The sequence below is a fragment of the Microbacterium sp. NPDC058021 genome, assembly GCF_042885955.1.
Taxonomy (GTDB): domain Bacteria; phylum Actinomycetota; class Actinomycetes; order Actinomycetales; family Microbacteriaceae; genus Microbacterium.
Window position 1 is genome coordinate 221,604 of sequence record NZ_JBHVRF010000002.1, and the last position, 55,211, is coordinate 276,814.

56 protein-coding genes, 2 tRNA genes and 1 pseudogene (2 of these 59 cut by a window edge) are annotated in these 55,211 nt (G+C 70.9%); 13 read left to right on the plus strand and 46 right to left on the minus strand.

Translation table 11 applies throughout. The annotated features are described in order from the left end of the window. The 3 genes from pyrH to rpsB form a co-directional block, all read right to left on the minus strand. Positions 1-369: the 5' portion of a UMP kinase gene (gene pyrH / locus ACFVR6_RS04535; protein WP_191717630.1), read on the minus strand. The gene continues 351 nt to the left of window position 1, outside the view; only the first 369 of its 720 coding nucleotides appear in the window; the start codon lies at positions 367-369; the stop codon falls past the left edge of the window. Between the two features lie 81 nt (positions 370-450). Further along, the gene (gene tsf / locus ACFVR6_RS04540; RefSeq protein WP_386959251.1) at positions 451-1,278 is read right to left on the minus strand and encodes a translation elongation factor Ts; all 828 of its coding nucleotides are present in this window, start codon (positions 1,276-1,278) and stop codon (positions 451-453) included. Positions 1,279-1,363: 85 nt separating this feature from the next. Next, positions 1,364-2,290 carry a 30S ribosomal protein S2 gene (rpsB, locus tag ACFVR6_RS04545; protein ID WP_386959253.1) on the minus strand — a complete coding sequence of 309 codons (927 nt, stop codon included), beginning with the start codon at positions 2,288-2,290 and terminating at the stop codon, positions 1,364-1,366. A 441-nt stretch (positions 2,291-2,731) separates the two neighbouring features. Between rpsB and ACFVR6_RS04550 the strand changes: the two are divergent. Beyond that, positions 2,732-3,007 (plus strand): annotated as a pseudogene (locus ACFVR6_RS04550) (peptidoglycan DD-metalloendopeptidase family protein); the annotation flags it as partial. Positions 3,008-3,115: 108 nt separating this feature from the next. On the opposite strand, the gene ACFVR6_RS04555 reads toward ACFVR6_RS04550, so the two are convergent. The 10 genes from ACFVR6_RS04555 to ACFVR6_RS04600 all read right to left on the minus strand — a co-directional run bounded on the left by ACFVR6_RS04555 (position 3,116) and on the right by ACFVR6_RS04600 (position 10,822). Beyond that, on the minus strand, positions 3,116-3,694 hold the full coding sequence (locus tag ACFVR6_RS04555) for a hypothetical protein (RefSeq protein ID WP_386960315.1): 579 nt from the start codon (positions 3,692-3,694) through the stop codon (positions 3,116-3,118). A 44-nt stretch (positions 3,695-3,738) separates the two neighbouring features. After that, positions 3,739-4,644: a tyrosine recombinase XerC gene (locus tag ACFVR6_RS04560; protein ID WP_386959255.1), complete on the minus strand. Its 906-nt coding sequence runs from the start codon at positions 4,642-4,644 to the stop codon at positions 3,739-3,741. A 55-nt stretch (positions 4,645-4,699) separates the two neighbouring features. Then, positions 4,700-5,884: a DNA-processing protein DprA gene (gene dprA, locus ACFVR6_RS04565; protein WP_386959257.1), complete on the minus strand. Its 1,185-nt coding sequence runs from the start codon at positions 5,882-5,884 to the stop codon at positions 4,700-4,702. Next, positions 5,881-7,413, minus strand: a complete 1,533-nt coding sequence (locus ACFVR6_RS04570) for a YifB family Mg chelatase-like AAA ATPase (RefSeq protein WP_386959259.1) — start codon at positions 7,411-7,413, stop codon at positions 5,881-5,883. The genes dprA and ACFVR6_RS04570 overlap by 4 nt, the downstream gene beginning before the upstream one ends. Then, positions 7,410-7,772, minus strand: coding sequence for a YraN family protein (locus tag ACFVR6_RS04575; RefSeq protein ID WP_386959261.1), 363 nt, complete (start codon positions 7,770-7,772; stop codon positions 7,410-7,412). The genes ACFVR6_RS04570 and ACFVR6_RS04575 overlap by 4 nt, the downstream gene beginning before the upstream one ends. Positions 7,773-7,872: 100 nt before the next feature. Next, positions 7,873-8,196: a DUF2469 domain-containing protein gene (locus ACFVR6_RS04580; protein ID WP_257493299.1), complete on the minus strand. Its 324-nt coding sequence runs from the start codon at positions 8,194-8,196 to the stop codon at positions 7,873-7,875. A 22-nt stretch (positions 8,197-8,218) separates the two neighbouring features. Continuing rightward, complete coding sequence (locus ACFVR6_RS04585) at positions 8,219-8,878, minus strand: ribonuclease HII (protein ID WP_386960251.1); 660 nt, start codon at positions 8,876-8,878, stop codon at positions 8,219-8,221. 7 nt (positions 8,879-8,885) lie between these two features. Further along, positions 8,886-9,668 (minus strand): signal peptidase I, encoded by a 783-nt coding sequence (gene lepB, locus ACFVR6_RS04590; RefSeq protein WP_386959264.1) that lies wholly within the window; start codon positions 9,666-9,668, stop codon positions 8,886-8,888. A gap of 154 nt (positions 9,669-9,822) precedes the next feature. Further along, positions 9,823-10,170, minus strand: coding sequence for a 50S ribosomal protein L19 (gene rplS / locus ACFVR6_RS04595; protein ID WP_386959266.1), 348 nt, complete (start codon positions 10,168-10,170; stop codon positions 9,823-9,825). Between the two features lie 154 nt (positions 10,171-10,324). Further along, positions 10,325-10,822 carry an MFS transporter permease gene (locus tag ACFVR6_RS04600; protein ID WP_386959268.1) on the minus strand — a complete coding sequence of 166 codons (498 nt, stop codon included), beginning with the start codon at positions 10,820-10,822 and terminating at the stop codon, positions 10,325-10,327. A gap of 100 nt (positions 10,823-10,922) precedes the next feature. On the opposite strand from ACFVR6_RS04600, the gene map reads away from it, so the two are divergent. Next, the gene (gene map / locus ACFVR6_RS04605) at positions 10,923-11,705 is read left to right on the plus strand and encodes a type I methionyl aminopeptidase (RefSeq protein ID WP_386959270.1); all 783 of its coding nucleotides are present in this window, start codon (positions 10,923-10,925) and stop codon (positions 11,703-11,705) included. Position 11,706: 1 nt separating this feature from the next. On the opposite strand, the gene trmD is transcribed toward map, so the two are convergent. From trmD to rpsP, 4 genes are read right to left on the minus strand one after another with little or no spacing between them, the layout of a single operon-like run. Next, positions 11,707-12,396 carry a tRNA (guanosine(37)-N1)-methyltransferase TrmD gene (gene trmD / locus ACFVR6_RS04610; protein ID WP_386959272.1) on the minus strand — a complete coding sequence of 230 codons (690 nt, stop codon included), beginning with the start codon at positions 12,394-12,396 and terminating at the stop codon, positions 11,707-11,709. Between the two features lies 1 nt (position 12,397). After that, positions 12,398-13,039 carry a ribosome maturation factor RimM gene (gene rimM / locus ACFVR6_RS04615; protein WP_386959274.1) on the minus strand — a complete coding sequence of 214 codons (642 nt, stop codon included), beginning with the start codon at positions 13,037-13,039 and terminating at the stop codon, positions 12,398-12,400. A gap of 1 nt (position 13,040) precedes the next feature. After that, positions 13,041-13,271 (minus strand): RNA-binding protein, encoded by a 231-nt coding sequence (locus ACFVR6_RS04620; RefSeq protein WP_191717647.1) that lies wholly within the window; start codon positions 13,269-13,271, stop codon positions 13,041-13,043. Positions 13,272-13,275: 4 nt separating this feature from the next. Further along, on the minus strand, positions 13,276-13,701 hold the full coding sequence (gene rpsP, locus ACFVR6_RS04625) for a 30S ribosomal protein S16 (protein ID WP_386959277.1): 426 nt from the start codon (positions 13,699-13,701) through the stop codon (positions 13,276-13,278). A 180-nt stretch (positions 13,702-13,881) separates the two neighbouring features. On the opposite strand from rpsP, the gene ACFVR6_RS04630 reads away from it, so the two are divergent. After that, the gene (locus ACFVR6_RS04630; RefSeq protein WP_386959279.1) at positions 13,882-15,045 is read left to right on the plus strand and encodes a glutamate--cysteine ligase; all 1,164 of its coding nucleotides are present in this window, start codon (positions 13,882-13,884) and stop codon (positions 15,043-15,045) included. A 109-nt stretch (positions 15,046-15,154) separates the two neighbouring features. Here the strand turns inward: ACFVR6_RS04630 and ACFVR6_RS04635 are convergent, their stop codons facing one another. From ACFVR6_RS04635 to ACFVR6_RS04645, 3 genes are all read right to left on the minus strand, one after another. Further along, entirely contained in the window at positions 15,155-16,009 is an 855-nt protein-coding gene (locus ACFVR6_RS04635) for an endonuclease domain-containing protein (RefSeq protein WP_386959281.1), read from the minus strand. Between the two features lie 245 nt (positions 16,010-16,254). Continuing rightward, positions 16,255-17,805: a signal recognition particle protein gene (gene ffh, locus ACFVR6_RS04640; RefSeq protein WP_386959283.1), complete on the minus strand. Its 1,551-nt coding sequence runs from the start codon at positions 17,803-17,805 to the stop codon at positions 16,255-16,257. Positions 17,806-17,849: 44 nt separating this feature from the next. Beyond that, the gene (locus ACFVR6_RS04645) at positions 17,850-18,797 is read right to left on the minus strand and encodes a TetR family transcriptional regulator (protein WP_386959285.1); all 948 of its coding nucleotides are present in this window, start codon (positions 18,795-18,797) and stop codon (positions 17,850-17,852) included. Between the two features lie 90 nt (positions 18,798-18,887). Between ACFVR6_RS04645 and lipB the strand changes: the two genes are divergently transcribed. Beyond that, the gene (gene lipB, locus ACFVR6_RS04650) at positions 18,888-19,526 is read left to right on the plus strand and encodes a lipoyl(octanoyl) transferase LipB (protein WP_386959287.1); all 639 of its coding nucleotides are present in this window, start codon (positions 18,888-18,890) and stop codon (positions 19,524-19,526) included. Next, positions 19,523-20,533 (plus strand): lipoyl synthase, encoded by a 1,011-nt coding sequence (lipA, locus tag ACFVR6_RS04655; RefSeq protein WP_386959289.1) that lies wholly within the window; start codon positions 19,523-19,525, stop codon positions 20,531-20,533. The genes lipB and lipA overlap by 4 nt, the downstream gene beginning before the upstream one ends. Before the next feature lie 16 nt (positions 20,534-20,549). On the opposite strand, the gene ACFVR6_RS04660 is transcribed toward lipA, so the two are convergent. Genes ACFVR6_RS04660 through smc form a run of 3 tightly spaced genes read right to left on the minus strand, consistent with a single transcriptional unit; the run spans position 20,550 to position 25,484 of the window. Continuing rightward, the gene (locus ACFVR6_RS04660) at positions 20,550-21,050 is read right to left on the minus strand and encodes a DUF2004 domain-containing protein (RefSeq protein ID WP_386959291.1); all 501 of its coding nucleotides are present in this window, start codon (positions 21,048-21,050) and stop codon (positions 20,550-20,552) included. Positions 21,051-21,104: 54 nt separating this feature from the next. Beyond that, on the minus strand, positions 21,105-21,977 hold the full coding sequence (gene ftsY / locus ACFVR6_RS04665) for a signal recognition particle-docking protein FtsY (protein ID WP_386959293.1): 873 nt from the start codon (positions 21,975-21,977) through the stop codon (positions 21,105-21,107). An 18-nt stretch (positions 21,978-21,995) separates the two neighbouring features. Continuing rightward, complete coding sequence (gene smc / locus ACFVR6_RS04670; protein WP_386959295.1) at positions 21,996-25,484, minus strand: chromosome segregation protein SMC; 3,489 nt, start codon at positions 25,482-25,484, stop codon at positions 21,996-21,998. Between the two features lie 317 nt (positions 25,485-25,801). Between smc and ACFVR6_RS04675 the strand changes: the two genes are divergently transcribed. Together ACFVR6_RS04675 and ACFVR6_RS04680 are read left to right on the plus strand one after the other, a co-directional pair. After that, positions 25,802-26,137 carry a hypothetical protein gene (locus tag ACFVR6_RS04675; RefSeq protein WP_386959297.1) on the plus strand — a complete coding sequence of 112 codons (336 nt, stop codon included), beginning with the start codon at positions 25,802-25,804 and terminating at the stop codon, positions 26,135-26,137. 64 nt (positions 26,138-26,201) lie between these two features. Further along, positions 26,202-27,287 (plus strand): GNAT family N-acetyltransferase, encoded by a 1,086-nt coding sequence (locus ACFVR6_RS04680; protein ID WP_386959299.1) that lies wholly within the window; start codon positions 26,202-26,204, stop codon positions 27,285-27,287. 18 nt (positions 27,288-27,305) lie between these two features. Here the strand turns inward: ACFVR6_RS04680 and mutM are convergent, their stop codons facing one another. From mutM to ACFVR6_RS04710, 6 genes are read right to left on the minus strand one after another with little or no spacing between them, the layout of a single operon-like run. Beyond that, entirely contained in the window at positions 27,306-28,211 is a 906-nt protein-coding gene (gene mutM / locus ACFVR6_RS04685; RefSeq protein WP_386959301.1) for a bifunctional DNA-formamidopyrimidine glycosylase/DNA-(apurinic or apyrimidinic site) lyase, read from the minus strand. Next, positions 28,204-28,896 (minus strand): ribonuclease III, encoded by a 693-nt coding sequence (gene rnc, locus ACFVR6_RS04690; protein WP_386959303.1) that lies wholly within the window; start codon positions 28,894-28,896, stop codon positions 28,204-28,206. Before rnc ends, mutM begins: the two co-directional genes overlap by 8 nt. Before the next feature lie 22 nt (positions 28,897-28,918). Beyond that, entirely contained in the window at positions 28,919-29,128 is a 210-nt protein-coding gene (rpmF, locus tag ACFVR6_RS04695; RefSeq protein ID WP_191717661.1) for a 50S ribosomal protein L32, read from the minus strand. Between the two features lie 2 nt (positions 29,129-29,130). After that, on the minus strand, positions 29,131-29,706 hold the full coding sequence (locus tag ACFVR6_RS04700) for a YceD family protein (RefSeq protein WP_386959306.1): 576 nt from the start codon (positions 29,704-29,706) through the stop codon (positions 29,131-29,133). A 31-nt stretch (positions 29,707-29,737) separates the two neighbouring features. Further along, complete coding sequence (coaD, locus tag ACFVR6_RS04705) at positions 29,738-30,235, minus strand: pantetheine-phosphate adenylyltransferase (RefSeq protein ID WP_386959308.1); 498 nt, start codon at positions 30,233-30,235, stop codon at positions 29,738-29,740. Between the two features lie 49 nt (positions 30,236-30,284). Beyond that, positions 30,285-32,447: an ATP-dependent DNA helicase RecG gene (locus ACFVR6_RS04710; protein WP_386959310.1), complete on the minus strand. Its 2,163-nt coding sequence runs from the start codon at positions 32,445-32,447 to the stop codon at positions 30,285-30,287. 99 nt (positions 32,448-32,546) lie between these two features. Between ACFVR6_RS04710 and rsmD the strand changes: the two genes are divergently transcribed. Beyond that, positions 32,547-33,113, plus strand: coding sequence for a 16S rRNA (guanine(966)-N(2))-methyltransferase RsmD (gene rsmD, locus ACFVR6_RS04715; protein ID WP_386959312.1), 567 nt, complete (start codon positions 32,547-32,549; stop codon positions 33,111-33,113). 5 nt (positions 33,114-33,118) lie between these two features. On the opposite strand, the gene thiL is transcribed toward rsmD, so the two are convergent. Continuing rightward, the gene (thiL, locus tag ACFVR6_RS04720; protein WP_386959314.1) at positions 33,119-34,114 is read right to left on the minus strand and encodes a thiamine-phosphate kinase; all 996 of its coding nucleotides are present in this window, start codon (positions 34,112-34,114) and stop codon (positions 33,119-33,121) included. A 58-nt stretch (positions 34,115-34,172) separates the two neighbouring features. On the opposite strand from thiL, the gene ACFVR6_RS04725 reads away from it, so the two are divergent. Continuing rightward, the gene (locus tag ACFVR6_RS04725) at positions 34,173-34,649 is read left to right on the plus strand and encodes a DUF3515 family protein (RefSeq protein ID WP_386959316.1); all 477 of its coding nucleotides are present in this window, start codon (positions 34,173-34,175) and stop codon (positions 34,647-34,649) included. 6 nt (positions 34,650-34,655) lie between these two features. Here ACFVR6_RS04725 and ACFVR6_RS04730 read toward each other — a convergent pair whose 3' ends face one another. The 7 genes from ACFVR6_RS04730 to ACFVR6_RS04760 form a co-directional block, all read right to left on the minus strand. Next, positions 34,656-35,738, minus strand: a complete 1,083-nt coding sequence (locus tag ACFVR6_RS04730) for a D-alanine--D-alanine ligase family protein (protein WP_386959318.1) — start codon at positions 35,736-35,738, stop codon at positions 34,656-34,658. Then, positions 35,638-36,774: an NAD(P)H-dependent glycerol-3-phosphate dehydrogenase gene (locus ACFVR6_RS04735; protein ID WP_386959320.1), complete on the minus strand. Its 1,137-nt coding sequence runs from the start codon at positions 36,772-36,774 to the stop codon at positions 35,638-35,640. Before ACFVR6_RS04735 ends, ACFVR6_RS04730 begins: the two co-directional genes overlap by 101 nt. Beyond that, a complete protein-coding gene (locus ACFVR6_RS04740; protein WP_386960254.1) occupies positions 36,764-37,537 on the minus strand; it encodes a lysophospholipid acyltransferase family protein in 774 nt (257 codons plus the stop codon). Before ACFVR6_RS04740 ends, ACFVR6_RS04735 begins: the two co-directional genes overlap by 11 nt. Beyond that, positions 37,534-38,916, minus strand: a complete 1,383-nt coding sequence (gene murA, locus ACFVR6_RS04745; RefSeq protein ID WP_386959322.1) for a UDP-N-acetylglucosamine 1-carboxyvinyltransferase — start codon at positions 38,914-38,916, stop codon at positions 37,534-37,536. The genes ACFVR6_RS04740 and murA overlap by 4 nt, the downstream gene beginning before the upstream one ends. A gap of 21 nt (positions 38,917-38,937) precedes the next feature. After that, the gene (gene leuD / locus ACFVR6_RS04750; protein ID WP_386959324.1) at positions 38,938-39,534 is read right to left on the minus strand and encodes a 3-isopropylmalate dehydratase small subunit; all 597 of its coding nucleotides are present in this window, start codon (positions 39,532-39,534) and stop codon (positions 38,938-38,940) included. A gap of 1 nt (position 39,535) precedes the next feature. Then, positions 39,536-40,990, minus strand: a complete 1,455-nt coding sequence (gene leuC, locus ACFVR6_RS04755) for a 3-isopropylmalate dehydratase large subunit (RefSeq protein WP_386959326.1) — start codon at positions 40,988-40,990, stop codon at positions 39,536-39,538. A gap of 153 nt (positions 40,991-41,143) precedes the next feature. After that, complete coding sequence (locus ACFVR6_RS04760; protein ID WP_386959328.1) at positions 41,144-42,220, minus strand: TerC/Alx family metal homeostasis membrane protein; 1,077 nt, start codon at positions 42,218-42,220, stop codon at positions 41,144-41,146. A 222-nt stretch (positions 42,221-42,442) separates the two neighbouring features. On the opposite strand from ACFVR6_RS04760, the gene ACFVR6_RS04765 reads away from it, so the two are divergent. Together ACFVR6_RS04765 and ACFVR6_RS04770 are read left to right on the plus strand one after the other, a co-directional pair. Then, entirely contained in the window at positions 42,443-42,997 is a 555-nt protein-coding gene (locus ACFVR6_RS04765) for an RNA polymerase sigma factor (protein ID WP_386960257.1), read from the plus strand. Next, on the plus strand, positions 42,994-44,157 hold the full coding sequence (locus ACFVR6_RS04770) for a DUF4349 domain-containing protein (RefSeq protein WP_386959330.1): 1,164 nt from the start codon (positions 42,994-42,996) through the stop codon (positions 44,155-44,157). Before ACFVR6_RS04765 ends, ACFVR6_RS04770 begins: the two co-directional genes overlap by 4 nt. 83 nt (positions 44,158-44,240) lie before the next feature. Here ACFVR6_RS04770 and ACFVR6_RS04775 read toward each other — a convergent pair whose 3' ends face one another. Both ACFVR6_RS04775 and ACFVR6_RS04780 read right to left on the minus strand, forming a co-directional pair. After that, on the minus strand, positions 44,241-46,205 hold the full coding sequence (locus ACFVR6_RS04775) for a heavy metal translocating P-type ATPase (protein WP_386959332.1): 1,965 nt from the start codon (positions 46,203-46,205) through the stop codon (positions 44,241-44,243). Positions 46,206-46,309: 104 nt separating this feature from the next. Continuing rightward, positions 46,310-46,382: transfer RNA gene (locus ACFVR6_RS04780), tRNA-Glu, on the minus strand. A 98-nt stretch (positions 46,383-46,480) separates the two neighbouring features. Between ACFVR6_RS04780 and ACFVR6_RS04785 the strand changes: the two genes are divergently transcribed. Beyond that, the gene (locus ACFVR6_RS04785; protein ID WP_386959334.1) at positions 46,481-47,119 is read left to right on the plus strand and encodes an MBL fold metallo-hydrolase; all 639 of its coding nucleotides are present in this window, start codon (positions 46,481-46,483) and stop codon (positions 47,117-47,119) included. Positions 47,120-47,191: 72 nt separating this feature from the next. Here the strand turns inward: ACFVR6_RS04785 and ACFVR6_RS04790 are convergent, their stop codons facing one another. From ACFVR6_RS04790 to ACFVR6_RS04810, 5 genes are all read right to left on the minus strand, one after another. Then, positions 47,192-47,461 carry an HPr family phosphocarrier protein gene (locus ACFVR6_RS04790; protein ID WP_386959336.1) on the minus strand — a complete coding sequence of 90 codons (270 nt, stop codon included), beginning with the start codon at positions 47,459-47,461 and terminating at the stop codon, positions 47,192-47,194. 18 nt (positions 47,462-47,479) lie between these two features. Continuing rightward, positions 47,480-49,567, minus strand: coding sequence for a PTS fructose transporter subunit IIABC (locus ACFVR6_RS04795; protein WP_386959337.1), 2,088 nt, complete (start codon positions 49,565-49,567; stop codon positions 47,480-47,482). A gap of 27 nt (positions 49,568-49,594) precedes the next feature. After that, positions 49,595-50,545, minus strand: a complete 951-nt coding sequence (locus ACFVR6_RS04800; protein ID WP_386959339.1) for a 1-phosphofructokinase family hexose kinase — start codon at positions 50,543-50,545, stop codon at positions 49,595-49,597. Next, entirely contained in the window at positions 50,542-51,327 is a 786-nt protein-coding gene (locus tag ACFVR6_RS04805) for a DeoR/GlpR family DNA-binding transcription regulator (RefSeq protein ID WP_386960260.1), read from the minus strand. The genes ACFVR6_RS04800 and ACFVR6_RS04805 overlap by 4 nt, the downstream gene beginning before the upstream one ends. Positions 51,328-51,400: 73 nt before the next feature. Then, on the minus strand, positions 51,401-52,153 hold the full coding sequence (locus ACFVR6_RS04810) for a hypothetical protein (RefSeq protein ID WP_386959341.1): 753 nt from the start codon (positions 52,151-52,153) through the stop codon (positions 51,401-51,403). A 268-nt stretch (positions 52,154-52,421) separates the two neighbouring features. On the opposite strand from ACFVR6_RS04810, the gene ACFVR6_RS04815 reads away from it, so the two are divergent. Next, a complete protein-coding gene (locus tag ACFVR6_RS04815) occupies positions 52,422-53,969 on the plus strand; it encodes a hypothetical protein (protein WP_386959342.1) in 1,548 nt (515 codons plus the stop codon). A gap of 140 nt (positions 53,970-54,109) precedes the next feature. Here the strand turns inward: ACFVR6_RS04815 and ACFVR6_RS04820 are convergent. Further along, positions 54,110-54,181 (minus strand) — tRNA-Gln (locus tag ACFVR6_RS04820). A gap of 94 nt (positions 54,182-54,275) precedes the next feature. After that, positions 54,276-55,211, minus strand: the 3' portion of a protein-coding gene (gene gltX / locus ACFVR6_RS04825) for a glutamate--tRNA ligase (protein ID WP_386959345.1). Its footprint extends 579 nt past the window's final position; the window shows 936 of its 1,515 coding nt (coding positions 580-1,515); its start codon lies beyond the right edge, outside the window; its stop codon occupies positions 54,276-54,278.

The window sequence follows — 55,211 nt, forward strand, 5'->3', positions numbered from 1 at the left end:
CATGTGACGCTCGGCGCGCCGCGGGATGTAGGGCTCGGCGACCTGGGTCATCGAGATGGCGGACTGCACGCGCGTGGCCGCACCCGCCTGCTCGAGGAAGTCCTGGAGCGCGAGCGCGTTCATGACGGTGCCGAGCATGCCCATGTAGTCGGCGCGACCGCGGTCCATGCCGCGCTGGCTCAACTCCGCGCCGCGGAAGAAGTTGCCGCCGCCGACGACGATCGCGATCTCGACGCGGTCGACCGCAGCGGCGATCTCGCGGGCGATCTGGCTGACGACGTCGGGATTGACGCCGAGCTGGCCGCCTCCGAACGCCTCTCCGGACAGCTTCAGCAGGACGCGCCGGCGCCCCGTGGCCTCATCGATCACGTGTCATCCTCTCGTCTGGTACAACCTAGCGTCGGGCATGGGAAAGGCCCGCACCGATCCGATGCGGGCCCGACCCGGAACTTACGCGCCGACCTTGAAGCGGGCGAAGTCCGTGATGGTGATGCCGGCGTCCTGGGCCACCTTGGCGACGGACAGCTTGTTGTCCTTCGCGTAGTCCTGGTCCAGCAGCGCCACCTGCTTGAAGAACGCGTTCACGCGGCCTTCGACGATCTTCGGCAGGGCAGCCTCGGGCTTGCCCTCGTTGCGGGAGATCTCAGTGACGATCTCGCGCTCCTTCTCGACCTCGGCGGCGGGGACGTCCTCGCGCGAGAGGTAGGTGGGGTTGGCGAACGAGATGTGCTGCGCGATGGAGCGAGCCGTCTCTGCGTCGTCACCGGAGTAGGCCACGACCACGCCGATCTGCGGGGGCAGGTCCTTGCTGGTCTTGTGCAGGTAGATCTCGAAGTTGTCACCGGTGAGGGTGCGCACGCGACGAAGTTCGACCTTCTCGCCGATGATGGCGGCCTCGTCGTCGATGAGCTGCGCGACGGTCTTGCCGCCGGCGTCAGCGGCAAGAGCCGCCTCGACGGAGTCGGCGGCGACGGCAGCGGCAGCATCGGCCACCTTGTCGGCCAGCGCGATGAAGCGGTCATTCTTGGCGACGAAGTCGGTCTCGGTGTTCAGCTCGATCAGCGTGACCTTGCCGTCCTGCTCACGAGCGACGACCAGGCCCTCGCTCGTGGAGCGGTCGGCACGCTTCGCGTTGCCCTTCGCGCCCTTGAGACGGAGGATCTCGACGGCCTTCTCGAGGTCGCCATCGGCTTCCTCGAGGGCCTTCTTGGTGTCGACCATGCCCGTGCCGAGCTGCTCGCGCAGCGCCTTGATGTCGGCGATGGTGAAGTTTGCCATGGGTACTGGCTCCTAGGTTCGGTGGGGTTCTGAGGGATGTCGGGGCGAGCGCTGGTGCGCCCGCCCCGACGTGATCCGATGCTGCTTACTCGGCGGTCTTGGCTGCGGCGCCCTCGGCGTCGGCAGCGGACTCGGTGGCGGCTTCGCCCTCGATGGCCTGCTCGTCGGCGACGAGCTCGGCGGCCTCGGTCTCGGCCTCAGTCTCGTCGGCGACCTTCTCGGTGCTGGCGGAGGACTGCTCCGGCGCGCTCTGCTCGAGCAGTTCGCGCTCCCACTCGGCGAGGGGCTCAGCGACCTCGGCCTCGGCCTCGCCGGCCGGCTGGTGACGCTGGATGAGGCCCTCGGCGGCGGCGTCGGCGATCACGCGGGTCAGCAGACCCACGGCGCGGATCGCGTCGTCGTTGCCGGGGATCGGGTACTGGAACTCGTCCGGGTCGGCGTTGGTGTCGAGGATGCCGATGACGGGGATGCCGAGCTTGCGGGCCTCGTCGATGGCGAGGTGCTCGCGCTTGGCGTCGACGACCCAGATCGCCGACGGGGTCTTCTGGAGGTTGCGGATACCACCCAGCGACTTGTGCAGCTTGTCCAGCTCACGCTTCTTGAGCAGGAGCTCCTTCTTGGTGAAGCCGCTGTTGGCCGGGGTTTCGTAGTCGAGCTCCTCGAGCTCCTTCATGCGGGCCAGACGCTTGGAGATCGTGCTGAAGTTGGTCAGCAGACCACCGAGCCAGCGCTGGTTCACGTAGGGCTGGCCGACGCGGGTCGCCTGCTCGGCGATGACTTCCTGCGCCTGCTTCTTGGTGCCGACGAAGAGGATGGTGCCGCCGTGGGCGACCGTCTCCTTGACGAACTCGTAGGCCTTGTCGATGTACCCGAGCGACTGCTGCAGGTCGATGATGTGGATGCCGCTGCGCTCGGTGAGGATGAAGCGCTTGACCTTCGGGTTCCACCGGCGGGTCTGGTGTCCGAAGTGCACGCCGCTGTCGAGCAGCTGGCGAATGGTGACGACGGCCATGGCCGTTCTCCTGTTCTCGGCGCACGTTGCGCCGTTGTTTCGGTTGTCCACGCCTGGTCGTTCGACCGGCGAGCCTGGTGCCCGGCGCACACCCGCTTTCCGCCGGAGCGGGAAGACCTGGGGTGTGGATGCCGCATCGCGCCGACCGGGGCCGAACGCTGTGCTGTGGGCACGCGGAGTCACCCCGCCGAAGCGAGGTGCGGCATCATCTTATCAGCCGGCGCGTCCTCCCCCGCCCTGCAGCACGCCCGGTTGTCCCCGAGCGGGGGGATCGCCTCCCCACGCCGGGTTCCGGCCGTCGACGATGGGGGCATGCTCCGTCGATCCCCCGCCCGTGCCGTGCTCGCCGTCGTGCTCCTGCTCACCGGTGCGACCGGCCCCTCCGGCGATGCGGCGGGCTCGGCGCCGCGCACCCTGCCTGCCGGCGAGTGGCTCTGGCCGATGACCGGTGCGCGCCTGGAAGTGCCGTTCCGCGCACCGGCCCACCGCTACGGACCCGGCCACCGCGGCATCGACCTCGCCGCCCGGGGTTCCCGCGAGGTCCTGGCGCCTGCCGGCGGAGTGGTGGCGTTCGTGGGGGACGTCGCCGGGCGCCCGGTCGTCACCATCGACCAGGGCGGCGGGCTCGTGACGACCTTCGAGCCCCTCGCCGCGGCCGTCGTGCCCGGGCAGGCGGTCGACCGGGGCGACCCGGTGGGGCATCTCGCGACCGGTGGGCACACGAGGGACGGCGGGTTGCACGTCGGCGTGCGCCTGCGGGGCGAGTACCTCAACCCGATGCTGCTGTTCGGCGTCGTGCCGCGGGCCGTGCTGCTGCCGATGTCCTCAGCGGTCGACGACGATCGTGTTGCGGGCACCGCTGTCGACGACGTCGCCGAGCGCCCCGCCCTCCACCTCGTTGTCGTTGCCGTTGACCGCGATCGAGCCGATCTCCCCGCGCGCATCGACGTCGTTGCGGTCCCCGGTGACCACCAGCGCGCCGACGGTTGCGGCCTCGAGGTCGTTGTCCTGCCCGGCGATGCTCGCCGCGGCGACATCGCCGGCCTCGACATCGTGCCGATCACCCTCGATGACCAGCTCACCGACGGCGGCACGGGTGAGGTCGAGGTCGACGTCGGTGCCCGAGACCGTCACCCGCGGGCAGTCGCCTGAGAGCACCAGGTCGTTTCCGCTCGAGACGGCGACCGGCTCTCCCCCGCAGTCGCCTCCCGTGGGCGCCGGCGGCGCGGTGGAGGCCTCCGGCGTGCCCGCCTCCCCCGGCGCCGCGGGCGCCGCGGGCGCCGTCGGGCGCACGGTCGTGACCGGCCGCGCGTCATCGGTGGCGATCGGGACGCACCCCGTGAGCGCGAAGCCGAAGGCGAAGGTGACGGCGGCGGCGGTGAGGGTGAGGCTGCGGGCGGACATGCCCCCACGCTAGGAGAGCCTCGGCGTGCCCGCCAGTCGGCAGGTCAGGCCCGGGGGTGCGCGAGGCGGTACGCGGCGGCGAGCCGCTCACTGGAGACGTGCGTGTAGATCTGCGTCGTCCCGAGGCTCGCGTGCCCCAACATCTCCTGCACCGCGCGCAGGTCCGCACCGCCGTCGAGCAGGTGCGTCGCGGCGGAGTGGCGCAACGCGTGCGGTCCGACGGTCTCCGCGCCGACGAGCGGCGCGATCTCGCGTGCCACGATGTCGTACACCGCCCGCGCCCCGAGGCGGCCACCGCGCAGGCCCAGGAACACCGCTTCGGTCGGGCTGCTGTCGGCGCGCGCGGCCAGGGCGGGCCTGCCACGCACGAGGTAGGCGTCGAGCGCGCGGGCCGCGGGGAGGCCGTAGGGCACGACCCGCTCCCTCGACCCCTTGCCCAGCACCCGCACGGTGGCCGCCTGGCGATCGAGGTCGCCGAGGTCGATGCCGCAGAGCTCGGAGACGCGCAGGCCCGAGCCGTAGAGCAGCTCTAGTGCGGCGGCGTCGCGCAGCAGCCGCGGGTCGCCCTCGTCCGCGCGGGTCCGCAGATCGTCGAGCACGTCGCCGAGGGCGTCGGCGGCCGCGACGCGCGGCAGGGTGCGGCCGCGTTTGGGTGCGACCAGCCGCAGGCTCGGGTCGGCGGCCAGGTGACCGTACTCGCAGGCCCAGGCGAAGAACCCGCGGGCCGCGGCGGTGCGCCGCGCGGAGGTCGAGCGCGCGTCGCCGCGCTTGGTGGCTGCCCACAGCCACTCGCGCAGCATCTCGAGGTCGATCCGGTCGAGGTCGACATCGCCGGTGACCGTCATCATGTCGGCGAGGTCTGACCGATAGGCGCGCACGGTGGCCGGCGACAGTCGCCGCACGTCGGCGAGATGCCGCGTGTAGGAGTCGATCGCGTCGGACGTGCGCATGAGACCAGGATGCCGCGTGGAACCCGCCGGACGCTCACGACCCACCGGCACACCCTCAGCGCCCGACGACGAGCCGCCAGCCCGCCGGTCCGTGCTGGACGCGACCGTCCAACAGCATCAGCCCCAGTCCGCGTTCGACGTCGGCGAGGCTCTGCCCGCATCGCTGCGCCACGTCGTCCACCCGCCGCCACGATCGGGCGCTCAGCGCATCACGCAACGCCGTCGCCTGATCCACCCAGTCGTCGGCGCCGGGGAGCAGCTCATCGTCGAGGCCGAGCATCTCCCGGACGTCCCCGGCGCCGGTGATGCACCGCGCGTCGAACTCCCGCAGCAGCCGGTGGCATCCGGCCGAGGTCGGGCTCGTCACCGGCCCGGGCACGGCCCCGAGGCTGCGCCCGAGACTCGCCGCGTGCGCCGCGGTGTTCAGTGAACCGCTGCGCCACCCGGCTTCCACGACGACCGTCGCGTCCGAGAGCGCGGCGATGAGGCGGTTGCGCGAGAGGAAGCGCCATTTGGTGGGCGCCGAGCCGCACATGACCTCGCTCATCACGGCGCCGGTGCGGGTGATGCGCGACAGCAGGTCGGCATGCCCCGAGGGGTAGGCGCGATCCACGCCGCCGGCCAGCAGCGCGTCGGTGACTCCGCCCGCGGACAGCGCAGCGCGGTGCGCGGCGCCGTCGATGCCGTAGGCGGCACCCGACACGACGCGGATGCCGGCGCCGGCGAGATCGGCGGCGATCTCCATCGCGACATGCTCCCCGTACGACGTCGCCGCCCGGGCGCCCACGATCGCCACCGTCGGGCCGGGGCGCTCCGGCAGCGCACCGCGCACCCACAGGCACAACGGGCGGTGACGGCCGAGGTCGTCGAGGCGACTCGGCCACGTCGCATCGCCGGGGACGACGAGACGCGCCCCGGTGCGTCGGGCGGCATCGAGACCGGCATCCAGCGCCGCAGGCGCGAGCCGTGGCCGCCACCGCGCGAGCGCGTCGTCGGCGCGGCGGCGGTCGAGACCCTCGACGGCTGCGACAGCGCGTGCGTCGTCGCGGGCCACGAGAGCGAGCGCGTTCGCGGCGCCGCATGCGTCCACGAGGGATCCTGCGTCCCCGTCGCCGGGCTCGCAGATCCCCGACCAGAGAGCGCGCGCGTGGCGTTCGGCGATGTCCTCGTCGTCGAGGTGGCCCCCGATGAGTCCGACGAGGGCGACGCGGGATCCGGCAAGGTCGGGCAACAGGCTCATATCGGCGTCATCCCCTTCTTCAGATAGAGCGCGCGACCGATGTCGTCGATGTCGATGCGGTCGCGGGCGGCGAGATCGGCGTTGGTCCATGCCACCCGCAGCACACGGTCGTAGCCCCGCAGCGTCAGCGCACCGCGGTGCAGGGCGGCATCCAGCGGGCGGCGCACTGCGGGCGGGGGCGCCAGCGGACCCTGCCGCAGCCACGCGCCGGGCACCTCGGCGTTCGTCCGCCACGGTGTGCCGGACAGCCGGCTGTGCGCCCGCCCGCGGGCCGCATCGACGCGGGCGCGCGCCTGAGCGGTCGTGATCGGCTGCTCGGCCGCCGCCTGCGCATGGGCGACCGAGACGCGCCGCACGGCGAGCTCGATATCGATGCGGTCGCGGATGGGGCCGGAGAGCCGGCCGAGGTAGCGGCGGATGCCCGCGGGCGGACACACGCAGTCGCCGCCGGGGACGCCGTACGCGCCGCACGGGCAGGGATTCATCGCCAGCACCAGCTGGAAGCGTGCCGGGAACGCCGCACTCGCCCCGGCACGGTGGATCTGGATCGCGCCGTTCTCGAGGGGTTCCCGCAGGGCGTCGAGCGCGCCCGAGGCGAACTCCCCCGCTTCGTCGAGGAAGAGCACGCCGCCGCTGGCCCGCGCGATCGCGCCCGGGCGGATCATGCGGCTTCCACCCCCGACGAGCGCCGCAACGCTCGCGGTGTGGTGGGGCGCCTCGAAGGGCGGCGTGCGTTCGAGGGCGACGACCCGGGCGCCGGCGAGCGAGCGGATCGACGCGGCCTGCAGGGCGGCGGCGTCGTCGAGAGCGGGCAGGATGCCGGGCAATCGCCGCGCCAGCATGGTCTTTCCCGCTCCCGGCGGTCCGCTCATGAGCACGTGGTGACCGCCCGCGGCTGCGAGGACCATCGCCTCCACCGCATCACGCTGCCCGATGACGTCGGCAAGTTCGAGTCGGGGCGGGGCATCGTCAGCCGGCCCCTCGCCGACGACGGGCTCGAGGTCGTGCGGCTCGACATCGAGCCCGTGCCACCGCAGCACGTCGATGAGGCTCACCGCGCCGACCACCTCCACACCGTCCACGAGTTCCGCCTCTGCGCGGTTCGCGTGGGGCACGACGACACGGGTGATGCCGGCGCGCGCCGCGGCCACCACAGCGGGCAGCACGCCCGGCACCGGCCGCAGCCGCCCATCGAGACCGAGCTCGCCCAGGTGCACGGTGGTGGCGAGCGACTCCGGGTCGAGGCGGTGCTCGGTGGCCAGGGCGGCGACCGCGATCGCGACATCGAACCCGGCGCCGTGCTTGGGAAGGCTCGCCGGGGAGAGATTGACGGTGATGCGCCGCCGCGACAGCTGCAGACCGCTGTTCTCACACGCGTTGTGCACGCGTTGATGGGCCTCGCCGAGCGCCTTGTCAGCCAGCCCGATGATCTTGAAGTCGGGCGTCTGCCGCGAGAGGTCGGCTTCCACCTCGACCAGCGCGCCGTCGAGGCCCGTCAGGGCCACCGCCCACGTGCGCGCCACCGTCATCGCAGGTCCCGCACGTGGTCCAGCGCCCCGGTCGCGGGGTCGTCGCCGGTGATCGCGATGACGTCGAGCCGCAGTTGACGCCCCTGCACGGCCTCGGGGTGCGCGGCCATCCACGCGTAGGCGAGCTGCCAGAGCCGCCGGCGCTTGCGGTCGTCGACCGCCTCGAGGGGATGCCCGAACCCGTCGCTGCGCCGCGTCTTGACCTCGACGACGGCGATCACCCGGTCGCGGGAGGCCACCAGGTCGAGTTCGCCCTGCGCACAGCGCCAATTGCGCGAGAGCAGCCGCCAGCCGGCATCCTGCAGGTAGCGCGCCGCGCGCGCCTCACCCGCCCGTCCCCGCTCGTCCTTGGCCGCCATGCAGCGATCGTGGCGCGTCCGCGGGCACCGCGTGGCGCCGGATCAGCCCGTTCGGGGACGATCCGACGCAGATTCGCGCTGGGGAGGAGGCGGTGCCGACTCAGGAGTCGAGCGACAGCTCCTCGGGCAGGTGGAAGTCGCGTCGCGTGAGCTCTTCGACGTTGACGTCCTTGAACGTCAGCACGCGCACCGACTTCACGAACCGGTCGGCACGGTAGATGTCCCAGACCCAGACGTCGGTCATCGAGATCTCGAAGTAGAAGTCGTGCTCGGTGTCACGACGCACCACGTTCACCTCGTTGGCGAGGTAGAACCGGCGCTCCGTCTCGATGACGTACGCGAACTGCGACACCACATCGCGGTACTCGCGATACAGTGCCAGCTCAAGTTCGCGGTCGTAGTCCTCGAAGCCCTCGTCGTCCATGGTGACTCCATCCTATGGCCGCTCAGAACAGGGTCGGTGCGTCCATGATCGCCCACGATGCGCGGTGGTGGGCGCTGAGACCCAGCGAGCGGATCGCGGCGCGGTGCTCGAGGCTCGCGTAGCCCTTGTTGCGCACCCACTGATAGTCGGGCGCCTCGTCGTGGAGCTGGGTCATGAGCCCGTCGCGGGCGACCTTGGCGATGACGGATGCCGCGGCGGCGCTGGCGCAGTCGCGGTCGGCCTTCACGACGGGACGCACGTTCAACCCGGTGCCGCCGGCGGGCGTGATGTAGTCGTGATTGCCGTCCAGCAGCACGATCGCCTCCTCCGGCACGACCCCGTGGTCGCGCAACTGGGTGACGGCGCGGAGCGCGGCGAGGCCCAGCGCGCGGATGATGCCGATCTCGTCGACCTCGGCGGCGCTGGCCCAGCCCACCGATGACGCCTCGACCCAGCCGGCGGCGCGCGCGGCGACGTCGGCGCGCCGGGCGGCGGGGACGAGCTTGGAGTCACGCAGCCCCTCGGGCACACGGCGGCGCGCACGGGCGGCATCCACCGCCACTGCGCCGACGGCCACGGGGCCCGCCAGCGCACCACGACCGACCTCGTCGCAGGCGATCACGAGCGGATACTCGCGCAGCAGCCGGCGCTCGAGCGTCAAGCGGGGTTCGACGACGGTCATCATGGGGTCACCGGGACGGCTCGGGCTCGGGCGACGGCTCGGGTTCGGCATCCGAGTCGGGCTGGGGAACGCCGGCGAACACCTCGTGGTGGCCGTCGATGAGACCGACGCGATCCATCGGCCAGGTGATCAGGAAAGCCCGGCCGACGACGTTGGCGATGGGCACGAAGCCCTTCGTGGGCTGGTCCTGGTTGTAGCGCGAGTCGCGGGAGTGATCGCGATTGTCACCCAGAACCCAGAGCGAGCCCTCGGGCACCACGACGTCGAACGCGACCTCCTGGGGTGCGCTCTCGCCCGCGGCGAGGTTGAGATAGGGGGTCTCGTCGATCGGCACATCGTTGACCGTGAGCTGTCCGAGCACGTTGCAGCAGACCACGTGGTCGCCGGGCAGCCCGATGACCCGCTTGATGAGGTGGTCCTTGCTGTCGGGGGCTGACAGTCCCACGAGCGAGAGCGCCCAGTCGAACGCCTCGACCGCGGCGGACCGCTCGGGCTCCACGACGGGGTTGAGCCAGCCGCCCGGATCGCGGAAGACCACGACGTCGCCGCGATCGAACCCGCCGAAACGCGGCGTGAGCTCATCCACCAGGATGCGGTCGTCGATCTGCAGTGTCTGCTGCATCGATCCGGAGGGGATGTAGAACGAGCGGACGAGGAAGGTCTTCACCAGGAACGACACGACCACCGCGATGAGCACGATCACGAGCACGTCCCGGACGAACGGCCACCAGCCGTGACGGCGGCGCGGCGTCCCCGGGTTCTGCGGCGGGGCCGTCTGCTCAGCCGTCATCGACCATCCTTCTTCCGGCGCCCCCTGGCGGCGGCGACACGTTCAAGCGTCGCACATTCCCTCTCCGGCCGTCGCTTTGCGACGTCTGTGGCGTCGGCCGGGAACGACGGATGCCCCGGGGTCCAGCCCCGGGGCATCCGTCTGAGAGACGCGATCAGCGGTCGCGCTTCTCCTTGATCTTCGCCTTCTTGCCACGGAGGTTGCGCAGGTAGTAGAGCTTGGCGCGACGCACGTCACCGCGGGTGACGACCTCGATGTGGTCGATCACCGGGCTGTGCACCGGGAACGTACGCTCGACGCCGACCTGGAAGCTGATCTTGCGCACGGTGAAGGTCTCGCGCACGCCGTCGCCGGAGCGACCGAGCACGATGCCCTGGAACACCTGGATACGCGAGCGGCTGCCCTCGGTGATGTTGACGTGCACCTTGACGGTGTCACCGGGGCCGAAAGCGGGGATGTCCGAACGCAGCGATGCTGCGTCGACTGAATCGAGGATCTGCATGATCTTCACTTCCTGCGACCGCCACAGGTCGACCGCAAAGAGGATGGGTAAAAGTCGTGCGCCTGGGAACCGTCTGCGCGGTCCGCTCCCCTGAGGCAGAGTCGATCAGGGCACGAGGGTCCATTCTGCCATGTCCGGCGCCCTCGGCCAAACCTCACACGCCCGGCGGCGTGGGCTTCTCTTCGATGATGACGACGTCCGGGATGTCCTCCGGCTCCGGGCGCGCCGACGGCGGCGGGATGAAGGCGGTGCCCCCGGCGGTCTGCACGACCGTCATGCGCGGGCGCGCCTCGGTCCACAGCTGCCACAGCGACGACCAGAACACCGCCAGTGCGGCGATGATCGCCAGCACCAGGGCGATTCCGAACCACGCGACGTTGTAGAAGCCGACGGCGATCGTCAGCAGATGCCAGACGCTGAAGCCCGCGACATCCAGCCAGGACACCGCCCGCTGTGCGCGCACCGTGCCGCGGGCGCGCACGAGGAGCATGAGCACGAGCTGTCCGAGGAAGACCGACGGGACCGCGATGAACAGCACCCACAGCAGCGCCCAGCCGCCGGCGTCGAAGATGACCCAGCCGGCGACGAGCCACAGCGGCAGCACGAACGCGGCAGGCAGGAGCCAGGAGTAGAACACGCGTCGCAGCCACATGGCTACGATGCTACGCCTGCCGGTCTGACAGGGCACCGGGCGCGCACACCCCGTGCACAGCCCGGCATCCGTCAGAATGGATGCAGACGAAAGGAATCGGATGATCGAGCTGCGCACTCCCGCCGAGATCGAGGCGATGCGACCCGCGGGCCGCTTCGTGGCGGAGGTGCTGGCGACCCTGCGGGATGAGACGAAGGTCGGCACCAACCTGCTGAGCATCGACCGCCGGGCCCACGACATGATCCGGGCCGCGGGAGCGGAGTCCTGCTACATCGACTACCACCCGTCGTTCGGTGCGAGCCCGTTCGGCAAGGTCATCTGCACCTCGGTCAACGACGCGGTGCTGCACGGCCTCCCCCACGACTACACCCTCCGCGACGGCGACCTCGTCTCGCTCGACTTCGCCGTTTCGGTGAACGGCTGGGTCGCGGACTCCGCGATCTCGTTCGTCGTCGGCACGCCCCGCGACGAAGACCTCGCGCTGATCGACACGACCCAACGCGCCCTGGATGCCGCGATCGCGACGGCCACGGTCGGCAACCGCATCGGCGACATCTCGCACGCCATCGCCGAGATCGCGCGCGCCGACGGCTACTCGATCAACACCGACTTCGGCGGCCACGGCGTCGGCCGCGTCATGCACGGCGACCCGCACGTCCCCAACGACGGCAAGGCCGGCCGCGGCTACCCGCTGCGCGCGGGTCTCGTCCTCGCGCTCGAGCCGTGGTTCCTGCAGACGACCGACGAGCTCATCACGGACGCCGACGGCTGGACGCTGCGCAGCGTCGACGGCTCGCGCGGCGCGCACGCCGAGCACACGATCGCCATCACCGAGGACGGGCCGATCGTGCTGACCGACCGCAGCTTCCTCGGCGTCGACTGAGTCAGTCGGGCAGCAGGTCGGGACGGCGCTCGCGCGTGCGCTCGATCTGCTGTTCGCGGCGCCAGCCGGCGATCGCGCCGTGGTTGCCGCTGAGCAGCACCGGCGGCACGTCGTAGCCGCGCCAGGACGACGGCTTCGTGTAGGAGGGGTATTCCAGCAGGCCGTCTTCGTGGGATTCCTCGACGAGGCTCTCCGGATTGCCGACGACACCGGGCACGAGCCGGCCGATCGCCTCGATCATCGCCATCGCGGCCACCTCGCCGCCGTTGAGCACGTAGTCGCCGAGGCTCACGAGGCGCACCTCTCCCAGGGTGGCCGCGTAGGCGAACACCCGCTCGTCGATGCCCTCGTAGCGGCCGCAGCCGAACACCAGGTGCGGCATCTGCGCCATTTCGCGCGCCTGTGCCTGCGTGAACCGCTCGCCCGCCGGCGACGGGAACACGAACACCGGTCGTTCGCCGGCATCGGCGGTGATGGCATCCAGCGCCTCGCCCCACGGCTCGGGCTTCATGACCATGCCTGCGCCGCCACCGTAGGGGGTGTCGTCGACCGTGCGGTGGCGGTCGTGGGTGTGCTCGCGCAGATCGTGCACGCGGATGTCCAGCAGCCCGGCGCCGCGGGCCTTGCCCAGGAGCGAGACTTCGAGGACGTCGAAGAATGCGGGGAAGATCGAGACGACGTCGATGCGCACGTCAGTCCTCGTCGGTGACGGCCTCGGGGGCTGCGGCATCCGGTGTCGTGTCCTCGGCGTCCGCATCGCGCGCGGGCTCCGGTTCCGTGACGAGTTCCTCGAAGAGACCCGCGGGGGGCGTGACGATGACGCGCCCGGCGGCGATGTCCACCTCGGGAACGATGGCCTTCACGAACGGCACGAGGATCTCGCGGTCGCCGTCGTCGGCGGGACGCACGATCAGCAGATCCTGCGCGGGCAGGTGATCGACGCGCACGACACGGCCGACGACGGTGTCGTCGCGCACGACATCGAGGCCGACCAGCTGGTGGTCGTACCAGGCATCCGGCTCCGAGGTCTCCTCATCGTCGTCCTGGTCGATCCACAGGATCGCGCGCACGAGGGTCTCGGCGGTCTCGCGGTCGTCGACGTCTTCGAAGAACGCGACGGGGTGCGAGTTCATCCAGCGCAGCTCCCGCACCGTGATGGTCTTGCCATGCCACGGCGATGCCTCGGGCACCTGCAGCGTGAAGACGGCGCCGGGGACGAAACGCCCGTCCGGGTCGTCGGTGTACAGCTCGAGCTTGAGCGCGCCCTTGAGGCCGTGCGCCTTGACGAGGCGCCCGACACGCAGCTGGGCGCGGGGGGTCTTCGCAGCGGACATCTCAGTCGTCCGCGACATCGACGCGCACGCGCCGTCCGTCGGCGAGTGCCGAAACGACGGTGCGCAGCGCCTTTGCCGTGCGTCCGCCGCGCCCGATGACGCGACCCCGGTCGTCGGGGTGCACGCGCACCTCCAGCACGTCACCGCGAGGTGACGTGGAGGTGTGGACTTTCACGTCGTCCGGGTGATCGACGATCCCCTTGACGACATGTTCGAGCGCGGCGGCCAGCAACGGATTACTCGGCGTCGGTGGAGGCGGCGGGCGCCTCGTCGGACGCAGCCTCGGCGGGAGCAGGCTCGTCGGCCTTCTTCTGCGCCTTGGGCTTCACAACGGACTTCTTCGCCGCGTCGACCTGGAACGGCTCCTTGGGGGCGGCCGTCTTCACGGTCGAGACCGCGTTCTTGTCGCCCTTGAACTGGCCCCAGTCGCCGGTGAGCTTGAGGATCGCCGCGACCTGCTCGGTCGGCTGTGCGCCGACGGAGAGCCAGTACTGCGCGCGCTCCGAGTCGACCTCGATGAACGAGGGCTCCTCGGTCGGGTGGTACTTGCCGATCTCCTCGATGACGCGACCGTCGCGCTTGGTGCGCGAGTCGGCGACGACGATGCGGTAGTACGGGGCACGGATCTTGCCGAGCCGCTTGAGACGGATCTTGACAGCCACAATTCTCCTGAATGTGTTGGAAGGATGAACGTCGCCTGGAGCGTGGGGTGCACACCCGGCAAAAGCTCGAGAGTGGATCGCGCGCCCGGTTAGAGGGTCGAGCGGGCGGTCCAGCCTTCTATTTTGCCAGATGAGGAGCCATGCCGCGAACCACCCGTTTCCGCGTGTCAGACTGTGCGCATGACGGTGCCCTTCGCGACATCCGCCCGCTCCTCTGTAGGGCTCGAATGGGAACTCATGCTGGCCGACGGCAGCACGGGTGATCTGGTCCCGCGCGCGCCCGATGTCATCGAGGCGCTGGGCGAATCCACCGCCCACGAGCGCTTCACGGTGACCGGCGAGCTGCTGACGAACACGTTGGAAGTGACCAGTGGCATCGGCAAGACGGTCGCCGCCGCGGTCGACGACATCGCCGACGCGATCGCGGCCGTGCGCACCGTCACCGACCCGCTCGGACTGGAGCTGCTGTGCGCCGGCAGCCATCCCTTCGCGCAGTGGTTCGACCAGCAGGTCACCGACAAGAGCCGGTACCACAAGCTCATCGAGCGCACCCAGTGGTGGGGACGCAACATGATGATCTGGGGCATCCACGTGCACGTGGGCGTCGACGACGTCAACAAGGTCATGCCCATCGTCAACGCCCTCGCGACCTACCTGCCGCACCTGCAGGCTCTGTCGGCGTCCAGCCCGTTCTGGGCGGGCGAGAGCACCGGGTACGCCTCCAACCGGGCGCTGGTGTTCCAGCAGCTGCCCACGGCGGGGCTGCCCTGGCCGCTGCAGACCTACGCCGAGTACGAGGGGTACCTTGACGACATGGCGAACACCGGCGTGATGTCGGATGCCACCGAGGTGCGGTGGGACGTCCGCCCCGCGCCGCGGTGGGGAACCATCGAGGTGCGCGCGTGCGACGGCATGTCGACACTGCCCGAACTCGCCGCCGTCGCCGCGCTCGTGCAGGTACTGGTGGAGCACTTCTCCCGCGAGCTCGACGAAGGGCGCGAGCTGCCGGTGCTGCAGCCGTGGTTCGTGCGCGAGAACAAGTGGCGCGCGGCGCGCTACGGTCTCGACGCGCGCATCATCGTCGACCGCCAGGGCACGCAGCTGCCGGTCACCGAGCATCTGCGCGACACGATCGATCGCCTGGCCGACGTCGCGGTCGAGCTGAAGTGCGTTCGGGAGTTCGCCGGTGTCGAGAGCATCCTCAGCGGCGGCGCGAGCTATGCCCGCCAGCTCATGGTGGCCGACGCGGCCGAAGGCGACCTGCGCGAGGTGGTGCAGCACCTCATCCGCGAGTTCCGCGACGGCCCCACGCTGCGCGAGCACCTCAGCCGCCTCGGGCACTGAGCGCGGTCTCCGTCGCCGCCGCGCCGTCTCGCCGCGCCGTGCCGAGCGCAGGAGATGGGGCGAGCGGAGGCGACTCGCCGCGGCATCCGTCCTACGCTCGCCCCTTGTCCTACGCCCGCGACAGCGCGGGTGCGAGGTGGCGGCGTTGAGCAACCGCCAGCAGCACCGTCTCCTCCACGAATGACCACTGCCGGAGTACCTGCATCCAGTCAAAGCGCAGCACGGTGTAGCCGCGCAGCACGAGGCGCGCGTCGTCGCGCAGGTCACGGCGACGGGCGGCGGGGGTGCTGTGGAACTCCCAGCCGTCCAGTTGGATGACCAGCCGCTCGCCGATGAGGAAATCCACGAGGTGACCATCGATGCGCACCTGCTGGCGGATCGGCAGCCCGAACGCGCGCAGCCCCGCCAGGAACAGCGTTTCCAGGCCGGAGTCGCTCAGCCGGGAGACCAGTGCGCTCACGGCGGCGGCACGCGTGCCCCGCCACTGCACGGCTGTGAGTGTCGCCGGGTCGATGAGCCGCGCGCGCACCGCCGATTCCCACACCGTCAGGGCATCGGACTCGGTCACGCACCGCGCCACGTGCTGCAGCGTGTTGACGATGCCGTCGACCACGGCGTACCGCGACACCGGCACCGGCGCGGATCCCCAGTGCGGCTGCACCCCCTCTCCGAGCCGGGAGGCGGTCGGGGCGACGGCGACATGGATGCCGGCGTGCTCCGGCACCCACAGCCCGAGGCGGCGGGCCTGTGTGAGACACGTCACCCGACCCCCGGCTGCGACAGCGCGCACGACGGCATCCTCCACCTGAGGCAACACCAGCCAACTGCGCCGCACCCGTCGCACACCGGCGGACACGGCATCCGCCATCGCACGAGCCGAGTAGCCCTGCGCGCGGGCCTCGGCCGAGTGGGCGACGCCCCCGCGTCGCGTGAGCCATTCCCTGAGATCCGATGCCGCTGCCATGCCGTCCACCCTGGCGCGGCCGGAGGGCGCGGGTGCGCGAAACCACCCGGATCCGGGAAGGATCGACGCGTTTCACCCCTGTGCAGGAGGCGCGTGATGCGCGCCGGCGTGACGAGGGAAGGAGATGGTGCGCGGGGAGGAGATCGCGCCGGCAGCCGTCCTCCGCGCGTCCCATCTCCTACGCTCGCGACGGGGCGTGCGACGCGGCTGCGGGCGGATGCCGCGGGCGGGAGGCCGCGCGGCGCTCAGCCCTTGCCGAACAGCTTCTGGATCTGGGCGAGGTCGGCTTCGCTCGGGGCCTGCTGCGCCGCCCCGAGGCCGAACCCGGAACCGGTCGGCGCCGTCGACGCGGCGATGCCGGCGGCCTCGGCCGCGCGCTTGGCGGGGTTGCCGGAACGCGACACGTTGCGCTTCTTGGCCTGCTTGCCGCGCTTCGACGAGGCGCCGGGCTTGCCGCCCATCGGGCCCATGCCGGGGATGTTGGGCACACCGCCGCGCGCGACGGTCTTCATCATCTTCGCGGCCTGGTCGAAGCGCTGCACGAGCTGGTTGACGTCGGTCACGGTCATCCCCGAACCGCGCGCGATGCGCAGGCGACGGGAGCCGTTGAGCACCTTGGGATTGCGACGCTCCACCGGGGTCATCGAGCGGATGATGGCCTCGGTGCGGTCCAGCTCCCGCTCGTCGAAGTCCTCGAGCTGCTGCTTCATCTGGCCCATGCCCGGCAGCATGCCGAGCATCTTCTTCATGGAGCCCATCTTCTTGAGCTGCTGCATCTGGTCGAGGAAGTCCTCGAGGGTGAAGCTGTCGGTCGCGAACTTCTCCGCGACCTTGCGCGCCTCATCCTCGTCGAACGCCTGCTGGGCCTGCTCGATGAGGGTGAGGATGTCACCGAGGTCGAGGATGCGGCTGGCCATGCGGTCGGGGTGGAATGCCTCGAGGTCGTCGAGGCCCTCGCCCGTGGAGGCGTAGATGATGGGGCGGCCGGTGACCGAGGCGACCGACAGCGCGGCGCCACCGCGCGCGTCGCCGTCGAGCTTGGACAGCACGACGCCGGTGAAGTCGACGCCCTCCTGGAAGGCCTTGGCGGTGTTGACGGCGTCCTGACCGATCATCGCGTCGATGACGAACAGCACCTCGTCGGGGTTGGTCGCCTTGCGGATGTCGGATGCCTGCTTCATCAGCTCCGCTTCGACGCCGAGGCGGCCGGCGGTGTCGATGATGACAACGTCGTGCTGCTGGCGGCGCGCGGTGTCCACACCGTCGCGGGCGACCTGCACGGGGTTGCCGATGCCGTTGCCGGGCTCGGGCGCGTAGATCGCGGCGCCTGCCTGCTGGGCGACGACCTGCAGCTGGTTGACGGCGTTGGGGCGCTGGAGGTCGGCGGCGACCAGGAGCGGGGTGTGGCCGTCCTTCTCGAGCTGCTTGGCGAGCTTGCCGGCGAACGTCGTCTTACCCGACCCCTGCAGGCCCGCGAGCATGATGACCGTCGGCGGGTTCTTGGCGAACTGCAGACGACGCTGCTCGCCGCCGAGGATCCCGACGAGCTCCTCGTTGACGATCTGCACGACCTGCTGCGCGGGGTTCAGTGCGCGGTTGACCTCGTCGCCGAGGGCGCGTTCGCGCACCTTGGCGGTGAACTCCTTCACCACCGGCAGCGCGACGTCGGCGTCCAGCAGCGCGCGACGGATCTCCCGTACGGTGCCGTCGACGTCAGCAGCGGTGAGCTTGCCCTTGGTGCGGAGGTTGCGGAAGGTCTCGGTGAGACGATCTGAGAGCGTGCCGAAGGTAGCCATGATCCCCCGATTCTACGTGGATGCGGAGGGTCCCTGCCGCCCGGTCACTCCGGGCCGAGCTCCTGGAAGAACGTGAGCTGGAGGTCGGCGGGGCCGCGCAGGCGCGCGTTGACCGATCGCCACGGCGTCACCCGCGCCGTCGCCTGCACCCTCGCCCCCGCCGAAGCGAGACGCTGCACCGCCGCCGAGGTGTCGTCCACTTCGAGCGCGACCCGCATCCGGTCGCTCGGCGCGTCGCCGTCGGTCTCCACCTCGTCGATGAACGCGACCTGCGCCGCGTTGGCGATCTCGAGCGTCGCCCTGCCCGCGTCGAGGATCACCACCCGGGCGCCGCCGTCGGCCTGATAGGCCTCGGCCTGCGGCATCCCCACGACGTCCCGGTAGAACCCGACGGCGCCGTCGAAGTCGTCGGCGCGCACCACGAGGCGCAGTTGCCGCACCCCGCCGGCGGGGGCGACCGTCGCCAGCGCGCTCTGCAGCAGCGGGGCGAGCGCGGTGCGACCGGGGCCTCCGTCTGCCCACGACCAGACCGCCGCGAACACCGCGCCCGCGCTCGCGGCACCGGTGACCTCCGCGGCCAGCGGCTCGGCGCCGTCACGACGCGCCCGCGCGGCGACGGCGCGGGCGAGCCGCAACTGGCGGATCGCCCGCTCACGGTCGAGTTCGGCGGTGAGGCCCATGGCCGCGGTGTGGGTGATCGCCAGCGCCAGGTGATCGGGGGCGAAGTCGGCGCCGATCGTCGCGAGCGCGTCGTGCACCGGCGCACCGGCCGCGAGGGCGGCCGTCGCGGCATCCAGACGCTCGTCCAGACCCGCCCACAGGATGTCGGCCTTCGAGGCGAAGTAGTTGAAGAAGCTCGAGCGGCTCACCCCGACACGCGTGGTGATGTCGGCGATCGAGGTCGCCTCGTAGCCGCGTTCGAGGAACAACTCGCACGCGGCTTCGGCGAGGGTGTCGCGCGACGATGCCTTGGGTCTGCCCACGCGGTTCATCCCTTCAGCGTACGGATGCCGCCTCCCTCGCCGCGACCGCCTATTGTTGTACGCAATCCAACAACACGTTTCGAGGGAAGCGGGAGCGACATGATCGACATCGTCCACGTGGGGTTCTCCCCCACCCCGGTCCCCTATCGGGACGGCTGGGACCTGCAGCGCCGCGTCCATGCCGAGGTCGTCGCGGGCAGGCGCGACGACGCGCTGCTGCTGCTCGAGCACGAGGCCGTGTACACGGCGGGAGCGCGCACCGCGCCGCACGAACGGCCGACCGACGGCACCCCCGTCGTCGACGTCGATCGCGGCGGGAAGATCACCTGGCACGGGCCCGGTCAGCTCGTGGGCTACCCCATCGTGCGTCTGCCCCAGCCGGTCGACGTCGTCGCGCACGTCCGCACCCTCGAGGGACTGCTCATCGAGGCGCTGCGCGTGCACGGTGTCGACGGGTACCGGGTCGAGGGACGCAGCGGCGTGTGGGTGCGCCGGCCGCTCTCGGAGGACAAAGTCGCCGCCATCGGGGTGCGCGTGCAGCGCGGCGTGACGATGCACGGCTTCGCCCTGAACTGCGACAACACCCTCGCCGGCTTCCGCGGCATCGTCCCGTGTGGCATCACGGATGCCGGGGTGACGACGCTGAGCGAAGTCGCCGGCGCCCGGATCGGCGTGGCCGACGTGCTGCCGACCGTGCAGGGGCTGTTCGCCGCCGCGTACGGCGAGGCCGCCGCATGAGCGGGTGCGCGACGGGACCGGCGGCGACCCCGCCCACGGGCGGGCGCAAGCTGCTGCGCCTGGAGGTGCGAAACGCCCAGACACCGATCGAACGCAAGCCGGAGTGGATCAAGACCCGCGCGAAGCTCGGCCCCGAATACCAGGCGCTGCAGACGCTGGTGAAGAGCGAACAGCTGCACACCGTGTGCCAGGAGGCCGGGTGCCCGAACATCTACGAGTGCTGGGAGGACCGCGAGGCGACATTCCTCATCGGAGGGTCGCAGTGCACCCGCCGGTGCGACTTCTGCCAGATCGACACCGGCAAGCCCGCCGACTACGACACCGACGAACCGCGCCGCGTCGCCGACAGCGTCGCGCGCATGCAGCTGCGCTACGCGACGGTCACCGGCGTCGCCCGCGACGACCTGCCCGACGGTGGCGCGTGGCTGCACGCCGAGACGGTGCGGGCGATCCATGCGCGCATGCCCGGCACCGGTGTGGAGATCCTCGCCACCGACTTCAACGGCGATCCCGCGCAGCTGGCGGAGGTGTTCTCCTCCCGTCCGGAGGTGTTCGCCCACAACGTCGAGACGGTGCCGCGCATCTTCAAGCGCATCCGCCCGGCGTTCCGCTACGAGCGCTCGCTCGACGTGCTGACCCGGGCGCGCGCCGCGGGCCTCATCACCAAGTCGAACCTCATCCTCGGCATGGGCGAGGAGCCCCACGAGGTCGTGCAGGCGCTGGCGGACCTCCACGATGCGGGCACCGACATCATCACCATCACCCAGTACCTGCGCCCGAGCCCTCGTCACCTGCCGGTCGCCCGCTGGGTGCGGCCGGAGGAGTTCGTCGAGTTCAAGGCCGAGGCCGAGCGCATCGGCTTCCTCGGCGTGCTCGCCGGCCCCCTGGTGCGCTCGTCGTACCGCGCCGGACGCCTGTGGGCGCAGTCGATGCGCGCGAAGGGCCGAGCGCTGCCGGCCGGACTCGAGCACCTGGGTGAGGATGCCGGATTCGCCCAGGCGGTGTGATCGGGCCGGCGTGGCGCTATTCGGCGCTGGTGACGGACTGCACGTGACCGTCCGAGGCCAGGTTCACCAGCAGCACGTCGTCGGTCGCGTCCGGGTCCAGCGCATACTCGAGCACGGCGAACGGGTCTGTACCGCCGTGCTCGTCGGCGAGGATCGTCATGCTCATCAGCTGCAGCGAGCGGATGACGTCGACGTGCACGTCGCCGGAGATGTCGACGAGGTACTCCTCGATCGTGTCGCCCAGCCGGTCCTGCTGCTGCAGGATGTACTCGGTCACTTCGCTCGCGCGGTCGTCGAGCTCGGTCACCATCGCGTTGCGCGCGGACATGTCGATCGTCTCGAGCGTGGAGATCATCGCGGCGGCGACGTCGAGCGCCGCGGAGGACACGTCGTCCTGATCGGGCGCCGTGAGGTCGACGGTGACGACCTGGTCGGCGAACTCGACATTCTCCGACCAGAAGATCGATCCGTCCGGACCCGTCTCGAGAAGTCCGAAGTAGTCGTGCTCGATCGCCATGGTCCTATGAAACCAGTCCCGCAGGTTGCGCGGTAGTCCGCCGCGCCGCCGGGATCACTCCACGAGCGATGCGGCGAAGACGTGCGGGGTGAATCCGGTGAGGTCGCCGATGCCCTCGCCCTGGCCGAGGAGCTTGACGGGGATGCCGGTGCGCTCCTGCACCGCGAGCACGAAGCCGCCCTTGGCGGAGCCGTCGAGCTTGGTCAGGACGAGGCCGGTGACTCCCGCGTGCTGCAGGAACGCCTCGGCCTGCATGACGCCGTTCTGGCCCGTCGTGGCATCCAGCACCAGCAGCACCTCGCTGATGGGAGCCTGCTTCTCGATGACCCGGCGGATCTTGCCGAGCTCGTCCATCAGGCCGCCCTTGGTGTGCAGGCGCCCCGCCGTGTCGATGAGCACGATCTCGGTGCCAGTGCGCTTGGCGTACTCGATGGTCTGGAAGGCGACCGAGGCCGGATCCTGCCCCTCGTGCTGAGGGCGCACGATCGCCGCTCCCCCGCGTTCGGCCCACGTGGCCAGTTGATCGACGGCGGCGGCGCGGAACGTGTCAGCGGCGCCGACGACGACCGAGCGGCCGTAGCGCTGCAGGAATTTGGCGAACTTGCCGATGGTCGTGGTCTTGCCGACGCCGTTGACCCCGACGACGAGCACGACCGCGGGGCGCTCGGTGAGGCGCAGGGTCGTGTCGAACTTGGCGAAGTGCTCCTCGAGCGTCTCCTTCAGCATGCGCTGCAGGTCGCGAGGATCGGTGGTGCGGAACCGCTCCACCTTCTCGCGCAGTTCCTCGATGATGCGCTCGCTGATGTCGGGACCGAAGTCCGCCGTCAGCAGCGCGGTCTCGAGGTCCTCCCACGTCGTCTCATCGATCGTGGGCTTGACGAACATGCCGCGCAGTGCGCGGCCGAGCGACCAGGAGTTCTCCGCCATGCTTCCAGCCTAGGTGCGCTAGGCGCTCTGCCGATCGCGCACGCGCTGGCCGACCACCGCCGACACGCCGTCTTGGCGCATCGAGACGCCGTAGAGGGCGTCGGCGATCTCCATCGTGCGCTTCTGGTGGGTGATCACGATCAGCTGGCTGGATTCGCGCAGCTGCTCGAAGACCCCGAGGAGGCGGCCGAGGTTCGCATCGTCCAGCGCCGCCTCGACCTCGTCGAGGATGTAGAAAGGGCTCGGTCGCGCCTTGAAGATCGCGGTCAGCAGGGCCACCGCCGCCAGCGATCGCTCCCCGCCCGACAGCAGCGACAGGCGCTCGATCTTCTTGCCGACCGGGCGCACCGTCACCTCGATGCCGGTGGTGAGCGGATTGTCGGGATCGGTCAGCGAGATGCTGCCGGTGCCGCCGGGGAAGAGGATCGGGAAGACCTCGCCGAATGCCACCCGGGTATCTTCGAACGCCGCGAGGAAGATCGTCTGCATGCGCTCGTCGAGCTCTTCGATGATCGTGAGGAGATCGGCCCGCGTCTGGCTGAGGTCGGCGAGCTGCTCGGTGAGGAACGCGTGGCGCTGCTCGAGGGCCGCGAACTCCTCCAGCGCGAGCGGGTTCACACGCCCGAGCTGGCCGAGCTTGCGTTCGGCATCCTGCAGACGGCGCTTCTGCGCGGCCCGGTCGTAGCGCTCGGTGCGCTCCTCGTCGTCATCCGTCGGCGCCGGGATGGGCTGGTCCGGACCGTATTCCGAAACGAGAATATTTTCGTCGAGACCCAGCTCGGAGTGCACGCGCTCGAGCAGGCTCGTCACATGCAGCTTCTTCTCGTGGATCTGCAGTTCCAGGCCGTGCACGCTCTCGGTGAGACCGGCGAGGCGATCGCGCACCGTGTTCTCCTGTGCGCGCAGCTCGACCAGTTCCGCCGTGACAGCGGTGCGGGCCGACTCCGCAGCCGCCAGTTCGACGCGCGCCTGCGAGACCGAGCGGTCAACGGAATCCAGCAGCGGCGGCAGCTGCGCCGCCACGTCGGCGGCGACCGCCCGCTGTGCGCGGCGGACGACGGCGCGGCGGGCCGCCTCCTCGGCGGCCGACCGCTCCCGCTCCCGCTGGCGCTCCAGCTGCACGACCTGCTGCTCACCGGCGCGAATGCGCTCCTTGAGCGTCTCCACATCCAGTCGCGCCCGCATCTCCGCGTCGCGGGTGGCTTCGAGAGCGGCGAGCATGCCCTCCCGGGCGGAGGCGTCGAGGATCGGTCGCGGCGCCTGCTGCGCCTTCTCGAGGGCGTCGACGGCCGTGCGCACCCGTTCCTCGGCGTCAGCGACCGCCGCCTCGGCGGGGCGCATGCCCGCCTCCAGTCGTTCGCACTCGGCGAGGGCGGCCTCGTGCCGCACCGTCGCGCGGTTCACCTGCTCGGTGTGCGCGGCCAGCGCCGCGTCGTGCGCGCGCAGCGTCTCCAGCGCCGCCTTGGTGCGCTGACGGGCACCGGCGAGGTGCAGCTGCGCGTCGGTGAGGGCGTCGCGCAGCGAATCGGCGACGACGACGATCTCCGAGAGCCGCTCGGCCGCCGCGTCGCGCTCGGCCGCCAGCTGCAGTCGCGACTGCCCGCCGCCGCTGCCGGCGCGCACGGTGTGGCTGGTCACCACCTCGCCGTCGCGGGTGACGATGGTCACCCCCGCGGGCACGTCGCCGATCGCGTCGAGGTCGTCGACGATCACGACAGCGGCGAGGAGGCCCAGGATGCCGCGCGGCGCCGTGACGACGTCGGTCGCCGGGATCGCACCGGCAAGAGCCCCCGCCGCGCTCTGCTCCCCCGCCTCGGCGATCGCGATGTCGACGGTGCCGAGATCGGCGTCCCGCGCGATGCGGGCCACGGCATAGGCTTCGGTCGCCGAGCCCACCAGCACGCCTTCGGCCAGCGGCCCCAGCACGGCCGAGATCGCGGCCTCGTACCCCGCCGTGACCTTGACGGCATCGCCCACGATGCCCTGGATGCCCGCACTGCCGCCGGCGATCAGCTCCGCGGCGGCGTTGCGGATGTCCAGCGCGCGGCCGAGGGCCGCCGTCTGCGCCGTGAGCGCTTCCCGCTCCCGCTCGGCGGCGTGCAGACGCTCCCGGATGCCGCTGACCGTGGCCTCGGCCTCCGTCGCATCCCGCTGGGCTTTCTCGTAGAGGGCCGCGTACTCGGCGGAGCTGCCCTCCGGCACCAGCTCCGGGTCGACACCGGTGAGTGCTTCCTCGGCCTCGGCGCGACGGGCGAGAGCGGCATCGAGCGCGCGCTGCTGGCGTTCGAGGGCGGCGCGCACCGCGCTCAGCCCGGACTGCGCGGCATCGGCGGCGCCGCGCAGCTTCGTCAGCCGCATGTCGTGCTCGGACACCAGGGCGCTCTGGGCGGCGATGTCCGCGTCGAGCGCGTCCAGTTCGGCGCGGGCACGGATGACCTCGCGCGACGCGGCGGCCGCGGCATCCTGCGCCGTCCCCAGCCCTGCGGCGATCTCATCGATCTCGGCACGGGCATCGTCGATGCTCGTCTGCGAGACCGTGGACTGATCGAACAGCGGGACGTCGTCGCCGGCGAGCAGCGAGAGCCGCTGGCCGGTGAGCGTGTACAGGCCGCGCAGTCGCTCCTGCACCTGCTCGAGCGCGAAGGTCGTGCGCCGGGCGCGGTCGACGGCTTCGGAGCGCTGCTCGGCCTCCAGGCGGTCGATGCGAGCGCGCACCTGCTCGGCCTGGTCCTGCAGCACCATCCGCTCGGAATGGCGCTCCTGCTCGTTGCGGGCGTGGTCGGCCAGCTGCGCGCGCAGGCTCACCAGATCGTCCGCGAACAGCCGGGCCTTGGCATCGCGCACCACGGCGGCGATCGTCGCCGCCTCGCGGGCGATCTCCGCCTGTCGCCCGAGCGGCTTGAGCTGTCGGCGCAGTTCACCGGCGAGGTCCGAGAGACGGGTGAGGTTCGCCTCCATCGCGGTGAGCTTGCGGAGCGTCTTCTCCTTGCGCCTGCGGTGCTTGAGGATGCCGGCGGCCTCTTCGATGAATCCGCGGCGTTCCTCGGGTGACGCCTGCAGCACGCTGTCGAGCCTGCCCTGACCGACGATGACGTGCATTTCGCGGCCGAGGCCGGTGTCGCTCAGCAGCTCCTGCACGTCCAGCAGTCGGCAGCTCTCACCGTTGATGGCGTACTCGCTCGCGCCGTTGCGGAACAGCGTGCGGCTGATCGTGACCTCGGTGTAGTCGATCGGCAGCACGCCGTCGCTGTTGTCGATCGTCAGCTGCACCTCGGCGCGGCCGAGCGGGCCCCGCGTCGCGGTGCCGGCGAAGATGACGTCCTCCATCTTGCCGCCGCGGAGGGTCTTCGCCCCCTGCTCCCCCATCACCCAGGCGAGGGCGTCGACGACGTTGGACTTGCCGGAGCCGTTGGGCCCGACGATGCACGTCACGCCCGGTTCGAGGGCGAACGTCGTCGGCTGGGCGAACGACTTGAACCCTTTGAGCGTCACGCTCTTCAGGTGCATGGGCACGTCCTCCGTCGGGGGTTGTCGCACAAACGCTACGGTATGTCGCTTGACGGGACGCCTCGCCACGCGCTAGCGTCGGCTCTCGCAACCCGAAGTCGAGAGGAGGTCTCCGATGTTTTTGATGAACACCACTGAAATCGCGTACAACGTACGCGCGTCTCGTGCTGCGGCGACCGTCTCCTTCGGGCTGACCTGGAACGCGTCCGTTCCCACCGCCGGCTGAGCCGCAGCACAGGAGAGCTCTGCGCCCACCGGGCATGACACCTCCCGGCCGCGTCATCTGAGACCGCTGCCCCGCTCCGCCTCTGCGCGCCGTGTCCGATCACGGCATCCCTTCGTCCGTGCTGCGGCACGGCATCCCGCCGTCGATCGACGGCATCCATCTCGCTGGAGAGAAGATCATGCACACCACCTCTGCGCCGCAGCGCCAATCGGGCCTGCCCGATTCGCTGCTTCGGGGACGCACCCCGCGCACCTCCCTGGTCGATCGGGTCGCCATGCGCGTCGCGCTCGCCCTGCTCCTGTGGAGCACCCGCCCTCCGCTCAGCACCGATGACGGTGCCCGGGCGCTGAAGCACCGAGCCGACGCCGAGCGGCGCGACCGCGAAGCCGCCTGGCTGTCGCTGGCGCACAACTCGCGTCGGCTGTGATCACCTCGCGGTGTCCGGAGCCGCCCCGGCTCCGGACACCGCACCCGAACGAAGGAACACCCTCATGAGCGCCACTGCACTCGACGTCGAATTCCGCCCGCTCGTCGTCCCCACCACGATCGACGCGCCCGACGCCGACGACTTCATCGAGATGGTGCGGGTGCGCAACATCGCGTACCGCGAGATCTCGGGCCACGACGACGACACCCTCTCCGCCGCGGAGCTGCTCCCGCACTATCAGCCCGACCCGTACGAGGTGCGCCATGTCTGGCTCGCCATCGTCGATGGGGTGATCGTCGGCCGCGTCGGCGTGGACATCCCTCTCGAAGAGGGATCGAAGACCGCCTTCTGGCTCATCGAGCTGCGGAAGGACGCGTGGGGAGGCGGTATCGGCAGCGCCGCCTACCGGCTCGTCGAGCAGACCGCCCGGGAGCACGGTCGCACCGTGCTGCAATCATGGGCGCTGCATCCCGCCGTCGACGGCCCGCAGCTGACGCCACCGACCGGTTTCGGGACCATCCCCGAGGATCACGCGGCGCGGTTCTATCTGCGCCACGGCCACGCCCTCGAGCAGATCGCGCGCAACAGCGCTCTGGATCTCACGGCGCCGCTGGATCGCATCGATCGCGTGCTGGCCGTGGCGCGGGCAGCGGCCGCCGACTACCGCGTCGTGCAGTGGGAGGCGCCCACTCCGCCGGAGTACGTCGAGGGGTATGCGTGGATGAAGTCGCGCATGTCGACCGATGCCCCCGCAGCGGCTCTCGAGTTCGACGAGGAGACCTGGGATGCCGCCCGGGTCGCCCGGCACGACGCGCTGTACCTCGACGGCGGGCGGCGGCTGCTCGTGACCGCGGCGCAGCACATCGCCACCGGCGAGCTGTGCGCGTTCAACGAACTGGCGCTCGGATCCGACCCCGCCGCGGCGACGCAGCAGGAGGACACCCTCGTGCTCAAGGAGCACCGCGGTCACCGCCTCGGTGCGCTCGTGAAGGCCGAAGGTCTGCTCACCTGGCATCGGCTGATGCCAGAGACGCCGCGCGTGGTGACTTACAACGCCGAGGAGAACCGGCCCATGCTCGACATCAACGAGGCCCTCGGCTTCGAACCGGTCGCCTACGAGGGCGCGTGGAAGAAGGTGCTCGCCGACTGAGTGCGGTCCGGCTGCGGCTCAACGCCGTGGCCGGGCCGGCTTCTGGCATTTCGGGCAGAAGTGGCTGGAGCGATTGGTGAACGACACCCGCACGATCGGCGCGCCGCAGCGTGGGCACGGCTGACCGGTGCGCCCGTAGGCGTTGAGCGAGTGCGCGAAGTAGCCGGCCTGGCCGTTGACGTTGACGTACTGGGCGTCGAAGCTCGTGCCGCCTTCAGCGAGGGCCTTCTCCAGCACGGCACGGATCTCGGTGAGCAGGGTCCGCACGGCCCGTGTCGACAGCGCCGCAGCGGGGGTCTCCGGGTGGATGTGTGCCGCCCACAGGGCCTCATCGGCGTAGATGTTGCCGACACCGCTGAGCACTGTCTGGTCCAGCAGCACCCGTTTCACCGCCGATGCCTTACGGCCGAGCGCAGCACCGAAGAGATCGTCGCGGAAGGCGGGGTCCAGCGGATCGCGCGCGATGTGCGACACCTGGCTCGGCACGGTCGCCGCATCCGTCCCCCAGCCGCCCGGCGCGTGGTCGGGCGTGGGCTCGAGGCGATCAAGGGCGAGCGAGCCGAATGTGCGCTGGTCGGCGAAGACGACGGCGAGCTCGCCGTGTGCGGGGTGCTCGAGGTCGATGCGCACGCGCTCGTGCCGCTCGGCCGGTGCCCCTGGGGGACGCAGCAGCATCTGCCCGCTCATCCCGAGATGCGCCACGACCGCCTCCTCGTCTCCGTCGAGCGGGAGCCACAGGAACTTGCCGCGTCGGGCAGCCCCGGTCACGGTGCGCCCGGTGAGGGCGGACTCGAAGGATGCCGCGTCGCCGGGGTGCCGGGTGAGGGCGCGGTCGTCGAGCACCGTCACGCCCGCGAGGCGTGCACCGGTCACGGCGGGCGCGAGGCCGGCGCGGACGACCTCGACTTCGGGCAGCTCAGGCACGGGCGCTGAGTTCGCGCCACGCCGTCAGCGCGGCAGCCATCTCGGCCTGCTTCTTACTCGACCCAGAACCGGCGGCGGTGAAGTCACCGACGGTGACCGTCGCGGTGAACACACGGTCGTGGTCGGGGCCGGTCGCCTCGATGGCGTAGGCCGGCGGGCTGAAGGAGTTGCGCGCCGCGAGCTCCTGCAGGCTCGTCTTCGGGTCCATCGCCGCGCCGTAGCGCTCCGGGTCCTGGAGGAGCGGCTCCACCAGGCGCAGCACGAGCGAGGTGGCGGCGTCGGGACCGGCGGAAAGATACGTCGCGCCGATCACCGCTTCCATGGTGTCGGCGAGGATCGAGTCCTTGTCGCGGCCGCCGGTCTGCTGCTCACCGCGGCCGAGCAGCAGATACTGCCCCAGCCCGATGCCGCGTGCCACCTCCGCCAGCGCGACCGTCGAGACCACGCTCGCCCGGCGCTTGGCCAGTTCGCCCTCGTCGAGATCGGGGTGCACCGTGAAAAGGCGCACCGTCACCGCCTGGCCCAGCACCGAGTCGCCGAGGAACTCCAGGCGCTCGTTGTGTGGGATGCCACCTGCCTCGTACGCATACGAGCGGTGCGTCAGGGCAAGCGACAGAAGCTCGGGGTCGATATCGACCCCGAGCTTGTCCACGAGCGTTGCACGCTCGTGCGAGACGTCTGTCACGCCGTCGTCCGCCTGTCGCGGATCAGACGTCCGCGACCTTGCGGCCCTTGTACTCCAGGAACAGCTCGGTGCCCTGCGAGTCGGTGACAACCTTGGCCTGGTGGGGACGGCTGTAGACGACCTCGCCGTTCTCGATGGTCTTCACCAGCGCGATGGGCGCCGCCTTCCACTGCGCGCGGCGCGAGCGGGTGTTGGAACGCGAAACCTTGCGCTTCGGGGGGTTGCCTGCCATGGCTAGCTCTCTTCTTTGGTCTCGGCGTCGTGGCGGGTGGCCACGACGTCGTCGTCATTGGTAAAGGTCTTCAGGGACGCCCAGCGCGGATCGACGGGTTCGCGGGGCTCTTGCGCCGCTTCCGAAGTCAGCCTCTCACCTGTGTTCGGGTCGAGCCCGGGGCAATCCGGCTGACATACCGGCTGGAACGGAAGCGACAGAACGATGGTGTCCCTGACCAGAGGCCCCGTGTCGACATGGTCGTCCTGGAGTTCGAAGTCAGTCGCTTCCTCCCCAGGATAACCGAAGAGCTCCTGAAACTCGACTTCGACGGGCTGGGCGATGTCGGTGAGGCAACGACCGCAGATGCCGCGGTAGATCGTCTCGGCCTGACCGGTGACGAGGATGCCCTCGTGCACCGACTCGAGGCGCACGTCGAGGTGGATGGGCTCACCCTGCTCCACCGCCACGAGTCCTTCGCCCCAGCGCTCCCCTGCGGGAGCGTCGACGAAGAACTCGCGCATCTCCCCGGCACGGTGCACGATATCGCGCGCGGGAAACACGAAAGGACCGCTGACACGCTTTCTCACCACGGTCATCAATCGTACCCGCCCTGGAGCGGGTGCCGGCTCAGATGTCGCGCGCGCCGGTGTCGAGGAAGCGGGCAACCGGGGCGGGGACGAAGGGTGCCACATCTCCGCCGAGCGAGGCGACCTGCCGCACGAGCGAGCTCGATACGAGCGCGTGCGCGGGGTCGGGGAGCAGGAAGACCGTCTCCACGTGGGCGAGGTGCCGGTTGACGATGGCCATGGGCGTCTCGTACGCGACGTCGACCTGTGAGCGGATGCCCTTCACGAGAACCCCCGCCCCCACGTCGGTGGCGTAGTCCACGAGCAGGCCCATGCTCCACGAGGCGACGACGATGTCGCCTGCGACCTCGGCCTCGGCGATCGACTGCTCCAGCAGTGTCAGGCGCTGGGCGATGGGGAGCATCGCCTCCTTGCCGGGGTTGTGCACCACCAGCACGTGGAGTTGGTCGTACAGCGCGGCGGCGCGACGGATCACATCGAGGTGTCCGAGGGTCGGCGGGTCGAACGAACCGGGAACAACGGCGATCCGAGGGTTCATGTCCCCCAGCGTATCGGGGCCGCGGCCCGCGCTCCGACGACGCGCGCGCTCAGTTCTTGGCGAGTGCGGCGCGCTCCTCGACGCCGAGCCGGCGGTCGATGGATGCCGCGAGGCCCGGGTGATCGGCGAGCGTGGGATCGGCCGCGATCACCCGTTCCGCCTCCTGACGGGCGATGGCGATGAGCTCGGCATCCTTCACCACCCGCAGGAGACGCAGCGACGACCGGGCGCCGGACTGCGCGTCCCCCAAGACGTCTCCTTCACCACGCAGCTCGAGGTCGACCTCGGCGAGGTCGAACCCGTCGGTGGTCGCCGCGACCGCCTCGACGCGCTCCCGCGCCGGGGTGCCGATGGGGGCCTCGGTGACCAGCAGGCACAGGCCCGGCACGGCGCCGCGTCCGACGCGGCCGCGCAGCTGGTGCAGCTGGGACACGCCGAACCGGTCGGCTTCGAGGATGACCATCGTGGAGGCGTTGGGCACGTCGACACCGACCTCGATGACGGTCGTCGCGACCAGCACATCGAGGTCGCCGCGCGCGAAGGACTGCATGATGGCGTCCTTCTCGTCACCCGGCATGCGCCCGTGCAGGATCGCGACGCGCAGATGCTCGAACGCGGGATGCCGCGACAGCAGCTCCTGCACCTGCACGACGCCCCAGCGGGTGCGCTCCGGCGCCCCCTCCGACGGGCCCGCCGGCTCGTCGGCGGTGTCGTCCTTCACCGCCGCTTCGGCGTCGATGGCGGCGCACACGACGAAGGCCTGGTGACCGGCGGCGACCTCCTCGGCGATGCGCTCCCAGACGCGCCCGAACCAGCCGGGCTTCTCGGCGAGCGGTGCGACGAACGACGAGATGCCGGCGCGCCCGGCGGGGAGGGTGCGGATGGTGGAGACGTCGAGGTCGCCGAACACCGTCATCGCAACGGTGCGCGGGATGGGGGTGGCCGTCAGCACCAGCACGTGCGGTGCCGTGCCCTTGGCGCGCAGGGTCTCGCGCTGCTCGACACCGAACCGGTGCTGCTCGTCGACGACGACGAGCCCGAGGTCGGCGAAGGTCGTGGAGGCGCTCAGCAGCGCGTGGGTGCCCACGACGATGCGGGCCTGCCCCGACGCCGCGCGCAGCGAGGCCTTGCGCCGCTCGGCGGCCGAGAGCTGCCCGGTGAGCAGGGTGGGCATGAGCTCGGGTGCCAGCTGCGGACCGAGCATGCGGGCGATGGAGCGCACATGCTGGGCCGCGAGCACCTCGGTGGGGGCGATGAGGGCGGCCTGTCCCCCGGTCTCGGCGACCTGCAGCATGGCACGCAGCGCCACGAGCGTCTTGCCCGATCCGACCTCACCCTGCACGAGCCGGTTCATCGGCCACGCGCCCTCGAGGTCGGCGGCGATGCGCTCACCCACGTCTTCCTGGTCGGGGGTGAGCGCGAACGGCAGCGCCGCATCGAACCGGGCGAGGAGCCCGTCACGGGCCGCGGGACGCGACGTCGCCGACAGCGCCCGCACCTGCTCCCGCTGCTGCAGCAGGGCAGCCTGCAGTACGAACGCCTCGTGGGTGCGGAGAGTCTCCTGTGCCTGGCCGATCTGCTCGAAGGTCTCCGGGCGGTGGATGCGCTCCAACGCGGTGCGGGCGTCGAGCAGGTGCAGCGCGGTGCGGAACGACTCCGGCAGTGGGTCGGGCACCTCGTCGAGCATGTCGAGCACCGTGTCGACGGTCTTCTTCACCTGCCAGCTGGCCACCGTGCTCGTCGCCGGGTAGATCGGGACCGGCTCGGTCGAGCGGGTCTGTGCCTGCAGACGCCCCTGGGCCTCATCGTCGAAGAGTTCATAGTCGGGGTGCGCGAACTGCTGCACGCCCTTGTAGAGGCCGACTTTGCCGGAGAAGATGCCGCGTCTTCCCGGGACGAGTTCGTTCGCGCGCCACTTCTGGTTGAAGAACGTCAGCACGAGCGCGCCCTGCCCATCGCTGATGACGACTTCCAGGATCACCCCCGGACGGTTGCGCATGCGCCGCTCGGTGGCCGAGCGGACCTCGGCGACGATCGTGACCTGCTCCCCCAACGGGAGCGAGTCGATGGGCGTCAGCTCGCCGCGCTTGGCATAGCGGCGCGGGTAGTGCGCGAGCAGGTCGCCGACGGTCTCCATGCCGAACGCCCGTTTGAGCGCACCGGCGGTCTTGTCGCCGACCGCAGCCTGCAGACGCGATTCGAGCGACACCATGCCTGAGAGTCTAGATCTCGCCCCCGACAGCGCCCTGCGTGGCGCACAGCATGTGCGACCTGGCGACGGGCTCCGACGCATCGCCGGTACCGTGGGAGGGTGACACGCATCATCTCGGGCGCCGCCGGCTCCCTCACCCTCGTGGTCCCCGACGCCGGCACCCGGCCGACGAGCGACCGGGTGCGCGAAGCACTGTTCAGCTCGCTCGACGCCGCCGACCTCGTGCACGGCGCGCGCGTGCTCGACCTCTACGCCGGCTCGGGTGCGCTGGGCCTGGAGGCGCTCAGCCGCGGCGCGGCCACCGTCGACCTCGTGGAGAAGGCGCCGCGCGCCGCCGCCACGGCGGAACGCAACGCACGCGCGGTCGCGAAGGCCGTGGGCGGCACCCCGGCCTGGCGCGTGCACCGTGCCGGCGCCGACGCGTTCCTGCGCACCGGGTCGGCGGCGTTCGACCTCGTCTTCCTCGACCCGCCCTACGACCTCGGCGAGACCGAGCTGCATGACACGCTGGCGCTCCTCGTGCCGCACCTGGCACCCGACGCCACCATCGTCATCGAACGGGCCGGTCGCTCACCGCAGCCGCGTCTGCCCGAAGGGCTCGAGCACCTGCGCGACAAGCGCTACGGCGACACGTCGCTGTGGTGGGCCGCCCCGATCGAGAGCTGACCGACTCAGCCGGCGTGGCGGTCCCAGTCGCGGTAGGGATCCCAGCCGCCGGGGCCGGTGTAGGCCTCGCCGTCGACGAGCAGCGCGTCGGGGCCCGGTGACTGCACGACACCGAGCAGGCGGAAGCCGTCGGGCACGGCCGCAAGGGTCGGGAACGTCGCCAGCAGCGCATGGTCCTCGCCGCCCTCGAGTGCGGCGACGGGTTCGGGTCCGAGGGCACCCGCGGACAGCGCGAGGGTGACCCCGGATGCCGCGGCCAGCCGTCGCGCATCCAATGCCAGACCGTCGGAGACGTCCATCATCGCGGTCGCCCCTGCCACGGCCGCCCGGGCGCCGAGGGCGATGGGCGGCTCGGGTCGCAGCTGGGCGTCGAGCGCCGCGGTCTCCGCCGCGTCGAGCGTGTCCCGCGCCACCGCGACCGCCTCGCCGTCCGCGTCGCGGAACCGGGAGAACAGCAACTCCAGTCCGGCGGCGGCCCGACCGGCGTGACCGGCAAGGGCCACGACGTCGCCCGGTGACGCGCCCGAGCGCAGCACCGGCTCCACGCCGTCGAGCACGCCGACGGCCGTCACCGCGATCGTCAGCGTGTCCGAGATCGTGAGGTCGCCGCCTTCCACCGCGCAACCGGGCGCCAGCGCGTCGCACGCCTGCCTGAGCCCCGAAGCGAGCGCGCCCACGAAGCTCAGCCGCGTGTCGGCGGGCATCGCCAGCGCGACGAACAGCGCGACCGGGCGCGCCCCCATCGCGGCGATGTCGGCCAGGTTCACCGCGGCCGACTTCCAGCCGAGGTCGAGAGGACTCGACCAGGCGAGCCGGAAGTCCGGCCCGTGCACGAGTGTGTCGGTGGTGATGACGACCCGTCCGCCGGGTGCCGCCAGCACGGCGGCATCGTCGCCGGGACCGACGATCGCCTGCGACGAGCCGTCGAGCGCGGCGAAGATCTGCCGCAGGATGCGGTGCTCGCCGATCTCGCCCACGGTCGGGTCGGGCAGGTCTGTCACCGCTCCACCGTACCCGCCCGCGGCGGCTCGCACGGCTCGGGCCGATTACGCTGGAACGGTGTCCCGCACCCGCACCATCACCGCTGTCGCAGCCGCGCTTCTCGGGGCCCTCGCCCTCACCGGCTGCACCTCCTCGGTGTCCCTCACCGCCGCACCCGATGCGAACAATCCGCTCTGCGCCGACGTCTCGGTGCGACTGCCGGACTCCATCGACGGTGAGAAGCGCCGGTGGACCGATGCCCAGGCGACCGCGGCGTGGGGCGACCCGACGGCGATCATCTTCAGCTGCGGCGTGACGCCTCCCGGCCCCACCGAGGCGAAGTGCATCACCATCGGCGGCGTCGACTGGATCGTCGACGACACCGATCCGCCGCGATACCGGATCACCACCTACGGGCGCATGCCCGCCGTGGAGGTGTTCGTCGACAACGAGGTGGTCTCGCCCAGCTATGTGCTCGACCGCCTCGCGCCGTACATCGTCGACACCCTGCCGCGCGACCGGCAGTGCACCGAGACCGCCGAACTGCTCGGCTGAGCCCCGCTAGAGGCGGGCGAGCTCGATGAGCTCGGTGATGAGATCGGGGTAGCTCATGCCCGTCGCGATCCAGCACTTCGGGAACATCGAGATGGGTGTGAAGCCCGGCATCGTGTTCACCTCGTTGACGAAGAACTCGGTGCCGGTGAAGAAGAAGTCGACCCGCGACAGCCCTTCGCCCCCGAGCGCCTCGAAGGCGCGCGCCGCGATGCGCTGCATCTCGGCGAGTTCGCCGTCGTGCAGCGACGTCGGGCAGACGAGTTCGATCCCCGCGGCATCGAGGTACTTCGCGTCGAAGTCGTAGAACGCCCGGCCGGTGACGACGATCTCTCCCGGCAGGCTCACCCGCGTGGGCGCGCCGTCGCGGCCCGGAAGCACACCGCACTCGATCTCGCGGCCGACGACGGCCTGCTCGATGAGCGCGGCGGAGTCCTCGGCGAAGGCGAGGTCGAGGGCGGCATCCAGCTCGTCCCAGCTGTCGACCTTCGAGACGCCGACGCTGGAACCCGCTCGGTTGGGCTTCACGAACACGGGCAGCCCGAGCGAGCGGATGCGTCCGTCCCAGAGCGCGCGATCGCGGTCGAGGGCGGCCCGCGTCACCCGGTGCCACGGCACCACCGGCACGCCCGCGGAGCGCAGGATGCTCTTGGTCATGTGCTTGTCCATGCCGAGGGCCGACATGAGCACGCCGCCACCGACGTACGGCAGGTCCAGCAGCTCCAGCATCCCCTGGATCGTGCCGTCCTCACCGAACCGGCCGTGCAGGATCGGGAAGACCACGTCCACGTCGCCGAGGCTGCGTTCGGTGCCGTCGGCGTCGACGACGTGCAGTTCACGGGTCAGGGCCGAGTCGGGCCAGCGCACGCGCGTGCCGTTGTCGACGACCTCGGGTAGGCGTCCGTCGAGGAGAGCGAACTTGTCGGGGTCGTCGTCTTCGAGCACGAACGCGCCGTCGCGGGTGATGCCGATGGGGATCACCCGGTAACGGTCACGGTCGATCGCCCGAAGCACGCCTCCCGCCGTTGCGGAGCTGATCGAGTGCTCGCTGGAGCGACCTCCAAAGAGCACCGCCACCGCCGGCTTGTTCATTCTGCGTCCTCTCGCCCTGGGGCTGGTCGTCGTCTGTCGTCAGGTGCGGGGCGATGTCGCGCGGATGCATGGTGCCGTCGAGGACCATCTTGACCTGCTCCGCGATCGGCATGGCGATGCCGGCGTCGCGCGCGAGCTGCAGGATGGGGGCGACGGAGCCGAGGCCCTCGGCCGTCTGGTCCATCTGCTTCAGGACGTCCTGGTAGCTGTAGCCCTGTCCGAGCAGGCGCCCCGCGGTGTTGTTGCGGCTGAGCGGCGACTGGCACGTCGCGATGAGGTCGCCGAGCCCGGCGAGTCCCTGCAGCGTCTCGGGCTGGGCGCCCTGCGCCACCGCGAAGTCGGTCATCTCCACCAGGCCTCGGGTGATGATGGATGCCTTCGTGTTCTCGCCGTACCCGACACCGTCGACGATGCCGATGGCCACGGCGATGAGGTTCTTCAGCACGCCGCCGAACTCGGTACCGATCACATCCGTGTTCACGAACGTGCGGAAGTAGCGGTTGCGCGCGCGGCGCGCGACGGCCTCGGCGGTCTCCTGGCTGGTCGAGGAGATCACGGCCGCCGTGGGCTGCTCGCGGGCGATCTCCAGCGCCAGGTTCGGGCCGGATGCCACAGCGATGCGCGCAGGGTCGCAGTGCAACTCCTGCTCGATGACCTGGCTCATGCGCAGCCCGCTGCGCTTCTCGACGCCCTTCATGAGCGAGACGATCGGCACGTCACTGTCCGCCACGAGCGGACGGACGGCCTTGAGGTTCTGGCGCGCGGTCTGACTCGGGATCGACAGGTAGACCTGCGTTGCGCCCTCGAGCGCCTCCGACAGGTGGTGCGTCGCCGACATCGTGCGGGGCAGGTTGATCCCCGGCAGGTACTGGCTGTTGCGCTTGGCCTCCTCGATCTCGTGGGCGAGCTCGGGGCGACGCGCCCACATCACGACATGGGCGCCGCCGTCGGCGAGGATCTTGCCGAACGTCGTGCCCCAGCTGCCGGCGCCGATGACGGCGACGCGGGGAGGTGCGGTCTCGGGTCTACGAGTCAAGGCGTCCGGTCTCCCTCTGCCCGTGGTCCTGCGGATTCCACCGCTCGGCGGGGGGCGTCTCGCCGCGCAGCTCGCCGGTCAGCTCGGCGATGCGTGCCATCACGACGTCGGTCGCCTCGACCAGTGCCGATTGATGTCCGGCCCGGCCGGTGTACGCCGACAGATCCACGGGAGGCCCGAGCAGCACCTTCACCCGCTTGCGCAGCGGCCAGAGGCTGAGCTTGCCGTAGCGCGGCATGATCTGCTGCACGCCCCAGGTCGCCATGGGGATCACCGGCAGCCCGCCCACGAGCGCCACGCGCACGGCGCCGGTCTTGCCGCGCATCGGCCACAGATCGGGGTCGCGCGTGAGGGTGCCCTCGGGGTAGACGATCACACCGCGCCCGGAGGCGAGGAGCCGCTCGGCGGTCTCGATGGTCTGCTTCGCACTGGAGGCGGATCCGGCGCGCGCGACGGGCACCATTCCGGTCGCCCGCAACGCCCATCCGAGCACGGGCACGCGGAACAGGCTCTCCTTCGCCATGAAGCTCGGCGCCCGACCCAGCCGCCACGTCGCCACTGCGACGATCAGCGGGTCGATTTCGCTGTAGTGGCTGGGAGCGAGGACGTAGGGGCCCTCCTCGGGAAGGTTCTCGCCGCCCTCCACCTCGATCTTCGCGAAGATGCTGACCAGCGGCACGACGATCGCCGCCAGTGGCCAGAAGACACTGGGTCGCCGCTTCTCCGCCGAGGCGCGGCGTTTTCGTGACGCGGCCACGGTCAGCCGATGACGTCGAAGTCGGCGCCGAGCGCCTGCAGCTTGTCGAAGAGGTTCTCGTACCCGCGACGGATGATCCCGACGTTGCGCACGACCGACTCGCCGTCGGCGGCCAGCGCCGCGATGACGTGCGAGTAGCCGCCGCGGAGGTCCGGCACCACGATGTCGGCGCCGTGGAGCGGTGTGGGGCCGGTGATCACGGCGGCCTGCTCCAGCGCGCGACGCGGCACGCGCCGGTACTCGCCTTCCAGACCCTCGGGGTGCACGACGATGTCGGCGCCCATCTTCACGAGCGCGTCGGTGAAGCCGAACCGGTTCTCGTAGACCGTCTCGTGCACGACGGACGTGCCGTGCGCCTGCGTCAGCGCCACGATGAGCGGCTGCTGCCAGTCGGTCATGAAGCCGGGGTGCACGTCGGTCTCGACGACGACGGGCTTGAGCGGCCCGCCGCGGTAGAAGCGGATGCCGCTCTCTTCGATGTCGAACGCGCCGCCGGCCTTGCGGAAGACGTTGAGGAACGTGAGCATGTCCTGCTGGCGGGCACCGCCGACGAAGATGTCGCCGTCGGTGGCCAGCGCGGCGCACGCCCACGAGGCTGCTTCGTTGCGGTCGAAGATGCTGCGGTGGTCGTAACCGGTGAGTGTGTCGACGCCTTCGATGAAGATGACGCGGTTCGGCTCGTAGGAGATGATGGCGCCCATCTTCTGCAGCACGCCGATGAGATCCATGATCTCGGGCTCGATGGCCGCGTTGCGCAGCTCCGTCGTCCCCTTCGCGCGCACCGCGGTCAGCAGCACCTGCTCGGTGGCCCCCACGCTCGGGTACGGCAGCTCGATGTTCGCGCCGTGCAGCCCGTCAGGGGCCGACAGGCGGATGCCGCTGGGCTGCTTCTCGACGACGGCGCCGAAACGGCGGAGGGCGTCGAGGTGGAAGTTGATGGGACGGTCGCCGATGCGGCATCCGCCGAGGTCGGGGATGAACGCCTGGCCGAGCAGATGCAGCAGCGGTCCGCAGAAGAGGATCGGGATGCGCGAGGAGCCGGCGTGCGCATCGATCTCCTCGAAGTGGGCCGACTTCGCGTCGCTCGGGTCGAGCACGAGGCTGCCGGGCTCGTCGCCGTCCTCGACGCGCACACCGTGCACCTCGAGGAGCGAGCGCACGACCTGCACATCGCTGATGCCGGGCACGTCGCGCAGCACGCTGACGGACTCGCCGAGCAGGGCGGCGACCATGGCCTTCGTGGCGAGATTCTTCGCGCCCTTGACATCGACGCGTCCGACGAGGGGACGGCCACCGCGAATCGCGATGGTGTCTCCCGTCAGCCCCTCCGCCTGCCCTTCCGACTCCTTGGTCGCCGATCGGTTCTCGCTGGGGAGTGACTTCATGCGGTGGACCTCACTTGATTGCTATCGGACCGGAAGGGTCCGCGGGCGCCATGCCTCGCGACGGGCTTCGAACTGCGCGATCGCAGCTTCGTCGCGCAGGGTGAGCCCGATGTCATCCAGACCTTCGAGCAGGCGCCATCTAGTGTAATCATCGATCTCGAACGTCAGCCTGAGGTCACCGATCTGAGCGGTGCGCGCCTCGAGATCGACGGTCATCTCGATGCCGGGATGCGCGGCGATGATCGCCCACACCTTCTCGACGTCGCTCTCGGAGATCACGCCGGTCACGAGGCCCTGCTTGCCCGCGTTTCCGCGGAAGATGTCCGCGAACTTGGGGCTCAGCACGACCCGGAAGCCGTAGTCGCGCAGCGCCCAGACCGCGTGCTCGCGGCTGGAGCCGGTGCCGAAGTCGGCGCCCGCGACGAGCACCGACGCGCCCGCGAATGCCGGCTGGTTCAGCACGAAGTCGGGATCCTGACGCCAGTTGGCGAACAAGGCGTCTTCGAAACCCGTCTTCGTGACGCGCTTGAGGTAGACGGCGGGGATGATCTGGTCGGTGTCGACGGCCGAGCGGGTCAGCGCGGCGGCGACGCCGGTGTGCGTGTGGAACTTGTCCATGTCAGGCCTCCACTCCGGCGTGCACCGGCAGATCACTGGGACTCGCGAGACGCCCGAGCACGGCTGTGGCCGCCGCCACGAGCGGCGAGACCAGGTGGGTGCGGCCGCCCTTGCCCTGGCGACCTTCGAAGTTGCGGTTGCTCGTCGAGGCGCAGCGCTCCCCCGGGGCGAGCTGGTCGGGGTTCATGCCCAGGCACATCGAGCAGCCGGCGAAACGCCACTCCGCACCGAAGTCCACGAAGACCTTGTCCAGTCCCTCGGCCTCGGCTTCGAGCCGGACGCGAGCGGAGCCGGGGACGACCATGACACGCACGCCGTCGGCCTTGGTGCGGCCGCGCACGATCGACGCGAAGGCACGCAGATCCTCGATGCGGCTGTTCGTGCAGGAGCCCATGAAGACGGCATCCACCGGCACGTCCTTCAGCGGCGTACCGGGGACGAGATCCATGTACTCCAGCGCGCGGCGGGCGGCAGCCTGCTCGTTGGGGTCGGCGAAGTCCTCGGGCGAGGGCACGACGTCGCTGAGCGAGACGCCCTGGCCGGGGTTCGTCCCCCACGTGACGAAGGGCTCCAGCGCGTCGGCATCGAGGAAGACCTCGGCGTCGTAGACGGCGCCCTCGTCGCTGGGGAGCGTCCGCCAGTAGGCGACGGCATCCTCCCAGTCCTGACCCTCGGGGGCGTGCGGACGCCCCTTCAGGTAGGCGAACGTCGTCTCGTCGGGGGCGACCATGCCGGCGCGGGCGCCCGCTTCGATCGACATGTTGCAGATCGTCATGCGCCCCTCCATGGAGAGGGCGCGGATCGCGCTGCCGCGGAACTCGAGCACGTAGCCCTGTCCGCCGTTGGTGCCGATCTTGGCGATGACGGCGAGGATGATGTCCTTCGCCGTGACGCCGGGCTTCAGCTCGCCTTCGACCGTGATGGCCATCGTCTTGAAGGGCTTCAGCGGCAACGTCTGGGTGGCCAGCACATGCTCCACCTCGCTCGTGCCGATGCCGAACGCCATGGCACCGAAGGCGCCGTGGGTAGAGGTGTGCGAATCGCCGCAGACGACCGTCACCCCCGGCATCGTCAGACCCAACTGCGGCCCGACGACGTGGACGATGCCCTGCTCCTTGTCACCGAGGGAGTGCAGACGCACCCCGAACTCGGCGGCGTTGCGCCGCAGCGTCTCGATCTGGGTGCGGCTGGTGAGGTCGGCGATCGGCTTGTCGATCGCGAGGGTGGGGGTGTTGTGGTCCTCGGTGGCGATCGTGAGGTCCAGGCGACGCACCGGGCGCCCCTCGGCGCGCAGACCGTCGAAGGCCTGAGGGCTCGTCACCTCGTGCACCAGGTGCAGGTCGATGTAGATGAGGTCGGGACGACCGTCTTCGCCCTTGACCACGACGTGGTCGTCCCACACCTTCTCGGCGAGGGTGCGCGGGCGATCGGGGATGCTGGCAGCGATTGTGCTCATGACTGTGTGACTCTCCTTGCGAACCGGATCAAGCCCGCCACGGACTCCGCGACGAGGAGGGGCTCAGAACGAGGCCTCGCCGCGGCTGCTAAGGAGAAGGAGAGCGATCCGCACGCGCCCACATTAGCACCGTGCGGATCGCCTCCGTTCGCGTCAGTTGCCGGGGCGCTCGTCGGGCGTCTCGACGGTCGGCGGGGTGAGGTGCTCCTCGGCCACGGCAGCCGCGGCCTGCTCCGGCGTCTTGGCCTTGCGGTCACGGGACGACGCGATGAGGCTCGCGACGGTCGCGACGGTCATCGAGGCGATGATGACGCCCAGCGACATCCACGTGGAGATGTCGGGCACCCATTCGATGTGCTCGCCGCCGTTGATGAAGGGCAGCTCGTTCTCGTGCATGGCGTGGAAGATCAGCTTCACGCCGATGAAGGCGAGGATGAACGCGATGCCGTAGTGCAGGTAGCGGAGGCGATCGAGCAGTCCACCCAGCAGGAAGTACAGCTGGCGCAGGCCCATCAGGGCGAAGATGTTCGCGGTGAAGACGATGAACGGGTCCTGCGTGATGCCGAAGATCGCGGGGATGGAATCCAGCGCGAACAGCAGGTCGGTCATGCCGATGGCGGCGAAGACGATGATCATCGGCGTGAAGATCTTCTTGCCGTTGACCACGGTGCGCACCTTGGCACCGTCGTACTCGTCGGCGATCGCGACGCGCTTGCGCAGCAGCCGGACGACGAAGCTCTCCTTCTTCTCGTCGCTGTCGTGGTCTTCCCCGGGGAACGCCTGCTTCCAGGCCGTGTAGATGAGGAAGGCGCCGAAGAGGTAGAAGATCGGCAGGAACTGCTCGATGATCACGGCGCCCAGCAGGATGAACAGCCCGCGCAGGATGAGCGCGATGATGATGCCGACCATCAGCACCTTCTGCTGGTACTGCCGGGGCACGGCGAACTGGCCCATGATCAGCACGAAGACGAAGAGGTTGTCGATCGACAGGCTGTATTCGGTGAGCCAGCCGGCGACGAACTGGCCGGTGACGTCGCCGCTGCCGGTGACGCCGAAGAGGATGAAGGCGAACACGATCGCCAGAGCCACGTAGAACACGACCCACAGGGTCGATTCCTTGGCCGAGGGGATGTGGGGCCGCTTGACGATCAGGAGCAGATCGGCGATGAGGATCGCGAGCAGCACGACGTATGCGCCGATCTCGAACCAGACGGGGATCTCGAAGCCCATGGGAGCCTTTCGGAGGGTGCGGTGGATGGCCGAAAGTCTCTCCCCCGCAGGCTGCGGCGCGCGCCCGGGGCCGCTCGATCGGGACCCGTGATGACGGACGCGCGAGAACGGGATACTCCCTCTCGCTCGGACAAGGATACAGGCGAGTGCACCGGCTTCCGCCCGTCGTGAGACGATCGGGCGCGGATCGACACTCTCCGGGTGAGAGACGAAAGGGAGCGCATGGCCGAACAGCAGGGTGATGCGTCGCTCGTGGCCCTCGCCGCGGGCGGGTCGGAGCACGCGTTCCGCACGCTCTACCGCGCCTATGTGCGACCGGTGTACTGGGTGGCTCACGGGCTCGTGGGCACCCCCGCGGATGCCGAAGACGTCACGCAGGAGACCTTCCTGGCCGCGTGGCGCAAGCTCCCGACGCTGGACCTCGTCGGCAGCTCGCTGCTGCCGTGGCTCGTGACCATCTGCCGGTTCCAGGCGGCCAATCGCGTGCGGCGACTGCAGCGCGACCGCGAGCACACCACGGATGCCGCCGAGGAGCACTTGCCGGACACGGTCGATGTGGAGCAGCAGCTCATCGACCGCGACCTCGCCGAGCGCATCCTGGCGGCAGTGGCGCAGCTGACACCGCTGGACCAGCAGATCTTCCGGCTGTGCGCTGCCGAAGGCTACGCCTACCAGGCCGCGGCCGAGCAGCTGGGCGTCGGCCACGGGGTCGTGCGCAATCGCCTGTCCCGCATCCGAACGCGGCTGCGGACCGAGGTCACGACGGAGAGCACATGAACGACATGGCGGGACGATCGCAGGAACCCCAGGAACCGTCGGACCTGCCCGAGCTCAGTGACGATTCGGTGACGCGCATCGAGCGCGCCGTCTTCTCCGAGATCGCCGCGACCCGGGAGGACCACCTCGACGCAGCGCGGCGCCGCCGGGCACGACGCGGCCGCTGGTGGGCGGCCGGCGGCGCGGCTGCGGCCGTCGTGATCGTCGCCGCGGTGATCGCCCCCACCGTGGGCGGGCTCGTGCGCGGACCCTCCGGCGCGAGCGACTCGATGAGCGACGGCGCGTTCGTCACGACCGAGGCCTTCGACGGGTTGCAGTCCGGCCCCGTCGAGCTGGCCCCCGAGAGCGCCCGCGGAGCTGCCGGCGACGTCGCCGCAGACGGGGAGTCGACGACCGGACAGGTGCGCGAAGTGATCGCGACAGCCACCGCCACCCTCGAGGTGGCGGCCGGTGCGGGGGCTGCCCGCGACGCGGCCGATGCCGTCGCCGCGGCCGCCGAAACCGCCGGCGGCTACGTCGAGTCGCTGAGCGTCGACGGCTCCGCGGTGGACGACCGCGCAGCGGGGGGCGCCGAGGTCATCCAGGGCGACATGATGACGATCATGCCCTATCCGGCCGCCGGGACGTGGGTCACGGTGCGGGTGCCCGCAGATCAGCTGCCGGCGGTCATGGCCGGCCTCGACGAGCTCGGGGACGTCACCGCGTCGCAGATCACACGTCAGGACGTGACCACGCAGGCCGTGGACCTTCGCGCCCGGGTCGAGTCCGCGCAGGCATCCGTCGCCCGCCTCACCGAGCTGATGGGCCAGGCGGGGTCGGTGGCCGACCTGATCGCGGCCGAGAGCGCGCTGGCCGAGCGTCAGGCGGAGCTGGAATCGTGGCAGCAGCAGCTGGAGTACCTCGACCAGCAGGTGGCGCTGTCGTCGCTGACGGTGAGCATCGTTGTCCCCACCGAAGCGGTGGAGGCCGACCCCGCCGGCTTCGGCGACGGGCTCGTCGCCGGGTGGAACGGGCTCATCGCGACCCTCAACGGCATTGTGATCGCCCTCGGGTTCCTGCTCCCCTGGCTCGCCGTCGCTGCGATCGCGTGGCTCGTCGTGTGGCTCGCACTCCGCGGCATCCGCCGCCGCCGCGCCGCCGCTCCCCCGCCCGCCGGCTGACGCGCCGCCCCCGCACCGCCGCCGCCGCCGCGCCGCCGCGCCGCCGACGCTGAGACGACTACTGGCGGCCGAGACTGTGGGTATCACCCATTGTCTCGGCCGTCGGCTGTCGTCTCACGGACGGAGGGGACGGACGGGGCGGACGGGGCGGACGGGACGGAGGGGACGGAGGGGGTGGGCAGGCCGGAGGCGGGGCCGCGGAGGGCGCGCAGGGCGTAGAGGATCGTCGTCAGGTCCACGAGCTCCTGCACGAGCGCGCCGACGACGGCGGGGATCACCCCGGTCATCGCCACGATCATCAGGCCGATGCTCAGGGCGATGCCGATCCAGATCGCGGTGAGCGCGACGTGCAGGGTGTGCCGGCCGATCGTGATCGCCTCGACGACACGGGTGAGCGAGTCGACGGTGATGACGACGTCCGCGGCATCCCCCGCGGCGGTCGCCCCCCGCGCGCCCATCGCCACGCCGACGTCGGCGGCGGCCAGCGCCGGGGCGTCGTTGATGCCGTCGCCGACCATCATCGTGGGGCGCGGCGCGAGCTGGGCGACCAGGTGCACCTTCTCCGGCGGCAGCAGATCGGCGTGCACCTCGTCGACCCCGATCTCGCGCGCGACGGCCTCGGCGGTGGGGGCAGCGTCGCCGGTGAGCATCGCGACACGCTCCACCCCGTGGGCTCGCAGCCACGCCACGACGTCCCGCGACTCCTCCCGGGGCGCGTCGGCGAGCACCAGCACGCCGGCGAACCGACCGTCGACGGCGGCGTAGGCGGCGGCCTGGCCAGGTCCGAGAGGCCGACGCGCCACCGGGCCGACGACGCTCTCGATGAACGACACCTTGCCCACCATCACCGCGCGCCCGCCGAGCACGGCGGACACGCCGTTGGTCGCGACCTCGCTGGCCTCGTCAGCCGACACGAGCTGCAGTTTCTGCTCGGCGGCGGCGGTGCGGATGCCATCGGCGAGCACATGCGAGGAGTACTGCTCCGCCGACGCGGCCAGGCGCAGCAGCTCGTCGGCGGTGAACCCCTCCGCCGGCAGCACCTCCACGAGCTCCGGCCGCCCGGCGGTGAGGGTGCCGGTCTTGTCGAAGCACACCGACCGCACGCGGGCGAGTCGCTCGATCTGCGCACCGCCCTTGACGATGACCCCCGCCTTGGCCGCGCGCGACAGGCCGCCGAGGAATGCGATGGGGGCCGCCAGCAGCAGCGGACAGGGCGTGGCGAGCACGAGCACCTCGGCGAAGCGCGTCGGATCACCCGAGGCCGCCCATGCGGTACCCGCGAGAACCAGCGAGACGGCCGTGAACGGCACGGCGAAGCGGTCGGCGAGGCGCACCACCGGCGCCCGCGAGGTCTGGGCGGCGCGCACGAGGGCGACGATCTGCTGATACTGGCTGTCGGCGCTGCGACGAACCGCCCGCATCCGCACGGCGCGGGTGCCGTTGACCGCACCGGAGAGCACCTCCTCCCCGTCGCCACGCGTCACCGGCAGGCTCTCACCGGTGAGTGAGGACTCGTCGAACGAACCGGTGTCCCCGACGATCACCCCGTCGACCGGCACGATCTCCGACGGGCGCACGAGCAGCAGGTCGCCGACCTCCACGTCGTCCACCGGGATGTCGCGCAGGTGCTCCTGACCTCCGATCGCCTCCAGCGCGGTCACACCGCCGCTGGTGCCGATGACGTGCGCGATGCGCGGCGAGCGATCCAGCAGCGCGGTGAGGTCGCGCTGGGCGCGACGCGCGGCGAACTCCTCGAGTGCCTCCCCGCCGGCGAGCATGAGCACGATGATGAGCGACGCGATGTACTCCCCCACCGCGAGGGTCGCCACCATCGCGACGACCGCGAGGATGTCCAGCCCCACATGGCCCTGCAGGACGTCCCGCACCATGCGCACGAGGGTGAAGACGACGAAGACGGCGACGTAACCGGTCGCCACGCCGCGCGCCGCGGCATCCGCACCCGTCGAGGTCAGCAGAAGCACCACGACGAGGACGGCGATCGAGATCGCGATCGCCCCGTACCGCGCCAGCGTGCGCAACGTCGACATGCCGCCAGCATGCCGTCGGGCATGACGCGGCGCCAGGGACCGCGTGCGAAATCCTCCGGGAATGCAGAAAACCCCCGGCGTGAACCGGGGGTTTTCTGGTGTTGTGACCCCAGCGGGATTCGAACCCGCGTTACCGCCGTGAGAGGGCGGCGTACTAGGCCGCTATACGATGGGGCCGTTTCGACAACCGTTAAAGTATGCCACGGCCCGCATGACGACGCCAAATCGTGGCGCGCTTGCTTGTCCCCGGGCGTGTCGGAGGGTTGACTCGTGGCATGCGAGTCACCAAGCACGAACATGCGTGCCTGCGCCTGGAGCGCGACGGCAAGACGCTCATCATCGACCCGGGGAGCTACACCCTCCCCCTGACCGACGTCCGCGGGCTGGTCGGGATCGTGCTCACGCACGAGCACCCCGACCACTGGACGCCCGACCACCTCGATCGCCTCCGCGCCCTCGAGCCGCACGTGCCGATCTACGGCACCGCCGGGGTGGCGGCCGCCGCGGCGGGATACGACATCACCGTCGTCTCGGCCGGCGACACCGTGGCGCTGGACCCCTTCCGCCTCAGCTTCCACGGCGGTCGCCACAACGTCATCCACGAGTCGATCCCCGTCATCGACAACGTGGGCGTGCTGGTGGACGACGAGTTCTACTACCCGGGCGACAGCTACGCCGTGCCGAAGGGTGCCGACGTGCGCCTCCTGGCGGCCCCCGTGGGGGCGCCGTGGCTGAAGATCGGCGAGGCGATGGACTTCGTGCTCGCCGTCAAACCGCGCCGCGCCTTCGCCGCTCACGACATGACGCTCTCGCGCATCGGCCTGCAGATGGGGCGCGCGCGGCTGCGGTGGGCGACGGAACAGGGCGGCGGGGAGTTCCTCGATCTCGAGCCCGGCACGGCCGTCGACCTCTGAGCCACGGACGAAGACGACGGATGCCGCGGGGTCAGCGCCCCGCGGCATCCGTCTATCCGGCGTGTACCGGTGTCACTGCGCGTCGAGATCCGTCTCGAGCAGCTGCACCAGCTCGTCCAGCGCCTGCTCGGAGCCGTCACCCTCGGCCTTCAGCGTCACGACGGTGCCGTGCGAGGCGCCGAGGCCCATGAGCGACAGGATGCTGCCGGCGTTCAGGTCGGGTCCGCCCTCGACGGCGATGGTCACCGGGACACCCTTCTCCTGCACCGCCTGTACGAAGAGCTTCGCGGGGCGGGCGTGCAGCCCGGAGCTGCTGGCGATGGTGGCCTGACGTTCTGCCATGGTGTCCTCCTGGGGATCTCAGACGGTCGCCGGAACCGGGGCGACGGATGCCGCTTCGGCTTCGGCGAGTTCTTTCGGGGCAACCCACTTCTTCAGGGCTACGACGATGAGCGCAGTCACGACGGTACCTGCCGCCAGCGCCACCAGGAACCCCCAGATGGGGTCGATGGCGAAGAAGACGAAGATGCCGCCGTGCGGCGCACGGGATTCGACGGCGAACAGCATGCTCAGCGCGCCGGTGACGGCCCCACCGACCATGGACGCCGGGATGACGCGCAGCGGGTCGGCCGCGGCGAACGGGATCGCACCCTCGGAGATGAACGACGCGCCCAGCAGCCAGGCGGCCTTTCCGTTCTCACGTTCGACCGGGGTGAACAGCTGCCGGCCCAGCACCGTGGAGGCCAGCGCCATCGCGAGCGGCGGCACCATGCCGGCGCACATGACGGCGGCCATGATGAGGTACGGCGTGGTGTTGGTGGCCGAGGCGGTGCCGAGACCGGCGACGGCGAAGGCGTACGCCACCTTGTTGACGGGGCCGCCGAGGTCGAAGCACATCATGAGCCCGAGGATGATGCCGACGAGGACGATGAGGCCGGTGGCGGCGAGGTCGTTGAGACCGTTGGTCATCTGCTCCATCAGCCACGCGATGGGGCGGCCGAGGAAGAGCACCATGAGGCCGGATGCCACGATCGAGGCGACCAGCGGGATGATCACCACCGGCATCAGGCCGCGCAGCCACCGCGGCGCGTCCATGCGACCCAGCCACCAGGCGATGCCGCCGGCCATGAGACCACCGACGATGCCGCCGATGAAGCCCGCGTTCATGAGCAGCGCCACGGCACCCGCGACGAAGCCCGGCGCGATGCCCGGGCGGTCGGCGATCGCGAACGCGATGTAGCCGGCGAGGGCGGGGACGAGGAACGCCATCGACGTGTTGCCGATCATGAAGGCGACGGAGCCGAGATACTGCCCCAGACCGCCCGCAGGCAGCTGCCACAGCGAATTCTCGATGATGACCGATGCCGCGTCGTTGCTGACCTCGTAGCCGCCGAGCAGGAAGCCCAGCGCCATCAGCAGGCCGCCGCCGGCGACGAACGGGATCATGTAGCTGACGCCGGTGAGCAGCCAGCGCTGGATCTGCGCTCCCACGCCGGGCCGCTCGGCCGCCGAGTCGGGCGCAGCGCTGCCCGCGGCAGCCGTCACGCGCTGCGCGGCGGGGTCCTTCGCCGCGGCGACCGCCTCACGGATCATCTCGTTGGGCTGTTCGATGCCGCGCTTCACGCCCGAGCGGACGAGGGGTTTGCCCGCGAACCGCTGGGGTTCACGCACGTCCACGTCGGTCGCGAAGATCACGGCATCCGCCTGATCGATGACGTCCTTCGGCAGCGCCTTATAGCCGCTGGAGCCCTGCGGCTCGACGACGAGGTCGACACCGGCGCTCTTGCCGGCGGCCGTCAGCGCGTCGGCGGCCATGAAGGTGTGCGCGATGCCGGTGGCGCAGGCGGTGACCGCGACGATGCGCGCCGGCCGGCCGTCGACGGCGAGGTCAGGCGCGGGGGCGGCGCTCTGCGGCGCGGGGGCGGCGCTCTGCGGCGCGGCGGCGGTGCTCTGCGGCGCGGCGGACACCGCGGTGGCGTCGGCGTCCGCCGCATCCTCCTCGCCGATCGCGCGGCGCACGATGTGCACGACGTCGTCGGGGGTGACAGCTGCCCGCAGCCCCGCGGTGAAGTCTTCCTGCATGAGCGAGCGGGCGAGCTTGGACAGCACCGCGAGGTGCGCTTCGGCGGCGTCCGCGGGTGCCGCGATGAGGAACACGAGGTCGGCGGGGCCGTCGGGCGCGCCGAAGGCGACCCCGGGCGACAGTCGCGCGAACGCGAGGGACGGCTCGGTGACCGCTGCGCTCTTCGCGTGCGGAATGGCGATGCCGCCGGGCAGGCCGGTCTCGTCTTTCTGCTCGCGCGCCCACGCATCGGCGGCGAGGGCGTCCGCATCGGTCGCACGACCCAGCGCCGCCACCCGGGCCGCCAGGGCGCGGATGACCGCCTGCTTGTCGTCGCCGAGCGGCTCGTCGAGGCTGACGAGGTCGGTCGTGATGGTTTCGGTCATGATGACCTCCAGTGTTGCGGGAGCGGATCAGACATCGAGGGATCGCACCGGCACCTCGCCGGTGGGAAGGTCACGCGGCGTGGGTGCCTGCGTGCCGGGCAGCGTCGTCGCAGCGGCGCCGTAACGGATGGCGGTGCGCAGTCGCTCGGCAGGAGCGGCTCCGCGGGTGTCGGCGATGAGGTAGCCGGCAAGCGAGCTGTCACCGGCGCCGACCGTGCTCTGCACGCGGATGCGCGGCGGGCGGCCCGCCCACGCGCCGTCTGCGGTGACGAGGACGGCACCGTCGCCGCCGAGGGTCACCAGCGCCGCGCCGACCTTCTCGGGCACCAGGCGCCGGGCGACCGGCAGCACAGCGGAGACGAGGTCGACCTGGGCGTCGAGCCCGATGCCGGCGAGGTCGGCGAGTTCGTGCTCGTTCGGCTTGATGAGGTCGGGGCGGGCCCGTTCGACGACGGCGGTCAGCGCGGCCCCGGAGGTGTCGACCGCAATGCGGGGCGCGGCATCCTCCCAGCGCGCGCGCACAGCGTCGATGACCTCCACGTAGAAATCGTCGGGGACACCCGGCGGTAGGGAGCCCGCGAGGACCAGCCAGTGGGCGTGCGCGCACGCGTCGACCACGGCGGCGATGACGGCGGCACGCTCGGTGTCGGTGAGGGACGCCCCGGGCAGGTTCAGCTTCGTGGTCTCACCGAGCGGGTCGGTGATCGTGATGTTGGCCCGCACGTGGCCGGCGACGGGCACCGTGACGAGCGGCACTCCGGTGCCGTGCAGCGACACCGCGAACGGGTCGTCGGCGGCCAGCGGCAGCACCGCGAGGGTGGGTGCGTCGGATGCCGCCGCGACGCGGGCGACGTTGATCCCCTTGCCGCCGGCATCCTCACGTGCCCCTCGTGCGACCTGCACGCTCCCGACCTGCAGCGGTGCCGGCAGCGCCACGGTGCGATCGAGCGACGGATTGGCCGTCAACGTGACGATCATGCGGTCCACACCTCCGTCCCCGCATCCTCCAGCGCCGAGCCGAGCGCGGGGGCGGGAGTGCGGTCGGTCACGAGGACGTCGACGTCTGCGAGACCGGCGAAGCTCACCAGCAGCTCGACGTCGAACTTCTCGGCGTCGCTCACGACGACCACGCGGCGGGAGCTGCGCACGATCGCGCGTTTGACGGCGGCCTCGTCGGGGTCGGGCGTGCTCAGCCCGAACCCCTGGGACAGCCCGTTCGTGCCGATGAAGGCGACATCGGGACGCAGTCCTTCGATCGCCCGCACGGTGTGGGATCCGACGGCGGCGGCGGTGAGGCCGCGGACACGCCCGCCGATGACCGTCAGCGAGAGCCGGGGCGACCCGGCGAGCACGTTGGCGAGGGGCATGGCGTGTGTGACGACCTCGGCGGTGCCGTCGCTCTCGGCCAGGCGCGTGGGAAGGAGAGAGGCGACGGCGGCGGTCGTGGTGCCGGCGTCGAGGAAGATCGACCCGCGGAAGCCATCACCGAGCACGTCCAGCGCACGCTGCGCGATGGCGAGTTTGGCCGCCCCGCGCTGGGTCGAGCGCTCCGCGAGAGAGGGTTCGACGACACTCGTGCGATCACGCGCCACCGCTCCGCCGTGCACGCGCCGGAGGGCCCCCGCGCGCTCGAGCTGATCGAGGTCGCGCCGCACCGTCTCGGTCGTGACGCCGAACCGATCGGCGAGGTCCACGACAGCCACCCGGCCGTCCTGGGTGACCAGGCGCTCGATCAGTTGGTGGCGCTCCATCGCGTACACGATCGTCCTTTCCTCGGATTCGACCACACGATACAACACAAACAAAGATTCTCACAAGGGGCTGACCCTGTGTTTATGTGGGATCCGGCGGAGCTCCCTCGACCCACAGCTCGACAACGCCATCGCGGGCGACGACGCGAACGAGAGCGCCGTCTGTCAGCCCGTGCTCGAGCATCTCCGGCCCACCCTGGCCGGGATAGATGTCCACGAGGGGATCCACGGATCCCCTCCCGCAGGCGGACAGGGTGTATCCCGCATCGACATCCACGAGCAGGCAGCGCTCACCCGTCGTACTGACGAAGGTGTAGGCCTGAATGCCCCGTCGCGCTTCGTACGCCACGATGCCGTTGTCCCGATCGGCTCCGACGTAGACGAAGATCGACGACTGCGCCACGTACGGGGGGATCGCCGCTCCTGTCACGGGGCGCAGTACCTCGTCCGGCTGCGGCGGGGCCAACGCGACGGCGGCGCCGGCCACCCCGACCGCGCCCCCGAGCAGCGTCGCCATCACGATCGCACCCATGCGCCGGCGCCGCCGGGTGAGCCATGAGCGTCGCACGGCGGTCGGGACGATGGATGCCGCCGCAGGCAGGGCCGGGGGCTCCGAGAGATCCGGTGGCGGATCGGCGGGCGGTGGCGCATCCGCCTCTTCCTCGTCGGCACCGGCGTCGGCCGGCAGGCGGGTAGCCGCCGCACGTGCCTCCAATTCGCGCAGTCGGCTGAGCGTGGCGGCATCCGGTGCACCGCCGGCGTCGCGTCCGTATACCGCACGGAGGAGTTCACTCAGCTCAGCCGCCTCACCGGGGCTCAGGGTCTGCTCCTGCACCCCCTCAGTATGGCCGCCGGAGCCTCGCGTGCACCGGCCGATTTTGTACACCCGCCACAAGGGACGCAGTCTCGGACCCGGCGAGACTTAGTTCCAGCGTGCAGATGTGCGGGAACCGACCACGCGGCACGACCTCGACTGCTAACGTCAGGCCACCCTTCGACGGCTCCCCACCGCCCACCCGTGCGGTCTCGGGGAGCCGACTCACCGACGCTGTCGTCGGCGAGCTGATACCCGCCTGCCCGCAGGCGCGAAACTGGAGTCCTCAATGTCGAGAACCTCTTCGCACACCCATGGCCTGGGCATGCGCATCACGGTGGTCGTGCTGGCCCTTCTGCTGGCCGCGATGACCGTCATGTACCTGCTCACCGTCAACCGCCTCAGCGACGGCGCCTCACAGCTCGCCTCCGGCGCCTCGCGCGCCGACGACGGCTCGCAGCAACTCGTCGACGGAGCGGCGACCCTGTCCGAGGGGGCGGGGCGCCTGGCCGCCGGTGCATCCGAGCTCGACGCGGGCGCTGCGCGTGCGGCGACGGGCGCCACGACCCTCGCCGCCGGCGCGCAGTCGGCCGCGGCGGGAGCAGCGACCCTCGCCGATGGTGCCGCTTCGCTGTCGACGGGAGCGGCCTCGGCCGCATCCGGCGCGTCGCGCGTGTCCTCCGGCGCCGCCTCGGCTGCGGCGGGCGCCGCCCGGCTGAACGCCGGTGCCCGCGACGCCGCGGTGGGGGCGAACACCCTGTCCACGGGAGCGGCGACCGCCGCCGCGGGCGCGGCCGAACTCGCCGCCGGCGCGTCGACGGCCGTCGACGGCAGCAAGGTACTGACGCAGGGAGCGGCCGACGCGGCCGCCGGAGCGAAGACCCTGGCCGCCAGCGCCCAGTCGCTTGCGGCGGGCGTCGTCGGGGCGAACAGCTATGCCACGGCGGTGCGGGCCAACGCGACAGCCCTGCACACCGACGTCCAGAGCGTGGTGACGCTCACCGGCGAGCTCAAGGCGCTGCTCGCGGATCCGGCCGCGCTCCCGACCGACATCGATGCGAAGGTCACGGCACTTGCCGCTGCGGCGACCGCTGCGATCACCAACTCGACGAAGGTCACCGGCACTGCCAGTGTCATGGTCGATGGTGACCTTCCGAAGGGGTGGCCCGGCACGACACGTCTGGCCGCACCGACGACGGGGGCGCCTGCCCTCGCCACAGGCGCCACGAACCTGGCCGACGGCACCGCGAAGGTCAGCGCCGGCGCGACGGCGCTCGACACTGGAATCGGCACGCTGCGTGCGGGCGCCGACCGACTCGCCGCCGGCACCGCGCAGGTCAGCAGCGGTGCGAGCACCCTCGCCGCCGGTGTGCGCTCGCTCTCGGACGGTGCAGGTTCCCTCGCCGCCGGCACCGGCACCCTGGCCACGGGCGCCTCGTCGCTGGATGCCGGTGCGCAGAATCTCACCGCGGGTGCCGGGCGTCTGCTCACCGGCGCCGGCGACCTCGCCACCGGAACGGGCACCCTCTCCACCGGCGCGGGTGACCTCGCCGAGGGCGTGTCGACCCTCGCTGCCGGCTCCACCACCCTCTCCGACGGCGCGGCCGACCTGGCCGCCGGCGGCGAGCAGCTGTCCACCGGTGCGGGAACGCTCGCCGAAGGCAACAGCCGCCTGGCCGCGGGTACGGACGAATTGCACACCGGCGCGTCCACCGCGGTGCCGAACCTGCTGCCTTGGATGCTCGGCATCGGTCTCGCGGGGCTCGTCGCCCTCGGGTTCTGGGTCGCCCACCGCATCACCGGCCGGGGCCGGAGCGCCGACGCGGTCACCGTCTGACGGTTCGCCGATCGACCGAGCGGGTTGCGCGACGCGCCCCTCGGTCGATCGGCGTGTTCCATCCGTGTCGAGAGCGAGGACGCGATCACACTCCGGCAGAAACGACGAAACCCCCGGTTTCCCGGGGGTTTTTCGTCTTGCTGGGGTACCTGGACTCGAACCAAGAACAACGGAACCAGAAACCGCCGTGTTGCCAATTACACCATACCCCATCGGTTCGAAGTCGCCCTCGCACCGAAGATCAAGCATAGCCGATCCTGGGCCGTCGCACGAACCGGCGGCGCGCCGGGCGTGGCGCGGCCGCGATCAGCCGACGCGCTGGACCAGCGCGCCGAGTCGGCGGATGGTCTCGGCCTTGCCCAGCAGCTCCATCGACTCGAACAGCGGCGGGGAGATGCGACGCCCGCTGAGAGCCACGCGCAGCGGCCCGTAGGCGACGCGGGGCTTGAGCCCGAGCCCTTCGATGAGCGCGCCGGCGAGGGCCTCCTGCACGGCAGCGGCGGTGAAGGACTGCTCCGGCACCAGTTCGAGTGCGCCGACGGATGCCACGAGCACCTCGCCCGCGTTCGCCGGCAGCGACGAGAGCGCATCGTCCTGATAGGCGACCTCGTCGGTGAAGAGGAAGCCGAGCAGCGCCGGCACCTCGCCCAGCAGCTGCACCCGCTCCTGCACGAGAGGGGCCGCGGCGGTGATCATCTGCTGCTGCGCGGCGCTGGGCGGGTCGGAGACGACTCCTTCGGCCACGAGGTAGGGCACGATGCGGGCAGCGAAGTCGGCGGCATCCAGCATGCGGATGTGGTCGCCGTTGATCGACTCTGCCTTCTTCTGGTCGAAGCGGGCCGGGTTGGGGTTGACGTCGGCGATGTCGAACGCCGCGATGAACTCCTCGAGCGAGAAGACGTCGCGGTCGTGCGAGAGCGACCAGCCGAGGAGGGCGAGGTAGTTCAGCAGGCCCTCGTGGATGAAGCCCTTCTCGCGCTGCAGGAACAGGTCCGCCTTCGGGTCGCGCTTGGAGAGCTTCTTGTTGCCCGTCTCCCCCAGCACGAGCGGCATGTGGCCGAAGCGCGGCACGAACGTCGTGACGCCGGCGTCGATGAGCGCGCCGTACAGCGCGAGCTGGCGTGCCGTCGAGGGCATGAGGTCTTCGCCCCGGATGACGTGGGTGATGCCCATGAGGGCGTCGTCGACCGGATTGGTGAAGGTGTACAGCGGCTGACCGCCGGCGCGCACCACCACGAAGTC

Excerpts from the sequence above, each read along its gene's own strand:
- ACFVR6_RS04815 (WP_386959342.1), top strand. The coding sequence starts at position 52,422 with ATGTCGAGAACCTCTTCGCACACCCATGGCCTGGGCATGCGCATCACG.
- ACFVR6_RS04700 (WP_386959306.1), bottom strand. The coding sequence starts at position 29,706 with ATGACCGTGGTGAGAAAGCGTGTCAGCGGTCCTTTCGTGTTTCCCGCG.
- rimM (WP_386959274.1), bottom strand. The coding sequence starts at position 13,039 with ATGTCCGCTGCGAAGACCCCCCGCGCCCAGCTGCGTGTCGGGCGCCTC.
- lipB (WP_386959287.1), top strand. The coding sequence starts at position 18,888 with ATGATCGACATCGTCCACGTGGGGTTCTCCCCCACCCCGGTCCCCTAT.
- ACFVR6_RS04680 (WP_386959299.1), top strand. The coding sequence starts at position 26,202 with ATGAGCGCCACTGCACTCGACGTCGAATTCCGCCCGCTCGTCGTCCCC.
- ACFVR6_RS04570 (WP_386959259.1), bottom strand. The coding sequence starts at position 7,413 with ATGACGGTGGCGCGCACGTGGGCGGTGGCCCTGACGGGCCTCGACGGC.
- ACFVR6_RS04765 (WP_386960257.1), top strand. The coding sequence starts at position 42,443 with ATGGCCGAACAGCAGGGTGATGCGTCGCTCGTGGCCCTCGCCGCGGGC.
- ffh (WP_386959283.1), bottom strand. The coding sequence starts at position 17,805 with ATGGCTACCTTCGGCACGCTCTCAGATCGTCTCACCGAGACCTTCCGC.
- rpsB (WP_386959253.1), bottom strand. The coding sequence starts at position 2,290 with ATGGCCGTCGTCACCATTCGCCAGCTGCTCGACAGCGGCGTGCACTTC.
- rplS (WP_386959266.1), bottom strand. The coding sequence starts at position 10,170 with ATGCAGATCCTCGATTCAGTCGACGCAGCATCGCTGCGTTCGGACATC.
- ACFVR6_RS04770 (WP_386959330.1), top strand. The coding sequence starts at position 42,994 with ATGAACGACATGGCGGGACGATCGCAGGAACCCCAGGAACCGTCGGAC.
- ACFVR6_RS04600 (WP_386959268.1), bottom strand. The coding sequence starts at position 10,822 with ATGTGGCTGCGACGCGTGTTCTACTCCTGGCTCCTGCCTGCCGCGTTC.
- ACFVR6_RS04645 (WP_386959285.1), bottom strand. The coding sequence starts at position 18,797 with ATGAACCGCGTGGGCAGACCCAAGGCATCGTCGCGCGACACCCTCGCC.
- ACFVR6_RS04660 (WP_386959291.1), bottom strand. The coding sequence starts at position 21,050 with ATGGCGATCGAGCACGACTACTTCGGACTTCTCGAGACGGGTCCGGAC.
- ACFVR6_RS04585 (WP_386960251.1), bottom strand. The coding sequence starts at position 8,878 with ATGACCGTCGTCGAACCCCGCTTGACGCTCGAGCGCCGGCTGCTGCGC.
- leuD (WP_386959324.1), bottom strand. The coding sequence starts at position 39,534 with ATGGACAAGTTCCACACGCACACCGGCGTCGCCGCCGCGCTGACCCGC.
- coaD (WP_386959308.1), bottom strand. The coding sequence starts at position 30,235 with ATGAACCCTCGGATCGCCGTTGTTCCCGGTTCGTTCGACCCGCCGACC.
- ACFVR6_RS04555 (WP_386960315.1), bottom strand. The coding sequence starts at position 3,694 with ATGTCCGCCCGCAGCCTCACCCTCACCGCCGCCGCCGTCACCTTCGCC.
- leuC (WP_386959326.1), bottom strand. The coding sequence starts at position 40,990 with ATGAGCACAATCGCTGCCAGCATCCCCGATCGCCCGCGCACCCTCGCC.
- map (WP_386959270.1), top strand. The coding sequence starts at position 10,923 with ATGATCGAGCTGCGCACTCCCGCCGAGATCGAGGCGATGCGACCCGCG.
- ACFVR6_RS04635 (WP_386959281.1), bottom strand. The coding sequence starts at position 16,009 with ATGGCAGCGGCATCGGATCTCAGGGAATGGCTCACGCGACGCGGGGGC.
- smc (WP_386959295.1), bottom strand. The coding sequence starts at position 25,484 with ATGCACCTGAAGAGCGTGACGCTCAAAGGGTTCAAGTCGTTCGCCCAG.
- ftsY (WP_386959293.1), bottom strand. The coding sequence starts at position 21,977 with ATGGCGGAGAACTCCTGGTCGCTCGGCCGCGCACTGCGCGGCATGTTC.
- dprA (WP_386959257.1), bottom strand. The coding sequence starts at position 5,884 with ATGAGCCTGTTGCCCGACCTTGCCGGATCCCGCGTCGCCCTCGTCGGA.
- ACFVR6_RS04630 (WP_386959279.1), top strand. The coding sequence starts at position 13,882 with ATGACGGTGCCCTTCGCGACATCCGCCCGCTCCTCTGTAGGGCTCGAA.
- ACFVR6_RS04785 (WP_386959334.1), top strand. The coding sequence starts at position 46,481 with ATGCGAGTCACCAAGCACGAACATGCGTGCCTGCGCCTGGAGCGCGAC.
- ACFVR6_RS04790 (WP_386959336.1), bottom strand. The coding sequence starts at position 47,461 with ATGGCAGAACGTCAGGCCACCATCGCCAGCAGCTCCGGGCTGCACGCC.
- rpmF (WP_191717661.1), bottom strand. The coding sequence starts at position 29,128 with ATGGCAGGCAACCCCCCGAAGCGCAAGGTTTCGCGTTCCAACACCCGC.
- lepB (WP_386959264.1), bottom strand. The coding sequence starts at position 9,668 with ATGACGGCTGAGCAGACGGCCCCGCCGCAGAACCCGGGGACGCCGCGC.
- murA (WP_386959322.1), bottom strand. The coding sequence starts at position 38,916 with ATGAAGTCACTCCCCAGCGAGAACCGATCGGCGACCAAGGAGTCGGAA.
- lipA (WP_386959289.1), top strand. The coding sequence starts at position 19,523 with ATGAGCGGGTGCGCGACGGGACCGGCGGCGACCCCGCCCACGGGCGGG.
- ACFVR6_RS04730 (WP_386959318.1), bottom strand. The coding sequence starts at position 35,738 with ATGAACAAGCCGGCGGTGGCGGTGCTCTTTGGAGGTCGCTCCAGCGAG.
- ACFVR6_RS04560 (WP_386959255.1), bottom strand. The coding sequence starts at position 4,644 with ATGCGCACGTCCGACGCGATCGACTCCTACACGCGGCATCTCGCCGAC.
- ACFVR6_RS04710 (WP_386959310.1), bottom strand. The coding sequence starts at position 32,447 with ATGGTGTCGCTCGAATCGCGTCTGCAGGCTGCGGTCGGCGACAAGACC.
- tsf (WP_386959251.1), bottom strand. The coding sequence starts at position 1,278 with ATGGCAAACTTCACCATCGCCGACATCAAGGCGCTGCGCGAGCAGCTC.
- ACFVR6_RS04795 (WP_386959337.1), bottom strand. The coding sequence starts at position 49,567 with ATGACCGAAACCATCACGACCGACCTCGTCAGCCTCGACGAGCCGCTC.
- ACFVR6_RS04760 (WP_386959328.1), bottom strand. The coding sequence starts at position 42,220 with ATGGGCTTCGAGATCCCCGTCTGGTTCGAGATCGGCGCATACGTCGTG.
- ACFVR6_RS04775 (WP_386959332.1), bottom strand. The coding sequence starts at position 46,205 with ATGTCGACGTTGCGCACGCTGGCGCGGTACGGGGCGATCGCGATCTCG.
- ACFVR6_RS04800 (WP_386959339.1), bottom strand. The coding sequence starts at position 50,545 with ATGATCGTCACGTTGACGGCCAATCCGTCGCTCGATCGCACCGTGGCG.
- ACFVR6_RS04575 (WP_386959261.1), bottom strand. The coding sequence starts at position 7,772 with ATGGCGGCCAAGGACGAGCGGGGACGGGCGGGTGAGGCGCGCGCGGCG.
- ACFVR6_RS04580 (WP_257493299.1), bottom strand. The coding sequence starts at position 8,196 with ATGGACGACGAGGGCTTCGAGGACTACGACCGCGAACTTGAGCTGGCA.